We start from the raw sequence: 57,671 nt of genomic DNA on the forward strand, positions 1-57,671 counted from the left end.
ATCAATCCCCCGAACTCCCCCCTGCCCGTTCACGACAAAGGTCGGTCCGATATCCCGCATCCAGGCATCGTTATACGACAGCTCAACCACGCGCACAGACGCAGACATCCGTGAGCGGACATGCTCATACTGGCAGGAGATTACACCGATGGTAACCGGCTCAAATTCAGCAATCGCCACAGCCACTTCGGCAAAAGCATCCTGTGCCGGCTTCGCGCCCAGCCTCCAGGTATCTGTACGGGTGGGCCAGAGCATCCAGGTTCCCGCATGCGGTTCGAATTCGCCCGGCATACGGTAACCATCCTCTCTGGGAGTGCTTCTTATGGTGTTAGGCATCCGGTATCACCTCGGCTAATAGAATGTAGTCCATTCTATGCTAACAGTAGGACTGGTGTCACAGCGGAGGGCTATGACCCTTGAGGAGATTAACGCTCCAGTACAGCGGGCTCAGCTTGCACCACAGGCTCCTCCGGCTTCCGCCGCTTATCGCTTAAGAGAGCGAACAGTATCCCAGGGATCATAAGCAGACCGGCAAAAGCAAAGGTCCGGCTGAAGCCCTTCACCGCCGCCTGCTGCATTCCGCCTCCTGCCTGAGACAGGAGCAGCTTCACTTCACGGAATTGATTAGCGCTGTCCGCCGCAAAAGCCTTCTGTTCCGCAGGCGGCAGCTTGGCTGCTGCAAGCTCGACCGCATGAACTACAGCTGAAGCGGTATCTGCTTCCCCGCCACCGCTGTCCCTCGCTGCATTCCCTTGTTTGCCGATGGAAGCCACTGCTTCGGTTAGAACATTTTTGACAAAGGGCTGAAGCCCAGTATTCGACTGAATGACCTTAGTGGCGGAAATCCCCGCTTTGCCCAACTCGCTGTCCGTATTATGCTGCAGCACGGTCACGATAATAGCCACTCCGATGACGCTGCCCAGCGCTTTGGCCATATTGGTGACTCCTGAAGAAATGCCCACTTTGTCATCCGGCACATTGCGGACAGCGGAAGACATTACCGGCGCCATGGTAAGGCCCACACCGACACCCGCTACTAACAGGCGCACCACTACCTCTGAAAGAGCCGAGTCTGCGTGAAGTCCGCTCAAAGCATACATCGCTCCGCCAGTGACCATGATACCGGCTGCAGCGAACAGGTGACTTCCGTATTTTGCAGACAACGGACCCGAAATAGCCGAGCTTACAATCGAGCCTACAGCGATCATGGACAATACTAGACCTGCCTTTAGTTCGGTCATCCCCATCATCCGCGTCAGAAAGAAGGAAGTTAACAGGGAGAGATTCATTAGTGCTGCACCGACAATCAGCAAGGTCAGAGAAGCACCGTTGAATGTACGTATCCGCATAAGTGACAAGGGCAGCATAGGCTCCTTCCCTCTCCACTGCGTAAAGATGAACAGCAGCAGGAACATAAGGCCTGCCCCGAGCAGCCCAAGGATCACACCGGAACCCCAGCCATAATCCTGCACCTTGATCAGCGCGTACGTAATGAAGAACATCGCTCCGGTAATCCCCAGGGTTCCGCCGTAATCGATTGTCCGGCCTGCCGTATCATCCCGAGATTCCTCAATGAAGACAGCCGTCAGCACAATGCTCAGCACACCGAGCGGCACATTCACAAAAAAGATCCACTCCCAGCTCAGCTTCTGCGTAAGAATCCCGCCCAGCGCCGGGCCGCTTGCCGCCGCAATACCTGATACAGCTCCCCAGATGCCAATAATAAGGCCATGCATTTCTTTCGGAAAAGTAGTCGTAGTCAGGGGAATGGTGACCGGAACAATAATAGCCCCGGCTAGACCCTGAATCACTCGCAGCAGGATCAGAACCCCGAGAGAGGTCGCAAACCCTGCAAGCAGGGAGGTTAGCGTGAACAGGACCACCCCGAAAATGAACACCTTCTTCCGGCCAAATTGATCCGCCAGCCGCGAGGCGGTCAGAATGAATATGGCAAAAGCCAGGTTATACCCGTTCATCACCCATGAAATCCGTGATACACTCCCGCCGAAATGGCGCGTCATCTCCGGCAGGGCAATATTAATAATCGTCGTATCCAGCAGCGCCATGAAAAACCCCAGTACGATTGCCGTAAAAGATAAAGCTCTGCGCATTCTAATACTCATCTTCACCACTCCTCAAAAAAGCCTCTCGAAATGTGAACTGCAGTTCATGTTGTGATTATATGAACTGAAGTTCATGTTTGTCAACAAAAAATGAACTTTAGTTCAACTTTCATTGACAGCCCAAAACCCCTCCTCTACAATCAGTACTACAAGGGGGAGCTACCGGACATGAGTGATATGGAAGATAAGATCAGAACACCACGGCAGGAACGCAGTATCAAAACCAAAGAAGCAATTATCCAGGCGGCTATGAAGCTCTTCTCGGACAAGGGATTCTACCAGACCAATACCAAGCAAATCGCAGCGGCCGCCGGAGTATCGACAGGCAGCTTCTATTCCTATTTCGTTGATAAAAGAGCTGTTTTTATCGATGCTCTCAAAATATATGGCGACGAGCTTATGGTCCGGATCGACGCTTCGATGTCTGAGATCAACTTCAATACCATCGAACGGACCGAGCTGATTACCCATCTGGTCGACACCCTTCTCGTCTCCCATAAGGCCTTTATCGGGTACCATAAAGATCTGACGATCATGTATCATAGCGATGAGGAAATTAAGCAGCTGATGGATGCCCAGTATGAGGTGGGCCGGATCAGAACACTGAAGTATCTGCAGATGGGACAAGATGAGCTTAAGACGGAAGACGTGGAGGCTGCTTCTATCATCGTGTTCGAAACGGTCAGCGCCATCGTTGATGTCATCTCCTTCTCCCCGCAGCGTATCGCAACCGACCGGCTGAAGTCCGAGCTGGTTCAGATGGTTATCAGTTATCTGTATAAGTGAGGGTAGTCCAGACTCCGGGTCAGCACTACAAAGGGGTGCTATTGACACCCTCGGCGGCGGGGGAAGAGCGAACCGCTCACCCATCGACTGAAACAACGGCATTTCGCCCACTTGGGGCCGAAACAACTGCATTTCTGCCGTTGTTTATAGCGGTCCGGCCACCGAGGCCGAAACAACGGCAGTCCTGCCTTTGTTCATGGCGGTCCGGCCACCCGGGGCTGAGACAACGGCATTTCTGCCGTTGTTTATGGCGGTTCGCCCACTTGGGGCCGAAATAACGGCAGTCCTGCCGTTGTTCGTGGCGGTTCGCCCACTTGGGGCCGAAATAACGGCAGTCCTGCCGTTGTTACCCGCGGGTTATCCCATTCAATGACAAAAAAAGAACAGGCTGCGGGGTTGATTCACCCTCGCAGCCTGTTCTTTTTCATAATAACCAATGTTGTCCCTCCAAAGTTTCAACCCTAGAGATGCTTAGCGCTTGTCCCTCCAGAAGTTCAACGGCTCGACATCCTTCGTAATAATCTCGAACGTATAGCCTTCCTTCTTCAGCGACTCCAGCAGGCGCGGCAGTACTTTGAGTGTTGCTTTCTGGTCATGCATCAGGATCACCGGATTGGTTCTGGAGTGTTGCAGCTTATGCACCTGATTCATGACTGTTGTATAGATGGTGGCACTATCCTCTTTGTACTTCCAGTCGTCCGAATCCACATTCCAGTCCCACAGATGATAACCTTGACCCAGCACTTTGTCTCTAAAGGTCTTGGTGAAATAAGGCTTGCTGCCGTATGGCGGACGGATCAGTGTTGTTCCTTGGCCGGTGATCTTCCGCAGGATCGCGTTGTCCCCGTTCATTTCGGCCAGTGCAGCAGAGGCAGAGGCATAGAACTTCTCTTTGCGGTGCGTCATGCCATGTAAGCCCAGACCATTTCCCATCTCCACAATCCGCTTCACCTGGGAAGGATAACGGTTCATATTGGGGCCAATCATGAAGAACGTGGCTTTGACATCATACTTGTCCAGAATATCCAGCAGCTGTGACGTTGTTGCTGACGGTCCGTCATCAAAGGTCAGATACAGGGTAGTACCCGGCTTGGCTTCAGGAGTTTTTGCAGGTTCTTTGGCAGGTTCTTCGGGGGTTACTGGCGGCGTCAGCTCGCTCTTGTATTTGCTTAAGAACCCGGCGTCATCCAAGGTTGCTGAAGCATCATAGACGCGCAGTAAATATTTCTCCGGTTCAAAGGAAATGATATATCCGAGGTAGGCGCTTATCTTCAGCGGAACCATCAATGTCCCGTTCTGAAGAAACGTATCCGCCTTGACAACCGTTCCATCCTGGAGCCTAGCTCCCCCATTATCCCCCAGCAGCCTGAGCGTGCGTCCCCCGCCGTCGACCTGAATACCATCTGGAAGACCGGTGAGGGTCCACTTCAGTTCTGCCGCCAAAGCGCGGAGAGGAACATAATAGGTATCATTTTGGGATACGGCTGTGATACCGCTTAAGGTATCCCCTACCCCCAGCTTCAGAGATTTGTTCACTCCCGTTGCACTTGCTGTTGTTTGAATGATACCGAAGCACAGGAATAATGACATGAATAAGAGCATTACTTTTTTAATAGCCACCGACACAATCTCCAATCTATGTATATTTATCTATTACTTTAGCATACATAGATATAACGTAATTTGAGAGATTGTAACCGTGAGCATAAAAAGTTGTAACTGTTCTGCTGTGATAAATGACATAATGTCATTATTTTCAGAAAGAACTCAAACTTCGTCGCATGCTGTCAGAGTAAGCAAATCCCAATGAATCCGGGCCTTTTAAGGCTTAAATATTTGTGACGAAAATAGTAACATTTGTGAAATTATGAACAAAATTTGAACATTCTTAAAATAACCTTAAGGCGCACCGTTACTGTGATCTTTATCATACGTTAAGGATGTTGTAACAAATTGATCACAAATATTTAACTTAATGGACATTTTTAAGGACGATTATAGCTTTTATTACAAAATATGTATTTTGCATTATGGGTAAGTAGTTCTTACTATAGATACAGGTTAATGTTTGCCCGCTAACGATCGGTGCATGAAAAGAACTATTAAAGGAAGGAGTTCATATGAAAAAAAAGGGACCGTTATACGCTTTGTTTCTCAGCCTCATTCTCCTCCTGCCGGGATGCAGTTCTCTCGCTGTTCTGAACCCGAAGGGGCCGTCTGCACGAACTTTATCTGACACCATCATCCTTTCAATTCTCGTGATGCTCGGTGTTCTGGCTGTTGTCTACATCTTATATATCTTCGTGCTGGTGAAATACCGGGCCAAGAAAAGCAATGAAGGATACATTCCGGAGCACGAGGAGGGCAACAAGGTACTCGAAGCGATCTGGATTATTATCCCGATTATTATCGTAGCCTTCCTGTCCGTTGTGACAGTCAAAACGACTAGCGCTGTCGAGAAGCAGGCTGAAGACTACAAAGACCAGACTCCTCTCGTCATCTATGCTTCTTCTTCCAACTGGAAATGGCATTTCAGCTATCCGGAGGAAGGTATTGAAACCGTCAATTATGTCAATATGCCGGTGCACCGGGCAGTAGAGTTCAGAATGTACTCTTTCGGTACTATCACGAGCCTATGGATCCCACAGCTTGCCGGACAAAAGTATGCGATGAGCGACATGCTTACCACGCTTCATCTTTCCGCAGATACTGAAGGCTCATATATTGGCAAGAATGCCAACTTCAGCGGTAAAGGCTTCGCCCACATGGAATTCGAAGCGCTTGTCATGAGCAGCAAGGATTATGACAAGTGGGTGAAAGAGGTCAAAGAAACGGCTCCTAAGCTTACAGAGGAGGAATTCAAGGGCCTGCTCGCCACCGATTTCCTTGGACGTAAAACGTATTCTTCCACCCATCTGGAATTCAGCCCTCCTCCGGGAGACCACAGCGAGCATATGAGCGGTGAAGGCAAGGAGATGGATATGGATAACGGAAATATGGATCATCAGGACAATAAGGATATCCATCCTTCACCGGAGCCTTCGAGCCAGACCGAGTTCGACAGTAAACCGAATCCGGAAGTCGAACAGCCGCTGCCAAGCTCACCGGTAGATGAACAGACGCAAAACAGCAATTCTTAATGTACCGCTCGATGAAAGAACCTGAAAGGAGCCACCCTAATGGATTTAGACAAATTTAAGGTTCACGGCGAACCCTTGATATACGGAGCCATGATCAGTATCGCACTTGCTACTATCGGGATTCTCGTCGGGCTTACCTATTTCAAAAAATGGGGCTACCTCTGGCGCGAATGGCTGACCACGGTCGACCATAAGAAAATCGGCGTCATGTATATCCTGGCCGCGCTGCTCATGCTGTTCCGCGGAGGCGTGGACGCGATGATGATGCGTCTGCAAACCGCAGCGCCGGAAATGAAGTTCCTCGACGCACAGCACTATAATGAGGTCTTTACCACCCACGGTCTGATTATGATCCTCTTCATGGCCATGCCGTTCATTATCGGTCTGATGAATGTTATCGTACCGCTGCAAATCGGCGCACGCGACGTAGCTTTCCCGCGTCTGAACGCCGTCAGCTTCTGGCTTTTCTTTATGGGGGCCATGCTGCTTAACATTTCCTTCGTCATCGGCGGATCGCCGGATGCCGGATGGTCGGCCTACTTCCCGCTGGCAAGTCTGGAGTTTAGTCCGACGGTCGGCAACAACTACTACTCCCTGGCGCTGCAGATTTCCGGTATCGGGACTCTGATCACAGGCGTCAACTTTATCGTAACCATTCTTAAAATGCGCGCACCGGGCATGAAGCTGATGAAGATGCCGATGTTCACCTGGTCCGTATTGATCACCAACGTGATTATCGTCTTCGCCTTCCCGGTTCTGACCGTGGCTCTGGCGCTGATGATGTTCGACCGCCTGTTCGGCTCCCAATTCTTCACTATGGCCAACGGCGGGATGGATATGCTCTGGGCGAACCTGTTCTGGGTTTGGGGACATCCTGAGGTATATATCGTTATTCTGCCGGCCTTTGGTATTTATAGCGAAATTATCGCCACCTTCTCCAAAAAGAACCTGTACGGCTATACCTCCATGGTATTCAGTATGCTGATCATCTCCCTCTTGTCCTTCCTGGTATGGGCTCACCATTTCTATACCATGGGTCAAGGCGTTATGGTCAACAGCTTCTTCTCCATCACCACGATGGCAATAGCTGTACCTACCGGGGTTAAAATATTCAACTGGCTGTTTACACTGCGAAAAGGCCGTATTACCTTCACGACACCGATGCTGTACACGCTGGCCTTTATCCCGATCTTCACCATCGGCGGGGTAACGGGTGTCATGCTGGCAATGGCCAGTGCCGACTACCAGTATCACAACACCATGTTCCTGGTTGCGCATTTCCATTACGTGCTGATTCCGGGTGCTGTCTTCGCCGTTATTGCCGGGTTCCACTACTGGTTCCCGAAAGTATTCGGCTTCCGTCTGAACGAACGGCTGGGTAAGCATTCCTTCTGGTGGATTGTGATTTCCTTCAACGTTACTTTCTTCCCGCTGTTCTTCCTCGGTCTGATGGGGATGACCCGCCGGATGTACACCTATTCTAAGGAAACCGGCTTTGGCCCGCTCAATATGCTGTCCTTTGTGGGTGCGGTGGGATTGGCGATAGGCTTTGTACTGTTGGTCTACAACATCTACTGGAGCACACGCTACATGCCAAGAGATACAACAAGCGATCCTTGGGATGGACGCACACTGGAATGGGCTACGCATAGCCCAATGCCGGTCTACAACTTTGCGGTTGTGCCAAAAGTTCAGACACGTGATGCCTTTTGGTCCGCCAAGCATGACAATTTACCGCTGTTCGAAGACAAAATCACCAAGATCCATATGCCAAGCAATACCGGCAAGCCGTTTATCCTGGGTGTGATCTTCTTCTTCGCCGGCTTCTTCCTGGTCTTCAGCATGTGGATTCCTGCGATTGTTGCCGGAGTGGGTATTCTGATTATGCTGGCAGCTATGTCCTTCGACCGCGATCACGGCTATTACATCTCAGTGGATGAAGTTAACGCTACAGAAAAGAAATTGATGCGGGGTGAGACTGTATGAAAATAGATGCGTCCAAGCCGCTTGAATACTCAACAGAAGAAAACAGCAATAAAATTTTCGGGTTCTGGGTGTTTCTCGGAGCTGAAATTCCATTGTTCGCCACCTTGTTTACCGTATTCCTGGTCATGGTGGACCGCTTCGCCAGCGGCCCTAACGGAAAAGAGCTTTTTGAAATTGGCCCGGTGCTGATTGAAACCTTCCTGCTGCTGACCAGTTCCTTCACGATCGGTCTTGCGGTTCATGCCATGCGTCTAGGCTATAAAAAGGCAATGATGGTCTTCATGGCTCTCACGCTGCTGATGGGTCTGGGCTTTATCGGTATTGAAATCACTGAATTTGTGACCTACGTGCATGAAGGGGCTACGCTGCAAACGAGCGGTTTCCTCTCCAGTCTGTTCGTCCTGCTGGGAACGCACGGTGCCCACGTCAGCTTCGGCTTCCTGTGGGGAACGGCGATTATGATTCAGCTGTGGCGTCAGGGCATTAACCCGGCTACAGCCAACAAAGCATTTATCTTCTCACTGTTCTGGCATTTCCTGGACGTTGTCTGGATCTTTATCTTCAGCTTCGTCTACCTGAAAGGACTGATGTGACATGATGAAGCAACTGTTCCCAATTCGCCATGTGATGGGTTATCTGGCCTCTCTGGTCCTTTCTGCCGCAGCGCTCATTGTTATCTATGGTGATCTCTCACACGGCGCCAACATGGCCGTACTGCTGATCACAGCTCTGATTCAGGCTTCCCTGCAGCTGTTCGTGTTCATGCACATCGGGGAATCGGCAGATACCAAGAAAGAGCTGTACATTAATATCGGCTATGCACTCTTCGTAGGTCTGGTTACCATCTTCGGTACTTTGTTCATCTTCGTATGGGGATGGTACTCTTAAGACATGAACCCAATGGTTCCTTTGGATCTTACTAACAAGCGGTCTGTTCCGGTATTCTGCCGGACGGACCAACCAAACAAGCAGCCCCCTGAGAGCTTCTGGCTCCAGGGGGCTGCTTGTTTGGTTGTATTAAAGTTTAAAGTGCGCCAAATCCATCTTCAACTTCTCGGCCAATGTGGCCAGATACTGAGCCGACATCGACATTTCGCCCATCGCAGTCAATTGTTCTTCGCTGGCGGCGCTTGTATCCTGCACATCGCCCGCACCCTTGCGCGAAGCTTCGCTTACCTGCTCCATAGCCTGTGATACCGTTTGGGCTTCAAGAGACACATGTAGGGTGGCCTTACGAATCTCTTCGGTCTGGCGAACAGCACTTCTAATAGACTCCTGTATGGTATTGATTTCTGCCGAGAGTCTACCCAGATCACTGAACTTCTCCCGGCTGGAGGAAGCGCTGAGATCCGTCTGCTTCATCTGCCCAAGGATAACTTCCACTGCGTCAGCACCATGATCGATGGAAGCCGCGGCTGCAGCCATGAGCACAGACATTTCATTGCTTCCTCTCTCAACAGCAGCAATATCCTTCACCATCTTATGCACGGATTGCGAAGTGCGGCCAATCGTCTCTGCCTGCACATTGAACCCGGTGGCGATTTCACTAGAGTTCTCGGCGATTAACCGCGATGCACGGGCAGTCTGCTCTGCACTGTCACTCATTTGCTGTGAGGAGGCCGACAGCATTTCAGCACTCTCCGAAACCCCCTGCATCATGAGCCTTAGGCTACCCAGCATCGCATTGAATGAACCGTTGATCTGCCCAATATCGTCCCGAGAGTTATAGGTAGCTGCTGCGGTCAAATCTCCCGTTTCAACGCGCTTCATCAGCGTCTGCAATTCTCTCAGCGGCTTAGTCATCCCCCTTGAGATCATGAAGCAGACTCCTGCACACAGAAGTACGGCTGTAATGATCAGGAAAATGCTCATCGTCCTGGAGCTATTGGCATTCAGCAGAGTCGTCTGATTATGATCCCCGGCATCTTGAACCAGCAGCACGCCGGCATCTTCAAGGAGGCCTACCATAGTCTTCCGTGATTCCTTGAAGCTGGTGCCCGAAAATATCTGATAACCCTCGTTGACCAGGTTCTTGTTGGCGAGCTTGATGATATTATCACGCTGTGCCCGGTAATCCGGCAGCAGAGACAAATATTGATATATTTTATTCGAAATCTCTTTATTGCCGAATGAAATACCCTTCAGCTGGTTGATCAGATTATTGTTAGTATTGATGTTCTCTTTGATGGCTGCGTTGAACTCCTGTTTCTTGGCATCGTCCTTGTTGATCAGATTCTCCAACAGGAACGACTCAATCGCCCGGTTGTTTCCGCGTATTTCTGCAATCAGATAGAGTGGCTGCAGATTCTGATTGTAAGCTTCCCTGGATTTGTCAGCCATGTGATCGGTAGTAATCATGCCGATAGCTCCAATCCCGGAGAGCATGATCACAAAAATCATCACCAGCAATAATATTCTATGTCTAATCTTAAGATGTTTCATATTTCCGGTTCCCGCCTTCTCCGAATCTTGCTGTACATATTTTATCGGAGAAAAAGGTCGAAAGTATGATGATTCTACCGAGAAATTTGTCGAAATAGCGAATATTATAGTACATTTCATGACTTTAAGACTAGATAACCACTCATTCCTGAAGCAGCCCGTATTTTTTACGGAACCGTTTCAGCACTTTGGTCCACCCTCCGGCGAGAACGGCCAGGAAAAACACATTGGACAAGGCATGGGCCAGATCCAGATAAAAGCTTGATGCATAGGCGGTCGCCACCAGTCCCCAGCTGAACGCATCAGGAAGACTGATCAGATACCAGATATTCATAATCCAGCCGAACAAAAAACCCCATACGAAGCCAAAAACAAGCATTCCGCCCTTTTTCTTCATCCACCAGGTATTCCGCAGCCAGCCCGCCGTCAGACCAACCATCCCCCAGGCGAACATTTGCCAGGGCGTCCATGGACCCTGCCCGAAATAGATATTAGACACCAGTGCTGCCACTGCGCCGATGATGAAGCCCGCTTCTGCCCCGAAAACATAGGCCGACAAAATGACAATGGCAGATACCGGCTTTACACTCGGCAAGGCAGCAAAAGGAATGCGGCTGACCGCAGCGACAGCAGACAGCACTGCCAGCAGTACTAGCTCTCTGGACTCAAGCGGACGCCGTTCCAGCCGGAGGAACAGCGGCAGCAGGGTCACTGCCAGCAGCACTAAGCTGAGCAGCATATAATGGCGGTCCTTCAGCGCAGAGGTAAGCGCCAGGCCGGCTACAAATAACCCGAGTGCGATCAGGAGGGGGAAGCGAAAACGGACCACGTTTTCATCACATCCTCTATCGTCAATGCCTGCGGCAGCAGATCCCGCACCATGCGGTTGACCACAGTCGTATAGAAATAATTGCTGCTGAAAAACTCCGCCGGCGCCCCCTCTGACGTAATTGCGCCGTCGAACAGCATCGCGCAGCGCGAGGCATATCTCGCAGCAAATTCAACATCATGTGTTACCAGAACGATACTGACTCCCCGGCTGCGCAAGTCCCCAAGCAAAACAGCCAGCCGATCCTTGGCTCCGGGGTCCAGCCCCTTCGTCGGCTCATCCAGCAGCAGAATGTCTGGTGAGAGCAGCATAACCATGGCGAGCGCCAGCTTCTGCTGCTGGCCGCCGCTGATATCATGCGGATGGCTGAGCAGGAGGTTCTCCAGCTGAAAGGTTTTGAGGAGACGGGATATTTCCTGTTCCGCCCTTTCTCCGGACAGCCCGGCGTACTCTGCCATCTGCTTCAGCTCCTCCTGAACCGTGTCGTAGCTGAAGTATAGCAGCGGGTTCTGGGCCAGAAAACCGCTGGTAATTCCTTTGCCCAGCGTGATCTTGCCGCGCTGGGGCTTAAGTAGACCATTCATTACATGCAGCAGCGACGATTTCCCGGCCCCATTCCCGCCCATTATAGCCAGAAGCTCTCCCCGGTACAGCGATAACGAGAGCTTCTTAAGCACCTCTGCCCCGTCCTTGGTGTAGCGGAAGGTCACTTCCCGGCAACTGAGCAGCAGCTCGGTAGAGGGTGCTGGGACCGTACGTGAAGCGCCTGCGGATGAAACTGTGCTACCGGGATCTTCAGGGGCTCTGAAGGCCGCTGCGGTCCCAGTGAATGTCTGTGCGTTGTGTGCAGCAGAGCCAGCTCCTCCAGACGCATCGTAAGTATCCTTCCCTGCCTCTATTCCATCCAGGGAATGCAGCCAGCGCTTGCCTTCACGGACGGTCAGCGGGATAGACTCCGGCGGAGCAGAAGCTTCGTCCGGTGCAAGGGCAAGGAAAAGACGCGAGGCGGTCGGCAGATACGCCCTATGTGTTGAGTCCGCTTCCTTGCCAGCCTGGCGCACGAAATCACGGGGCGTACCCTGGAACCGCAGCTCCCCTTCTTCCAGCAGCAGCACCCGGTCAGCCAGCGGCAGCACTTCCTCCAGACGGTGCTCGCTGATTATTATCGTCACCGACAGTTCCTCATTCAACCGGTGCAGCGTCTGGATGAATTCCCGCGCTGCAACCGGATCGAGCTGTGAGGTCGGTTCGTCCAGCAGCAGCAGCTTCGGCTGCAGCAGCAGTACAGAGGCCAGATTGAGCAGCTGCTTTTGGCCTCCGGAGAGCTCATGTATGGGCCGGTACAGCAGCGGCTCCAGCCCGAACAGGCCGGCGATCTCTGCCAGCCTGCTGCGCATGACCGCAGGCGGATAGCCCATATTCTCCATTGAAAAAGCCAGCTCATGCCACACCGTGTCCATCACGATCTGAGCATCCGGGTTCTGGAACACCATCCCGATTTCTCCGGCAGCAAGCTCCGCCGGCAGATCAGACAAAGGACTCCCTTTGTAAGCGATCATCCCGCTAACCTTACCCACTGGAGCAAGCTCACGCTTCAAATGGCGCAGGAGCGTGGTTTTGCCTCCGCCGGACGGGCCGAGGAGCACCACAAATTCACCTTCCTCTACCTTAAATGAGAGCTCATGGAGCGAGTCCCTGTCTTCTTCAGGGTAGCTGAAGGATAACTGCTGTGCCGTGAGGATCTCCATAACCATTTCTCCTTTCCTTCCAGGGCCAGCGGCGTCAGCACGAACACGCAGAAGCTGGCATACATCGCAGCATCAGCCCAGCCGAGGTGCATCGGCTTCATCCGCGGATAAATGTCCAGCACCCCATACCCTTTCATCCAAAAAAACAGCGGAATCCATCCGCTTACCGTAAACAGCAGCAGCATGGCTTTATCCTGCAGGTCCAGCTTGTATATTCCGTATACGCTGCGTTTGCGGATACCATACCCGCGCGCTTTCATCGAGTCTGCCGTCTGCAGGGCCTCTTCCAGTGACCAGGTCAGCAGCACCTTGAGCAGCGTCATGCCGTCCCTCATTCTGGAGCGCAGACTGCCCTTGCCCGCATCCACTCCCCGAATCCGCTGGATCAGGGTGATCTGCCGCAGCCGCCGCTGGAACAAAGGGACGAACCGCATGGTCATGAGATTAAGCAGAGTGGTCCGGGGGGCAGCCGCAGCGAACAGATACATGAATTTATCAGTGGTCACCGTGTAATTGTAAGAGATGAACAGAATAAAGACAGCCAGCAGGACCAACATCATCATCAGCCCGTACAGCACGGCTTCCAGTGTAATCGGCTGATCCATAAAATAAAACAAGATATGCGCCCCCCTGTGTGAAAACAAGGGGTTCAGCACTGCCACGGAACCCGCCATCAGCAGATAAAAGGGCAGGCCGCGCAGCAGCCCGCGTCCTTGTCCCTGCAGCACCAGGAGCAAGATCAGTCCGGCAATCTCCGTTACCAGGAACAAAGGATGAAACAGCAAGGCGGCGAATAATAACAGCCCTGCATAATAGACCAGCGCCACCGAAGGATGCATCGAGCGGAAGCCGCTACTCATTGCACTTCGGCCCCCACATCCTTGCCGAGATCCAGCGTATACAGCCACTCCACGGTATCTCCAGGTTTCAGTGTGTAGCCGCCTGCCCCCTTGCCGGGGATTTCACCGTTGACTCTGTATATCCAGCCGCTCTCCGGCCCGTGGTCAAACTCATAGAGATTATCTATTCCTTCTACATAAGCGAAGCTTTTGGCACCCTGGTATTCCATTTGAATTTTATTCTTGCGGGTAATGCGCTTCAGCAGCTCCAGCGCACTCTCGCCGTCCTTGACTTCAACGGCGGCTGCCGCAAAAATCGTCCCGTGCTCCTTGTCTCCGGTAATGGAGAACGTGACGGTGTCTTCAGCCCCGGCAGGCTTCGCCGGGGCGGCTGATGCGGCAGCAGTCGGCTTCACAGCTGCCGGGGCTTGCGCTGTGGCGGGAGGCTTCGCCGTTGCCGCTGGCTTAGTGCCTGCCGAGGGCTTCGTGCCCGCAGCAGGCTTCGCAGGCCCGGCCGGGGCTTGCGCCGTGGCCGGAGCTGCGCTGGCGGCCGCCGGCGCGGATGCAACCGGCGCAGCAGCGCTGCCCGTAACGGGAGCTGGCTCCGTTACGGCAGCGTCAGACGGCGCGGCGTCAGCGGCCGCGCCGGAAGCGGCGGGCGGCGGCGCAGATGCAGCCGCCCCCGTGGACGTCCCGGCAGCGGATTCCGCGCTGGACGGCACGGGGCTTGCGGCATCCCCGGGGATAGGGGACGCCGGGTTCTGGGGCTGCGGGCTCTGCACCGCAGCCGTATTCGCGGCGGCGGGGCTTGGACCGCCGCCGGCTGTGTCTGCGCCGGCTGCGCAGCCGGCGAGCAGCAGCGCTGCGGCCAGAAGCAGCAGCGGGTAAGACAACCATTGCTGGATGGACCTCAACATGAACATGGACACCTCCGGGAAAAGGGAAAGGAACGGGGCTGCAGACTGCTCCCCCGTTCCGTTCTTTTACAATATGATTGCTGGTATAACAGGCACTGTCTCTACTTCATAACCGGACAGGCCTATAAGGACTGGAAATTACTGCAAAGTAACGCCTCCTGAGTCCGTTATTCGTGTAACATCAAGGCAATCTTACAGCCACAACAGCCGCCATTTCTCTGGTGACCGCTGCCGCCGGGTCAAAGGTTCCGCCAGATCCGGTCATATAGCCGAGCTGAGTGACGGAACGGACAGCAGATAGCGCGTAGCTGCTGATCCGGGCCTCGTCTGTAAATTTCACAGCCTGCGGGGCTGACGCAGAAGCTGTATTTTCCAGCTTGAGCGCTCTGGCGATCATGACAGCCATATCCTGGCGGGAGATGATGCCGTTCGGATTAAAGGTTGTAGCCGTGATCCCATCGACAATGCCGAGCTGTTTGGCTCTCAGCACTATTCCATAATACCATGCGCCAGTCTTGACGTCGCTGAATACCGGTGCACTGCTTGCCGGAGAAGGCTCATTGTGGGTCAGTCTGAGCAGCAGAGCCGCAAATTCCGCACGGGTAATCTTCTGCTTCGGCGCAAAGATCAGGCTGTTTCCGCTGACCCCTTCCATCAGCTTCCGGGTGTAAGCCTGATGCACGGAATCCAGCGCCCAAGCCGAAATCAGGTCCTCATCAGTGAATACCGCTCCCCCGGTCACACCGGAAGTAGAAATGCTGAAGAGCTTCGACTCACCGTTCAGATAACGGCTATACGCTGTCAGTGCCAGTAGTGCCTGCTCGGTGGCTACGCTGTTCGCGGGTTGTCCCAGTGTGTGCGCATAACCGCCGTCCGCTTGCCGGAAGGAAGCCAGATGGCTAAGCAATCCGCCTTTGGCTTTGACAAACCGGGAGTCATTCGGGCCGATGCCCGCAGCACTCAGGGCAATAATCACCTGCGCTGTACTCTCACTGTTCGCCTCACCAGCCTGTTTGTAGCCGCCGTCTTCCTGCTGCTGCTGTGACAGCCAGGCAATGGCCTTGTCTATTGCCGCCGCAACAGCAGCCTGGTCAGCATGAGCAGCAAGTGCGGTAACCGCCATTGCGGTAATATCCGGATCTGCTGTTCCGCCTGCAGTGAGCGGGAATCCGCCGTCTTTATCCTGAGCTTCGAGCAGGGCTTGAGTCAGGCGTTCTTTGGTCCACTTGGCACTCGAAGGCACCGTATAGGAGCCGCTATCCAGGGCAATCAGGGCAAAAATTAGACCGTTATTTCCCTGGCTGGTCAACTTGTCATTGTTGTAGATTTTCTCAATGAGGTTATAGCCGCCGAACGTCTGCGGATCTGCACCCGCAGCAGCCTCACCCAAGACTAGACGCTCATAGTCTGTAACCTTGCGGAGCTGCCCCTGACTGTCCGACAGCTGCTCCTTCACACCTGCCAGATAAGCAGCAGGCACCGCATGACCTGAACGGGCAAGCCCAACAGCCTGCCAGTCACTAAGCTCTTCCATTGCTGTTATGCCCTTCGCTGTAGCAGCAATGTCGCTTTTCAGCTGCTCTGGCTTTGGCTCCCACTTGCTGCGGTCAACCACTGCGTAGTCGGTGAAGTGGCTAACCTTTCCGGTGAGAACCCCCGTCTTGGCATCCAATACCGACGGAACCGGAATCCAGCGGCCTGTGGCAGGATCAAGCCAGGCCAAGGCCAGATTAGCTGGATTAAGGACGGTTACAGGCACCGTAATGGACAAGTCGACCGGCTTCACAAATTTGGTACCATCCGGGGAGAAGGTGTACAGCCCCGATACCAGCTCCTTGCGGGACGAGCTGTTCTCCCGCACGCTGATCTTCACGGTTCCGGTAACCGCACCGGCCGGAATCAGCAGTTGCACTTCACCGCCACTGTCCTTTAAGGCTGCACCTGCACCAGGGGTAACCTCCTGATCGAAGGCAGCAGAGTTTGCCGTGAATTTCCCGCTCAGTGCCGCCGCTTCTGACGCCGTCATTCTCGCGTTCAGGTTCGTAACGGCTGTTGTCTGCCCCACCTGATTCAGCGGAAGAGTGTTGTCAGTGGTGATGTCCACGGTTCCCGTACTTCCCGGGAGACCGCCTGCGCCTGGAGAAGTGGTTTCATAATCTGTCGTGTAGGACCAGACAAGCACATCTCCATTACTCAATTTATAATCAGCCGCACTAAATCCAGGGTCCTTACCATTTACGTAATAGAGCCATCCGCTTTTGGGTCCCCGGTCAAATTCTTTGAGACCGTCGATAGACACCACATACAGGCTTCCGCCGGAGGTCGTGGCCTCCACTTTGCCCCCCAATTGGCGTTTCAGCAGGCTGTATGCCGTTTCCCCCGAGTTCAAGACCACCTGCGTGCTGGGCAGAATCGTTCCTTTGGCACTGTCCCCGATAACCGAGATCGTTGCCGATGCCGGCTGAGGCACAACTGCCGGATCTGTAACGGTCAGCTTTTGCGTATAGCGGGCAATTTTCGGCGTGCTGTCGGCAACATAGCCGGTCACGGCCAGCGTGTACGCACCCGCAGGCAGACCTTTGTCAAAGACAGCGATACCTTGGTCATTAGTAGTTACTGCTATACCGCCAATGGTAACCTGTACACCCGCTGCCGGCGTTACCACCGGGTCAGAGGTGAAGGTGGTATTATTCCAGACCCACTGCTTCTGCGCTACTGTAACGGTGAACTTTTCACCCGGCTTCGGCTGCGCCGGAGCAACTGACAGTGAATTGACAACATGCGTGTTGTCACCGGTATAGTAGACCAGCACCCGGTCGGATTGCTGCAATACAAAATCATTCAGTCCTACCTCGGGGTAGATCCACTCCCCGCCGCGCGATACTGCAAACCCCCAATAATCATTCGGGCTGTAAGTGCCATTCTTGATGCCATCGATACCCCATACAAAGCTGCCAAAAGAGGATTCCGTAATATTCAGTGGAATATGGTCCGAAGCAGCCAGTTGGAGCAGCGCGTCAAACGCGTTGAACGCCTCCAGTGTGCCTTCGGCTACCGGCCCCTGCGGCCCTTCAATGGACAGATAAGATGTCACATTGCTCTGGGATATTTTCAGGGATTGTGCATGGCGGGCGATCTTTGGCGTGTTGTCGGCAACGTACCCGGTTACTGCTAGTGTGTATATTTTGCCGGGCAGACCGTCCTTAAAGCTGGCTGTGCCTTGACTGTCCGTAGTGACGGATTTGCCGCCAATGGTAACCTGTACACCCGTCGCCGGGGAGGTTACCGGATCATTGTTGAATGTGGCTGAATTCCACACCCATTTTTTTTGCGTCACGGTAACGGTAAAAGCCTCGCCCGGCTTAGGTTGCGCTGGACTGACCTGTACCTTATCCACCACCTGGGTATCCGCACCGGCATAATACACCAGCACCCGGTCGGATACCTCCAGTACGTAATCCCCCATCCCTACAGACGGGTAGATCCATTCGCCGCCCCGCTGCACCGCAAAGCTCCAATAGCCCTTATACGTGCCGCTCTCTATTCCATTAATCGCCGAGACATAGCTGCCAAAAGAGGATTCTGTAATCTTCAGCGGAATATTCCCAGACTCAGCGAGTTTCTTCAGCGCTTCCAGTGCATTATACGCCTCCAGCGTACCGTCGATGACTGGTCCCTGTGGACCTTCAACCGACAGATAAGCCGCTACATTCTTGGGAGCGATCTTCAAAGGCTGCGTATATTTCGCAACTGCAGGGGCCTTCCCCGGAGCGTAGCCGGTCACAGCAAGCGTATAATCACCTGCTGGAATTCCTCCGGTAAAAGCTGCAATGCCTTTTGCATCTGTTGTGACCGTATGATCCCCAATCGTCACCTGTACCCCGGCAGCGCTTGAGGTTACCGGACTGGAAGTGGCTGTGGTATTATTCCATACCCATGTTTTTTGGGTGACCGTGACGTTAAAAGCTTCACCCTCTCTAGGCTGCACCTTGGAAAGGGCTACTTGATCTACAAGCTGTGTATCGCTGCCGGCATAATAAACCAGCAGCTTGTCCGACTCCTTCAGCTTGAAGTCTTTCATGCCTACATCGACGCTTGCCCATTCACCGCCGCGCGAAACAGCATACATCCAGCCATCATACCCGCCGTAGATCCCGGCAGAGATGCTGCCGATACCCGTAACATAGTTACCGGAAGGGTTCGTAACCGGCAGGCCATTTGCCGCAGCTACTTTGTCCAGCGCCTCGAGTACATTCCCTGCATATGCGCTGCCCTGGCCCAGTGTCTTCTCAGGGCCTTCGATCGTGAGCGGCACATAGACTAACGGATTCTGCGGTGCCTGCTTGGAAAAGTCATACAGTTTGCCGTTCGTTCCACCGCTGAACAAGCTGTAAGCCACCAGCGCCTGGAGTCCCTGCTCCGTGGCCAGCACATTGGCACTGCCGCCTTGATTATGGGCAAAGGCACCACTCTCCAACCGGAAGCTCAGAAGTCTGCTGATCAGATCTGCTTCGTTCTTGGTGAACTCGTCACTGGTGGGGTCTACGCCATAAGAAGACAGGGCAATGATGGCCTGGGCCACACTTTCACTGCTGTCCCCATAACCGCCGCTGGCATCCTGTTTGGCAGCCAGCCAGGCTACGGCTTTTTGTCCGGCTGTCGCAACAGCCGGGTCATTCTTATGAGCAGAGAGTGCGGTCAGGACGATGGCCGTCATATCCGGATCGCTCGCTCCCGGGAACAGAGCGAAGCCGCCGTCACTGTTTTGCTTAGATAGAATTTCGCTTAATAATGATGTCTGATTCCATTTGGCATCCCCTGGAAGTGTATAGCTTCCGGAATCCAGTGCCAGCAATGCATATACCGGAGCATTCAGCGACTGGCCGCTAATTTTGTCACTGTTGTAGATGCGCTCCAGCAGATTGTACCCTGCCCCCGAACCGCTTCCGGCAAAGTTCGCCGGATCCCCGCCGGTCGCCCGCACAGCAAGTACAATCCGCGCATAATCCGTAACATTCGGGAAGGTGCCTCCCGCAGCCTGCACCTTCTGTGCAAGCGACTGGGCATAGCTCTCCGGCACCCGGTAGCCCGCCTGGGCCAGGCCGATTGCCTGCCACTCCGAAGTCACACCGCCGCTAATAACATATTCAGCAGCTGTATACGTTGCCTGCGAGACCGTCACCTGTCCCCCGGAATCCGCTGAAGTTAGTGCCGCTACTGCTTCTCCGTCCGCAGCATGGTCAGCCGCATACACAGCGTCTGCAACACTATTCGTTACCTTGTTAACGGAGGCTCCTGCCGCAGCAAAAGCCTGTCCCGCCGGAACCACAGCGGTACCTGTAATCGAAATAACCAGTAATAAGACCAGACCAAGTACAAAGGACTTGGCAGAATACAATGTCTTCATCGTCAACCTCTTTCCTTTTTAATGAAATGTGGATTGTAGTGCACTGCAGGGGTAACCTTAACAACATAAAGACCACCCTTGTTCAGGGCGGCCCGGAAGAATACAAAGTGAAGGCTACGGCGCTCCTAAGCTCCGGACTCCATCCATCTGCATATGTTCCGCATTCTTACCCCACGAAGAATAGAAACGTTCACGAAAAAGGCAGGTCTCCTGGCTTATGCCTCATTGCTGCTCTTGGCCTTCCCATCCTTCTACCGGACAGTGGCCGCTCTAAGAGCCGCTCCGCATTTACAGTGGCGGGACCGCGCCGGATTTGCACCGTGCTTCCCTTTTAAGCCGATTCTGATTCTGTGAAGCAGAACCGGCACCTTCTCCATAACCTATTAAATTTTAATATCCATAATCATATCCAGTATTCCCTTGTATGTCTATAGACAAGCTGTTTCATAGTGGCTTGGGAGGTTCGCAAACTTGCAACAATCCTTCTGCCGGGTGTCAGAGCCAGTCTCCCCTGCCCACAGTAACAATGAAAAAACACAGCACATCGCCAAAGTCCCCCGCTTGTAAAAAGCTAAGTGGGCAGCTTATCGGCAGCAGGTAAGCGGCAGGTAAGCGGCTTGCAGGATCGTTGCCCTCCATGAATAACTAGAGGGGGCAATGCCTGCCTGTTCAGCAACAAGCCAAATCAACGGCACTTTCAAATAAAACGGTCAATGCAACTGTAACAGCGGCATTTCTGCCGTTATTTCCGAGCATATTTATACTTCAGGACGAATATACTCAGGCTTCCCCGAAGAAAGCTACTCTCCTTAGTTTGTGGGAAAAAGTATCACTAATAGAGCTCACTTGGTTCATGAAGTAACCTATGTGGGAAAAAGTATCATTAATCCGGCTGAAATCGGCGTTATAGGGTGAATGAGTCTGAATCAGGTGTACAAACTCCAACTAAAGTCATTTGCAGAGAGAATTCCAGCTAATTAGTTTACCTTTTTCCACTTCACCAAGTTCACTATGCGCTTCTTATGCCGCTCAAGAATTGAACTTCCCCGGTTCAACTCATATACACCATAAATCAGCAAAAATCCCGAACTGCACGCGCCCCATATTCTCGGCAAATCGTGCTGTTCAGGATAATGTGTTGAAAACATATTCTACTGCCACGCATCATTCGCTGTCCGTATCACCAGTTGCCTTAGGCGAAGGTTCAGCGCTTGAAGAAGTGTCCACCCCGGCGCTCGGGGTGCTGTCTGCTGCCTTGCCCGAAGCCGGCTGCAGGATCAGCTTGTACTCCCCGGCGATAATCATGTCGCCTGCGGCCAGCTTCGCACCGGCCTCCAGCTGCACCGTCACCTCGAACGCGGATGCCTCCGGCACCGCTCCCGAGGCTCCGGGAGCTCCCGGCGCGGTGCCTCCCGCCGCCGGAGAAGGCGTGGCCGCGCCGGCGTTCCCGCCCGCGGCCCCCTTCACACCAGCGCTCACAGTCGCGCCGGTCTTCTGTCCGGCACCCGTGTCGGTGCCGTCAGTCGCTGCAGGCGCGCTTGCCTCCGCGCTGCCTTCTGCTCCAGCGGCTGCATCTGCGCCGCTGTCAGACCCGGCCGGCGCACTCGCATCGGCGCCCGGCTTCGGCGACACGACCAGGCAGCTGCCTGTCGTCGCCGTGATCTTGTAGTCCTCCGTCACATCGCCGGAGGACACCACGCTGATCTCCGCCGGTTTGAAGGCGGAGCAGTCGGCGGCAGCAGCAAAGGTGAACACCAGGCTGCCGCCTGTTGTTCCGCCGCCCAGCCGGACGGTGGCGGGAACTGGAGCAGCAGCCCCGCCTGTGGCGCTGGGCTGCGCACTGCCCTCCGGCAGGGCCGTGTCCGCAGGGTCCGGCCGGAGCACGCTGAACGCGATCATTACGGCGATCAGCACAATACCCAGCACGCTGCCGGAGATCAGGAGTCGAAATCGGCTGCGGCTGACCCACCGCGCCAGCGGCGAAGCCAGCTGGGAGCGCGCTTCGTTGTATACATTTTGCAGCGCCGGGCCCGCAGCGGCGGCATAGCTTTTGCGGAAATCGCGGCTCTTGAACGCCTCGCGGTCGCTGCTCAGGAAATACTTCAGAATAGCCCGGCGGTAACCGGGCCACAGCTTTTTATTTGAAATAGAAAATAGCGGATTGCCCTGCGACCAGGCCAGGAAACGGTAGACCCTCTCTTTGTCGTCGCCCGCCTTACGCTTTATTAGTTCCATCAGCGTCTCATAATCCAGCGGTCCATCCTGTCGCTCGCTGCTGTGATAGAAGGCCAGCGGTACACGTTCGAACGGTTCAATATGGTGCGATTCCTTCAGCCAGCGCCGTCCGAGCAGTTGTACATCATCCAGCTCTCTCGGCGATAGTCCGGCAAAAATCTCTTCTGTCGGCTTCTCCTCCCCGAACCAGCGGTACGCAGCCCGGAGGGCGTTCGCCTTTTGCCGGGTAATTGCGTCCAGCGGCGGCTGCCAGTCGGTAACCTCGCGGTAGCGCAGAAAAGAAATCTCCAGCAGCTGCTCCTGAGTCAGCTCGTCCAGCGAGACCCGGTTCAGCAGGAAGCGGTCCGCAGCCGTCATCAGTTCCTCCAGCAGCGACAGGGCTTCGGGATAGAGCCCGCTTCCTCTGCGGCGCTCCTTTTCCGCTTTGTCTACGGAATCATGGATCGCCGCTACCGCCGCTACCGGATCAGCCTCCCGCTGCAGCTTCTCCAGCAGGTACTCCTTGACGGTATCGCGGACAAACGACTGCTGCAGCGCTTCCGGCAGGAACCTGCCAAAGTGTACTACAAAGCGCAAAATGTCAGCAGACCTTGCCGCCGCAGACAGCCGGGACTCCATATAAGGCTCCAGCAGCGCCCGGCGGAAGATGGGCTGGGCCAGCACTCTTTTGAAGAAAGACGCACTTAGCTCATCATTGCTCTCAATCATACCGTAAGCTGCTGCCAGTGCGTCTTCACGGCCGGCAGACTGGGCATTCAGCATGCCGTTGATGAAATAATCGACAATTTTGACCCGGTAATTATGGTCCTTCAGCGTGAAGTACTCCACAAACTGCTCCATAATCTCAGGAACAAGGATGCCTTTCTGCCGGATCAGGTCATATTCGCGGTCAAACCGTTCCAGGAACATATCGTTCAGCCTCACCCGGGAAATGAGCGCACCCTCCGGCTTCAGGTAGGACAGCAATCCGCCCAGCACCGCCTGCTTGTTCTCTGTATATAGATCTTCATTGCCCTGCTCGATCTCATAAAATACCGCCAGCTCGTTGTACAGCGCGAGTGACAGCTTGCGCTCCACGCTCTCCCCGGGCAGCAGCGAATCGGCAAAATGTGCGAAATCTTCCAGTCCGCGCTCCGGCTGTTTCAGTGTTTTCCAGGCCAGCTCGGCATAGGGCTGACGTGAATCACCGAAGTCCGCATTCATGATCCGGCCCGAAGCGAGATCGAACACAAAATCCTTCTCGATGCTGCGGTCGCCAGGGCGGAGCGAGCCTTTTTCCACGAAGGTCAAATGGATATATTTACGGCTTTTCGGCTCGCTCGCATAGGTGATCACACCCAGTCTGCGGCGGAAATCATAAGGCAAAGATGCAAAAAGCACCTCCGTCAGCTCCACCGCGCGCCGGGATAGCTCTACAATCGGGACATCCAAAGCAATATATATTTTTTTCTTCCCGGCCACAGAGACCATCACTGCCTGGAGCAGCGACTTGAACAGCTCCTCTGTAATGCCGAGCGCACTCAGGATCATCAGCGGATTCGTATTCCGCTCCTGCTGCAGGACAGGAACAGCCGGAAGCTCCGGCAGTGTCCCGCCCAGCTCACCTGCATAACGGCCGGCAAAATCCGCATGGAGGAAGTCCCGGTAACCCTCCAGAATCTCCTCTGAGCGGATGGGCGGCACCACGAAATTATGGGCAAAAAAAGCGCTCCGCTGCCCTGTGAAATCCGCCGCCAGATACCGGCTCTGCCCAATGACCGTATCATTCGTCTCCGTATGGAACAAATGCAGCGCGGCCGGATACAGCTCCTCATTCTTCTCACCGCGCGCCGTCAGCTCTGCCGGAGCATCGTAGAGGCAGAAGGGGTGCAGAATTTTTTTGACAAAATTATTGTCCAGGCTCTCCGACTTCGCTACTGTATCGAATCCTTCTGTCGCCCGGTACACCCCGCGCCGCTCCCGGGTATACATCTGCTGGGTGATCATGGACCCTGAAAATCTGTTCACGGCCCGTCGCTCCCCTCAATATAGCTCAGCTTGTGCAGCAGCCAGATGAAAGGCTCGTCCACACGGATCGGGCTGACCACACCTTCAATCTTCTGATTCACGGGATTGCTGCCCAGTGCCGACACGGCAAAATACCCTGTATTCGCAAAATACACATCCATCGTATCCTTGAACGGCCGGTCCACCTTCTCTATAAAGCGGCGGATTTCACCGTCAATGTTGTGGAACTCATCCAGATTCAGCGTTTTGCGGTGTACATAGTTATTGAACACATTACTGTTGGACTTAATATAGTCGCCGTCCTCATCCTTCAGTGAATGGAGCATGTCGCTCTTGGCGAGCACAACTGCGGTCGGGATATCGGTTTTGCTCTTCTCCTGATAGGCGATGAAATCACCGAACATGGTCAGTACCACATCGCGCGGTTCGTCATATTGCGAGACCCATTCGCCCGGACGGTCCCCGAAGTTGATGCGGATCTTCTCGCGGATCGAGCGGATCTGCAGCGGATCGACCATGAACAGGATACCGGCGGAATTCTTGATATGCTGTCCGTGCAGCCCGAGATAATCCTGATCGACCATACCTTCACCTGCGACATCGAAGAATACCAGCGTCAGCGGCGGCTTGGACTCATCCTTGAATACAAATTGGAAAATAAACGGCTCCTGCATTTTCTCTTTCTGGGTCGAAGCCAGCAGATCCCCCCGCTCGAACAACGGTTCTTCATACAGTGTGCGGAACTTGCGGCTGATCTCGGCATTCAGCGGCATGCAGGCTGCGTCAAAATGCCCCGCCGTCGTATGCTGTAGCGTATGGATCAGCGAGGTCATGTACACCGACTTCCCGACCTGGGAAGCGCCGATGATCGAAATAATATTACTTGGCACCTTGCCTGCGGTCACGGGCAGCTCATTATGGCAGGACGGGCACAGCCGTCTGCGTGTAAGCACACCATAGCGGTCGGTGATGCCGGTCAGCACATGGTCCGTATAGTGGTGATACTCCTCCGGAATATCCGCCGGATTCAGAATGGCTTCCATATCGTCAACCGTATCGAGGCCGAAGCGCTCGCGGTATTTGTTCAGCGCATCGTCTTCGCCCAGCGCATAATTCTCGTCATCCTCACGGCTATGCATAGCCCGAAAGACCACATCCTCCGGCTGGAACCGGGTGAAGCAATACGGACAGACAATATCATAAAAAAGCGGCCGCTGCTGCGGCTGATTCTTTTTCTTAAACCGGTTGAAAAAAGACATCTCTTGTCCTCCTAAAAGTTTTGCAGAATACCCGCTTCTTCGAGAATGCTTTGCAGCAAAACTCGCTTCGAAAGCATACACTTAAGTTTTGTGAGCTTCTGCTCCCTTGAGTCGCTTCGAACAAAGCTCGCTTCGGAAGCATTTGCTTAAGTTTTGCAGAATACCCGCTTCTTCGAGAATGCTTTGCAGCAAAACTCGCTTCGAAAGCATGCGCTTAAGTTTTGTGAGCCTCTACTCCCTTAACTTGTGTGTGCTGAACGCGCGGCGGGCCTGATGCCTTAGTTCCTGCGCCCAGTGATCCCCGTCAGCAGGCATTCCCTCCACTTATTCAGGTATCAGTTCGTAATACAAACCATATTTGCGGCCATCCGTAAAAAAGATACGGACAGCGTCCTCTTTGCCGATTTCGATCGGCGGCAGCACGTTGCGGCCGGCGGCAAAATCCTGGACGAACGGAAAGAGTACGCCGTCCTCTTTGGACGCCGGAAAACCGCCCCGTTTTTTCACATAGCACAGTACCTCTTTGGATACGGGCACTTCGGCCGTGAGCGTCATATGTACTGTTTTTTGCTTGCCGAACAAGCTTTTTTTCTGCTGGATGGAATAGTAGATCCGCGCTTTGCCGGCACTGACCAGCGTACAGTTGGCACCATCCCGCTGGCGTACCAGCAGGATGTCTCCGCCATCGGCAAGCCGGACATAAACGGTATAGACAACCAGGCCGATGTCATCCAGCCGGTCACGGTATCCGTTGTTCGCCTTGTACTCCTCACGGGTATACAGCTTCATGCCGGGAGGAGGAAGCTCCAGGCTGTCCGGCGCCTCCGCAGGCGCCTTATGAATGTAGACTGCCTGCACGCCGTCCGGCCAGTGCCACCGCAGTGTACAGAACCTGTCCTCCACCCGGGAGGACACCTCCGTAATAGCCGGTGTGGAGGAATCAACCTCGGCGTACCTCATGAATGTAAGCTCCTTTCAGTATCTCCTTCGGTATCTTTCAATGTCTCTTTCACGCTCAGAACCCTTTGCTTCCCCGATTTCTGCGTGAGGACGGGAAGCCGTCCGACGCTGGCGAAGGAACTTCTGCGCCTCTTCCTCTTTTACGGGAAAGACGCCCCTCTCCGACTGGTATCACAAAGGTGAACAACGCAATGACGGCTGTTAGAACAAGCAGAGCCAGCAGACGGGTCATGGCATCCCCAAAGGAATGGCCGTCCAGGCCAAATTCCAGAATCAGGCCGGCGAACAGGCCGGATACTGCACCGCCTATGCCAAAGCTCCGTGCCAGATGCCGATTGTCAAACACAATGCCAAGCCCGATACCGAGAGCCGTACCTACCAGCAGCAGCGCCAGAATCCGCACCCCGGCATAATACGGGCTGTCAGCCGTTGAATCACTGCGTACCGTCATCAGTGTCCGGTCACCCAGCCGGTCATAGATTTGTTGAAACACACCGCCGAGGAGTTCTGCATTCATTACATCATAATACTGCCCGCCGGTTGTGGTGGCGATATCTCGTAGCAACGCTGGTCCCGAAGGATCATCCAGTGCCAGGCCAATGGTATTGACTGCAATCCCGCGGTCCACATACTCTGCAAGTTCTTTCGAGGTATCAAATTGGCTGAATCCATCGGACAGCATGATTACCATAGCTCCACGCCCGGATGTATTGTCACTGTTTATGACACTCATGGCTTCCGTAAGCGCGGCGCTGAAGTTCGTACCGCCTTCTGTAGTCTGCAAACTGCGAATAACCGAAGTGACCTTCTCACGGTTCGCAGTGCTGGACAGCGGAACCAGCGGCTGAACCACTGCGGCCTCCTGGCTGAACGTCACCACGGCTACCTGGTTATCTTCATCCATGCGTTGTACCAGCGCTTCTGCAGCCGTATAACGGCTGTTGCCCGGATCGCTCTGCTTCATGCTGCCGGAGTCATCAATGACCATGACCACATCTTTTACCGGTCTCACGCCGCCGAAGTTCAGCTCATACACAAATTCCGTTACGGTGCCAACCGCGAACAGCATCACCAGCGTTACGGGCAGCAGCTTCCACGATAAGCCCAGATACCGCTGCTTCCACGACAAGCCGTTCAATCTGGGCGAAATGATCTCCGCGAGCAAGCTGCCCAGCCCGACCCCAAGTGCTACAATGGCAAAATAGATGCCGATCAGTACGATCGACGGAAGATCATAAGGCCTGCTGTCCAGCAGCAGCTCGCCTAACACAAAGGCAACTCCACCGCCAAGCAGACTGAAGAGGAGCAAGAGCAGATTGATTTTTCGCTGCATCGATATCCATCCTTTCCAGAAAAACCTAAATTGAGCTTATATTCATTCCTGTGGCCATGACTATCTGCTTCCACTCACCTACCTGAGCTCCGGCAGCTCTTCTTCGCCTATACCATGCAGCTTGTAGCCGCTAGTGGCGTAGGTCTCATAATAGACTTTGCCGTTGCGGTAGTAGAGCAGATCCTCCAGATGGAAGCCGCCCATCAGATTCAGCTTCTCGACACCGCTTCTGCGCTGCTCATGCACAAATCCAAGCCGGTAAATGCGCGTCGTCTCATCGGCGCCGAAGGCATAACGCAGGAATTCAGAGCTGCTGTCGCCGAAGAAATATTTCTCCTCATGGCGGTGCTCCTGCGTATATTCGAACAGGCGGACATTGATGCTTGCTTCTTCCTCCAGACTGCGGTAGAGCCGTTTGAACAGTTCCTCTCTGGAGACTATTTCACGGTTCTCGTAAGCCGCCGCGACATTGGCGCGACGCAGCAGTTCTTCCTCGAACGGCAGTGCGAACGGATCCGCCGTCAGCAGCTCAAGGCGGCACAGCTGGGTAAGCCGCTCTGCGACAGCGGCGCCTCCTTGCCGGAGAAGGCCCGAGATGCTTCCCAGGAACCGCTCGCTGAAGAAAATACCGGGACCGCGCCGTGCTTCCATATCCCGCATGACTTCTTCCGTGACGGTCCGGTAATACTCCATAATGTTCTGGTCCACCGTCTCGCCCGTGCGGCCGATGCTGTCAAGCGCCAGACCGCGCAGATCCTCCTCCAGCGCTTCCATGGTTTGCACCTTGGCTTTGCTGTCCGCGTGCAGCTGCTCCAGCGCCGCATCGTAACGCAGACACAGTGCAAGCTCACTTTCCATGCGCAGCAGCTCATATTTCCGGCCGTACACACTTGCGAATAAATAATGAATGAAATTGCGTACCGTCCGTTTGTCCAGCAGCGGCACACGCTGGAACGGCTGGCGCTCCACGCTCTCCGCGTAGAGCAGATCCAGCTCCTCCTGCGCGGAGAGAATCGCTGAGCGCAGTCCGGCCATATGCTGGCGCAGCGCATGCAGCACACTGCCGCTGCCCTGCTCGGCGGTCCATTCCGCCAGCTGGTAGAAGGTCAGCGGCGGAACCGCCTTCTCTTGCTCTGCCAGTAAAGTGGCCCACTCGCGGGCAGGATCGAGAGCCGCCGCCCGCCGCGACGCCACATCCGCAAAGTTGCTGCGGAAATAGGCCTGCCCGCCGTCTCCGAACAGCAGCGCCTCGGCCTCGCGCAGCGACAGCGGCTTCAGCTCGTTATAGGAAGGCCGGCCGTGGCTCATCAGCCCGGTCATCTCATCAATCCCCGATTCATCCGGAAGCAGCGAAGCTGCCCGCTCACGCAAGGAATCGGCGTTCAGGCCGAGCAGAGCTTGACGCTCGCGCAGACTGACTGTTCCGCCTTCCTGCAGCTTTGCGGCCAGATAATGAAAAGCATGAGCCAGCACCGCGAGAGCGATTTGCCGGTTCGGTCTGCGCACTGCCGAGAACCCGGCGGATGCGTAGCCCTGTCTTCCAGAGCTGCCCCGGATGCCGCTTTTGAAGGTCATATTGTTGTAGCCGCCGTGTCCCGTAGCCGTATCTGTAGCCGGGCGTACACGGTTCTTGAGCAGGCTGATATGGGCGATAATTTCGTAGTTGTCGTCCATGCCGTGAGCGGACATCATACCCCGCTCGTTTTTGTCCGAGAGCAGGTATACAAGATCGAACAGCGGAGAAGGACCATGAGCTACAGGTATGGACAGCCCATCCTCCGTGACCAGCAGCGGAGCGCTGAAGGCATAATCCGACTGCTGCACCCCATCCAGCTCACGCAGAAAAGCCAGCCCTACCGAGCTGGAATAACCGAAGTTGTCCCCCTGCTCCCGCTCATTAATCAGCGCATACAGGTCGGTCTGCACCGACTTAAAGGACTGGCTGAGCACCGCGCGGGCCAGCAGGGCAATCTGCGGCAGCAGCACGTTAAGCGGGTCATCAACCCGCGTAACAATAGAGAGATGGATGACGTCAAAAGAGGAATACAGCCGTCCATAATCGGCTATGCTGTTGCTTAAACGCCGCAGGCTCCGGTTCAATCCGGCCAGAAACCGGCTGTCTTCATGAAACTCCCGATAAATATCCTGACGGACGGTGCGGGGATCACGGCCCGCCGTTTGGGGCAGGGCCATGGCCAGGACCCGTTCTCTTCTGCCACTGCCGCCTTCAGGCTGCACCTGATTCCCATCATGGGCATTTCCAGCCTGAGCCTGAGCCTGAGTACCACCGCCAGACTGGCCTGTGCTTCCAGCGGATGCGGCATGCAGCGCCATAATACCGCCCGCATTGTCCCATTTCCGCTCACAGCTGTCCAGCACCGGGCCGATGGCCGGGGATACCTTGTCACCCAGGAACAGGAACAAGGCAGGATAATGAATACTGCTGCGCCCGTCCCCTTTGCTGCGCTGCGCCTCTTCCTGGGCCGCATATTGCTGCGCATAGGTTAATGCCTGTGTTTTGATCATAGGGTTACTTCAGCTTTCTGCGGATGCTGCCAAGCTTGCCGGTCAGGCTCTTGTAGAAGCTGTACATTTCATCACCGTCTGCATGCTCGACCCGCTCATATTCCAGACTATCGCGTGCTTCCAGGAAGGACACATACAGTCCTTCCAGCTTATACAGCAGCGGAGTCACATCCTCGGCAGCAGTTAATTCGCCGGCACGGCGCGCTGCTTTACGCAGCAGCAGGCTGCGGCTTTTCTCGTCCAGACCGCGGAAATGACGGTAGACGGCATACTCCACATAGCTGCGTTCCTTCATCAAGTTGGCGAACGGCTCCCAGGCGTCTTCGTCTTCATCACGGTCATAGACGTAGAGCGCACCCTTTTTGGTGATCGTGTCCGTGTACAGGGCTTCAATAAACTGGTCGATCCACTTGTCTTCGTCGAGATATTGATGGAGCAGTCCATCCAGCTCGCCCGCCTTCGCTGCCAGTGCCTCATATTTGGCCAATTCCTCGCGGACACGCGTAATCAGCTGCGGCGAGCGTATGAGATTTTCCTGAGCCAGATCCTTGTTGATGCTGCCAAAAATATCCTTAACCCCTTCGCGTTCCAGGCCGCTTGCGCGCAGCGATTTCAGCTCGTCGGCCGCCTTTTTCACTTCGCCCAAATTTGGACGAGCCATGCCAAGCTGCAGATCATAGCCGCTAAGCATTTTATCCACATCAAACGGCTTTGTGAAGACGACCGAGAAACGGCTGCTTGTATTTTCGTCGAGGCCTTTTTCAATAATAACCCCGATTTCAAGCGCTCTGGCGAAATCCGCCCGGACTCTGGCATTGTAATCCCGGACACGGGTGTTAATGTAAGTATCCCCCCATGATTTTTCCGGAATCGGTGAAGGCAGATAGGTCCAGTTGTTCTTGTCGGTCATCACCAGATGGCGGCCAATGCCTTCCTTATCCAGAATCGTCCGTTCATAATTCTCCTCGAATACCCGCAGCGGTGTATATACGAACAGTGGCACCCCGTTGCGCGTATTGAGCCAGAAAATCCGGTTCTTCACCTGACTTTCCTTAATCGTAAACTGTGATTTGCCCAGCGCGTTGTTCTGATAATTGCGGATTCCCTTCAGAATGCCCGGCGCCTTGACCGGAACAGAGACAAACCCCCACGAAGGGAAATGCAAACTGCCGGAGCTGTTGCTCAAATGGAAAATCGGCACCGCATCTTCATCCAGACGTCCGGCGATAATCCGTTCCACGAACTTGTCCAGCGGCTCCTCACGGCCGTATTTCATCACCAGGAATTCTTCCATGGAGCGGGTAATCAGATCACCGAACTTATCGCTGAGGAACTCGGAAATAGAGCGCACAATATCAATCTCCTGCTCCTTAACCCAGCGCCCGGAATGCTTCAGCATCTCCCGTGTGAAGTCGCGGATCAGATCGTCGCCGTCCTTCTGGTCCATCACCTTAGAGATGGTTGAGGCAATATCCGGCACGTTAACGATATTCCAATAGTAGGTTTTGTTCCCTTTTTGGTCGGCCTGTTCTTCACCATTGATCAGAATGTCGCCATTCTTCTCGAAGATCGTGCTCAGCGCACTGAGAATCTCTGTGAACACACCATAAATCCGGTTGTTCTCTTCATTGAGAAGCTCAAACAGGTCTTCATAGAACTCAATCATCTGTTCGGTGCGCTCTACGTCGGCATGCAGCCAGTATTCATTGATCTTGGCTTCAATGTAGGCATTTTTCTTCTTCTCCTTGGAGACAAAAGCGCTCCGCGCATCGCCCAGCTTCTCCTGCGCACTGTCCTGTGCCGTCTCAATATCGCGCGGCAGACGCAGCAGGCTCTCACGCAGCGCTTCAATATAAGACTGGATCAGCTTCAGAATACAGAAGCCCTTCTCGGTATAGAGCAGCCGTGACACATAGAACGGACCCTGCTCAGGATGCAGGAAGATTCGCTCCAGCTCTTCGCCGAAGCGTCCGGTAATCTCTCCGGGAAGCTGCTTCTTGGACTTGATATATTCCTCACGGGCACGGGCCAGAAAATTCTGCTCCAGCTCCGTATCCATGTCCACCACCTGGTGCTTGATAACATTGCTGTGATTCAGGCGCTCGCTGTTCTCATAGCCGGGCAGCGGCTCTGGCACACGGGATTCGAAGGTCTTGATCATGCTGTCGAGATCAATGCCGAGCTTGCGCGCAAGCTTCTCCACGTCCTCCTGCCCTGGAGCCTGCTGGAACATTTTGTCCATCTTGTCGAACAGGCGGAATGCCAGATAGGTCGTCATTTCCTCAATCGGCAGCACCGCAGACGAAGCGCCGATGATGTTGTATTCATAATTGGCAGGATAGGTCTTGTTCATCTGCGCAATATTCGTTCTGATGTTGCTGATATAGTCGTGGATGGCGAATTCCTCGCCCGACTGTTTTTCCTCGCTGGCCATGAAGTTCGTAATATTCTCCGCTGTCACATTCATGCAGTAGTCATAGGCGTTCTCCAGCAGCTTGCCTTCGGTATTGGTCGCGGAGATCAGATGGCACAGGTTGAACGGGGGCAGCGGCGAGTTCACAGTCAAAATATTGCCGTACTGCTGGCGGAATCTCTCTCCTCGGCTGTCCACGTTCATCCAGTAGTCCAGCTCTTTGAGCGCCGCATAGCCATTCTTGCGGATATATTCACGGGTGTGCTCGCTGAGGCTTTTGTTCGCCAGATTCACATCCGGCGTGAACAGGTAGCCCAGTGTATTTACACGGTCGATACCGGCTGAGCCGTAATCCCGTTCAATAATCCCGCGTACGATATAGGCGATATCCAGAAAAGCCCCGCTGCCTGTTCCGCCGGACAAGCCGGTGAGCAGGAAAACCATCAGCTTCTTGCTGGTACCGACGGATAGCGTCTTAATCTTCTTGTCGATGGCCGCTACCACCTGGTTGATCTTCGTGAACAGCAGCAGGCGTCCGGCCTGACGCACCCCGGCGGCTCCGTTCATGCCATCGGTAATACTCAGCTCCGGCGACAGCCAATCCGTAATATAAGGCTCCAAAATGCTGCGGTTCTGCAGCAGTCCGCCGATTTCCGCATTGGCCAGCAGCACAAATTCATTCTGCGGATCGAGGCCGATGCCCTTGTACCTTTTCCCGCGATCCTGCTCATTCGTCTCGAACGCCAGGAACTCCACGTTATCCGGTTTATCCCTTTTCTTCTTGGACAGCGGATCTTCCGGCAGCTTGAAACGGCGGTTAATCTGATATTTCAGCCGCAGCAGGGCGTCAATCCCCGTGCCGCCAAGGCCAATGATGAGGATTGGGTTGTCGATGGTGTCCACTCGGATTTTGTCGCTGACGATTCCTCCGCCCAGCGATACGTCGAGCTGCTGAATATGTTCTCTTACTACCGGTTTCATATGTGCTCCCCCTTATATCAAATACTCCAGTAAAATCGTCTTATCCACCGTAGCCAGGGCTACGGTAATGCGGTCGCCGCTTTTCAGTTCCAGGCCGCGCGTCACATCAGCGGCGCGTCCTGATTTTTCGACAGAAATTCCTTCGCTGCCGCGCAGCATGAGGCGGTCATTTTTGCCCGGAGTGAATACAAGCTTCTCACTCTCCTTCAGCTCAGGCGCCAGCTGCAGAAGCTGATGCAGGGTGAACTTGCCTCGGAAAGCTGAGAGTTTCTTGTACTGCGGATAGGTTTTCTCCCCGGTATTGCCGTCCAGAACTTCTACTACCATCTGCCCTACGAAGCCGCGGTTTGATTGCTTACGCAGCATCCACAGCCCCACAGCCGCCGCCAGTACCAGCACGATCCCGCCGATAATATAATAGAGAGTTTTGGAAGAAGACTTATCCTGTGCAGGCTCACTCACACCCGTTCCTGCTGCCGGACTCGTCGCCACAGCTCCTGTCTTGGCATTAATCTTAAGAACATCACTCTCGCGGTAGAAGCTGCTCTCCTCCGCCCGCACATTCAGCTCATAATTATGGCTCTCCGTAATCTTGAAGGAGCCTTTGAACACCGCCCCGGTGTTATCCATCGGAAGCTCCTGCACCTTCCCCGTATCGGTATCCGTAGCAAGCAATACCGCCTTCATATCTTGATACAAATTGCTGAGTGTTACCTGAGTTCCATTGCTGAACAGGTGTGAAGAGATTTCTATGGTATCGCCTTTCTGGTAGGTCTTGGATGACAGTGCATCCAGCTTCAGCTCCAGATCATAGTTAAAGACGAGATTGATATCGATCTTGTCCTTCGGCACGCCCTTCACCTGAAGCTTCCAGTCCCCCTGCTCCGGGGACAGCAGCTTGATCAGGCTGTACGAGCTGGACTTGGAGAGCAGCACATCTTTAGACGGAATAGTTACTTCCTTGCCGGAGGGATCACTAAGCTTAGCTGTAACCGGCTGTGCAGACATAATGGAGATATTCGCCTCCAGCACGCTTCCATTGGGAACATTTACTGTAACCTCCTGGTAGCTGCCGTTGGCTGTGATGGATTGTACCGGAACCACCTTCAATTTCAAATGGTCAGCAAAAATTTCGCTGAGAATCTGCGGCAGGTCATCCGCCGAATCGGTGGTGAACGCCTTGCCGCCTGTTTGATTGGACAGTCCGGCCAGAATCTCCTTATTCAGCTTTCCATCAGCATTCAGACCTATAGTATAGACCGGGTAGCCTTTCTGCTTGGCAGTGGCCACCGCACCGTCCAGTTCCTGATCCGATTGGCTCTGCGTGCGGCCGGTTGCTTCATTAAGGTCATTGTTGCCGTCTGCCAGCATGACGATCATCGGCTCATGTGCCGGATCGCTGCCGTTCTCCAGCACCTTTACGGCCTCTTCCATTCCGACGGCAATATCGGTATAGGCTCCGCGGTCCAGACCGTCAATGAAATCCTTCAAATCCTGTTTGTCTCCGGCAGAGCCGATTTGCAGCAGTGCCTTCTCCCGCTGCACCTTGTCGGTATAGGCCACAATCCCGACCTTATCGCCTTGGGCAGACAGCATATCTATGAACATTTTCATCGCTTCATTTGCGATCTTGTTTTTGTCGCTCTTATTCATGGAATTGCTGACATCAATCAGCAGTACGGCGTCAATATGGGATGGCGCGGGCGATGCCGCGCTGGCTCTACCGGCTCCAAACGGCGCTGCTGAGATGCACAGCACCAGCAGCAGCGGGACAATATGCCGCAGTATGTTCTTGGCTGTCTTTGAAATATTAATCGGTGTACGAAGCATAAATAGGGCTCCTCTTGTGTTAAATTAGGCAACTACGGCAGGGTTGCCGGTATAGCTAAATTCTGTCAATAGCATGCCATTATGATATAATTAAACCTTGTAAACTTCAACTTTAGGGCTGTCAGCTTCCAACAAGAAAGGACGAGTTCCATGATTTCATACGCTATTCTCGGCATTACGTTTCTTTATGTAGTCATTCAGATCATTATTTATGCCTTACGGCAGCGCAAGCCGCTGACCCGTGATGACATTGATGAGCGTCTGCTGGCTGCGCTGAACGGAGGCGACCATGCCGGTAAATAAGAAGAAACCCGTGACGTTCCGCCCCTTTAAGACTCCGCGGTATGCCTTTGACAAGCTGCGTATCTGCCGCCGGTGCAGCCGATATACTGCGCTCGGTGAAGAACGGTGCAGCAAATGCGGCCATGCTGCGCTGACGCCAGTAGAGAAGCATGCCGTTTCCCTTACCGGACGCAAAATGCATACCCGGCTTCTGCTCATCCTGCTGCTTACTCTCGGTTCGGTCTATTTCGGCCAAAGCCTGCAGCAGATGGCGCTGTGCGGTGCCGGCGGTATTGTGCTGGCCGTACTATTCTTGCTTATGCAGCGGAAAGTGCGGCAGAACGAAAATCTGTATGCACTGAATGAGCTGCTGGGCCGCAGTATAGACAGCATCGGGGAAGGCCTGGAGATCAACCGTCAGGAGGCCGTGTCCGTTCTGCGCGAGAATGATGTGCTGGCCTATGAGAAGCTGCGCGAAATCTCAATCCTGCTGCGCGGCGACCGGGTCGCCCGCCAGCGTGTCGCTCTGCTGCACGGCTTTCAGCTGCGCAAGGATATGAACCTGGAGCTGGAGCAGCTGCTGCTCAAGGATTTCGAACCGCTGCTCGCCGAATATATCGGTGAGATTGCCAAAGTGCGGCCCGAGCTGATCAAGGACCGCACGCTGCGCTATGTCAAAACCTATGAGGTGCAGATTCTGGAAATGGACCGTGGCGCTGCCATTCTGACGGCTGTGGCCGGAGCGGCAGTGCGGTTAAAACGTTACGCGCTGCTCTACTCGGGCATGATCGGACGATACATACAGGAGCTTCCCAAAGACCGTTTTATACGTCTGAGCCGGATGATATCCGCCAGTCCCTATGAGGCCTGGAACGGCCTGGACCTCAAAGTGGCGGAGGTCCGCGAAGCCAAATACCGCTGGGACCCCGATTTTTGAATAGAGCACTGTCAGCCGGAAAAGGGGCTACTATAATATGACGATCAAACAGGTCTTAACCCTGCGGAACTTTATGATCATTCTGTGTATATTCATGCTGGCCCTGCTGGGGCAGAAGGCTCTCAGGCTTCACAGCAAGATCGAGACGGTGCGGGAAGCCGAGCGGCTCTATGCCTCCGGAGACCTGATTGCCGCCGAGAAGCATTACCGCCTGGCAGCCGCTAATGCTTCCATTCTTTACAAGGAAGAACAGATTGCCGCGAGACTTAAAGAGCTGGCTCCGATTACGGCGATCCGCAGTAGTCTTAGCACACTTACACTGAAGATTGAAGACCAGCTGACGACCAAGGATTTTGGCGGTTTTATGGAGAGCTATGCCTCTCTGCTGAGTCTGAAGAGCCAATATATGAAACCAAGCGGACCCTATGAAACCTATTATCGCCAGCTGTCAGGAGATTCAGGCATTTCGGATCGGCTGGGGACAGGTTTTCAGCAGTTCAAGGCGCAGTTTCTTGCCGAACTGGCGGCAAGCCAGCGCGGCAGCAGCACCGATAATGATGGAGACAGCTTCAAATGGAATCTGCTGAGAATTCCCGATGTGTATCTAGGCGGAGCTGATGCCAAAAAAGATCTGCTGGCCACAAAGTTTAAAGCGCATGACACCGCCCAGCTCAAGGCGCTTGCTGCAGCAGGCAGCTTTTCCCCCATGCTGGATTACGCTATATCCCTTAACGATGCCTATAGCAGCCACAGCTATACGGCTCCCTGGGTAGCCAGCCAGATTGAAACGAGCGCCAAGCTCATTCTGAATAAGGATGTGGACGGCGATCAGATTGCCGCCTTCTCTACGCATGCTGCAGCGTACCGCAAATATGCCGCCTCGGCTGGCCTTGCTGACTCAAAGGTGCTGACTCTAATCGACAGTACCACCTCCAAGCTGCTCCGGAGCGCCGCGAGGCTGGTAAGCAGCGGCAGGTATGCGGAGGCCATTCAGCGCTACAGCGACCTGACCCAGCTTCAGGACACGGGTGCTGAAATCTCCGCAGCACAGCTTGCGTGGAACATTGCCGAACCCGTCCGCATGTTGCCCGGCGGAGAGGAGCCAGGTAAATATACACATGTTGTATCCGTCAGCGGGCGTTACGGGGCAAAGCTTGCCGTAGCCGGAACAGACAGCAGCGGACGCCTCTACTATGCGGATTTGAGTAATGACGGCACCGTAACTACACGGACCGGAGATCCGATACCCGGCTTTGAAAGTCTCACCAGCCTTGCTTTTGATGACCCATTATCCGTCTACTCCGAAGTGCCGGTGGTAGTGGCTGCAGGCAGCCGCGAAGACGGGCGGACTTCATACACGGCCTATACCATTAGGCCGGAGGGCATCTCCCTGCTCTTCTCGTTTGCCGGCAACAGCTACGTACTTCAGCCTGACGATGCCTCCATCCGTGTCACCAATGCAGATATGGGAGACGGTTCGGAGGGCCAGACTGCTATATTCCGGCAGACGAATGGAGTCTACCAGTTTTCTGAAATCTACCAGGAGTATCCGCTTGTGGATGCTTCTGAGCTGGAGCTTCACCCCCTGGAGACCGTTGTCTTGAAAGTTGATATTTATATCGATTCCAACGGCAGACCTGTAGCAAGCGCGAACGGGCGCTTCCTGGCCCTGCAAGGAAATGTGGGTACGGTTACGGGTCCCGCCTTGGCAACCGGCCAATTCCAATATGGATTCGATTATGTAGGAACCGATACAGGGGAGCAGTACGTGCCTGTATTTGCAGTCGAGTCATTGGGGAGTATGAATCCAATCCCCTAAGTATTCTAATACTATTGTTGGAGCAGCGTGGTCATGCACGCTGCTCCTTTTGATGTCTGCAATGATTTCATTATTTTTTCATTATTTCGGGATATAATGAGCCTTATAAAGAGCGGCTGAGGAGGCAACCATGCGTATTCTATTAGTAGAAGACGATACCAAACTCGGGTATATGATCCAATATAAACTGCAGCTTGCAGGCCATCTGGCAGAATGGGCCCGCAACTCGGATGAAGCGGAACTGTTCTTTTCCTCTGCAGAATTTGATCTCTACATTCTGGACTGGATGCTTCCCGGTAAAACTGGCCTTGAGCTATGCAGGCAGCAGCGCCGCCTGAATGACAACACGGCCATTCTGATGCTGACGGCACGCGGCGAGATTGAGGACCGCGTCAGCGGACTGCTTACCGGAGCGGATGACTATATGATCAAGCCTTTCGCCTTTGAAGAACTTTTAGCCCGTATTACGTCCCTGGACCGCAGAAAACAAACCCAGGGTTATGTGAACCAGTATACGGTCAGCGGCCTGCGGCTGAACCCGGCCACACAGGAAGCAGAACGTGCCGGGGTCACCTTCACCCTGACTAACCGCGAGTTTCAGCTTTTGGAGTTTTTCGCCCGTCACCCCAATGAGGTACTGTCCAGAGAGCGGATTCTTAATTATGTATGGGGTAACAATGCCGATGTTACTCTGAATGCGGTGGATGCGGTGATCAAGCTGCTGCGCAAAAAAGTCGATGATCCCTTCCCTGTGAAATTGATCAGGAGTGTGCACGGAAGAGGCTACCGCCTGGTAGATACCGGAGCTGTCCATGATGATACCTAACACCCGCAGGCAATTAACCATCTTTTACAGCACCATGATTGGATTGATTCTGCTCATCATGGCGGCTTCCTTCTATTGGGTACTGACCGATGTGATGCACAGGGATGAGAGGCATAATCTGGAGTCCGCCGGGCAAAAGGCCGTAAACGAATGGCGTAATCATTCACCGGGTCCGCAGGATAAGGAGGAAATCCGGGAGCAGCGCCAGACGGACAGCCACCGGATGGAATGGGAATATCTGCAAAGTGACCAATTTGCAGTCATTACAGATCCTTCATGGACGATCTTCGTTCATTCGCCAGAGGGGAATAACCTGCTGCTCAAGCCTTCCTTCCAGAAGCTGCTGGATGCCCAAGGGAGTAAAAGCTACATTCATCTGAGCATCTCTTCGGGTAACAACAGGACGAATTATGCGGTACTGCGTGTGATGACAGGTGATGAAGAACATCCGTTTCTCTTGCTCGGGGAAGAGGTGAGCAAACAGGAGCATTTATTGAAGGAGATGAGGCTGCTCCTCATCGGGATCACGCTTCTCCTCCTGGCGGTGGCCACGATCATAGGATATATACTGGCCGGCCGGGCTATGCTTCCCCTCAACCATGCGTTTATCCGGCAGCAAAAGTTCACCGCTTACGCATCCCATGAGCTAAGGACACCCCTAAGTGTACTTCAGCTGTCGGTGGACATTCTGGAAGAGGAACAGCACAAGCTCTCACCGGTCCATCAGACGGTGCTTCAGGATATGAAGGAAGAAATACAGCGCATGACACGTTTAACCGGACAACTGCTCACGCTGGCCAGAAACGATTCCCCTGTGCAGCAGATGAGAAGAGAGGTATTCGACCTGAAGCATAGCCTTTCTTTTGCAGCCGCAAGAATGCAGCTGAAGGCTCACGAGAAAACTGTGCAGCTCCAGCTCCATATCGGCAACACGGAAGATACCTTTACCTGTTTAGGCGACAGTGAACAGATTGATCAGCTGCTTTATATTCTTTTGGATAATGCAATCAAATACTCTGCGGAGGGAGGCACAGTCACGCTGGGGATTTCCCGGAATGACAACGGCACTGCGAATGTAATCATTCAGGACACGGGCTGCGGGATTCCTGAGGAGGATCTTCCCCACTTGTTCGAACGGTTCTACCGGGTAGATCAAGCCCGCACAAGAGAGCATGGCGGCACCGGGCTGGGACTCGCCATTGCGCACGAGATCGTCAGCCGGCACGGCGGCAGAATCGTCGTAACCAGCACCCTTCAGCAGGGGAGCACATTTACGGTCATCCTTCCTGAAACCCAGCGAATCCTTAGGCAATCACTCAAGTAGAAAATGGAGGTATTACTATGTTTACTGAAGTCTTTAACCACATCCATCCCATTGTCGTACATTTCCCTATCGCTCTGATCCTCATCGGATTCGGGTATGATCTGGTGACGGCCCTGAAAAAACGCACTTTGAATCCTGCCGGAGGATTATGGATGTGGCTTCTTGCTGCAGTGGGAGCCTGGATCGCGATAGCGACCGGACCGGAAGATGACGCCCGCGGCGTGACTTCATTCTTTGAGCCCCACGAGACGCTCGCTACGCTGACCGCTTGGGCAGTTTCACTGATCGTTGTCTGGAGATTGCTGATGTTCTGGAAAGGCAAGCGGGCTTTTGTGAAGGTTCCGCTGGTGCTGTACTTAGTCGTCTCCCTTGTCGCTTGCGGGCTTGTGCTGGGAACCGGATATTACGGCGGGAAAATGGTATACACTGATGGCGTAGGCGTCTCGGCCAACGGTGCTGCAGTCAATCCACCTGTGCAAGGTAATCATAAGTAAAATAGAAAAAAGCCGGTGCCCCCTATAAAGGTGAGCACCGGCTTCTTTGTGATGGACGTCCTGTTTGGCATGCTGCCGGCTGGCATCCGCTATTCTTTTACAGCACCGACAACAATCCCGGTTACAAAGTACCGCTGTAAAAAAGGATAAACCATCAAAATCGGCAAGGCGCTTATAAAAATCTGTGACGCCCGGATGGTCCGCTGCGACAGATTGGCAACGGCGGTCGGATCGAGCTTGGACATGTCGGCCTGCACGATAATCGTCTGCATAAAGGTCGCCAGCGGGAGCTTAGAGGCATCCTTGATATAGATAATCCCGTCAAAATATGAATTCCAATGTCCGACCATAATGAACAAGGATACCGTTGCAAGAACCGGCAGGGACACTGGCAAATATACGCTATAAAAGGTGCGGAACTGCCCTGCCCCGTCAATAAAGGAGGCTTCTTCGAGATCTTTGGGCACCGTACGGAAGAAATTCAGCAGCAGAATAATATTGAACACAGCCACCAATCCCGGTAGGATCAGTGCCATCAGGGAATTCATCAGCCCAAGCTTCAGAATCAGAATGTAGCCGGGAATCAGACCGCCGCTGAACAGCATGGTCACGACAAAATACCATAGATAAATATTGCGGGCCCGGAATACACGGGTTTCCTTGGAGAGCGCGTACGCAGCAATGGTATTCACAACCAGGGCAAGCGCTGTTCCCAGCACGGTCCGTTCTACAGACACCCAGAGGGCGGAGAGAAAGTTGCTGTTGTTAAATGTTTTTGCATAGGCTTCAAGGGTGAATCCGATCGGCCAAAAGGTCACCAGCCCGGCATTGGCCGGAGCCGTCGAACTGACTGATACCATCAGCAAGTGATATAACGGAAGCAGGCACAGCACGGAAATAACCGTCAGGAAGACATTATTGAATACGCTGAATATGCGGTAAGACACCGTTTTGTGATACATAGGATGTCATCCTTTCTAAAAGATTCTGTAGCCGGCAAACCGGTATGCCAGACGATAGGAGATCACGATTAGGATTAGGCTTATCCCCGACTTGAACAGATTTACCGCAGTGGCAAAGCTGAACTGTCCGCTGAGCAGGCCCTCTCTGTAGACAAAGGTGTCAATAATATCCCCTTGCTGATAGATCAAAGGACTATAGAGGTTAAACACCTGGTCGAAGTTCGCATTCAGCACGTTGCCCAGTGCCAGGGTTGCCACCACGATGGCAATCGGAATCAACGCCGGAATGGTAATATAAATCGTCTGCTTCCAGCGCCCTGCCCCATCCACTTCCGCCGCTTCATACAGGGAGGGATTAATGCCGGACAGCGCCGCCAGGAAGATAATCATGTTGAACCCGAATTCCTTCCAGACATCACTGAAAATGATCGTGAACCGGAACCAGTTACCGTCACCCAGGAAGAAAATCGGTTTCACGCCGAACAGACTGGAGATGAACTGGTTGATCAGGCCCGTCTGGGCAAGCATATCAATCAGAATCCCCGACAGGGTAACCCAGGATAAAAAGTGCGGCAGATAAACCAGCGTCTGAATGGTCCGTTTGAGTGCCATCTTTCTGACCTCATTGAGCAGTAAAGCGAAGAAGAACGGGATAATCAGGTTCATCACCATTTTGGAGCAGGCGAAGAACAGGGTGTTCCATGTAATCTGCAGGAAGTAATCATTCTGCCACATGTATTCGAAATGTTTGAGTCCCACCCAAGGAGAATCAGCGAATCCGAGCGCCGGCTTATAATCCTGAAAGGCCATTAGAATTCCGCCCATGGGAACATAAGAAAAAATAAACACCATAACGGCCGCCGGCAGCACCATAAAGTGAAGCATCCACGGCTGCTTATACCCCTTTTTCTTCGATAGGCGCGGCGTTTTTCCAGGATTCACCTGCTGTATAGTGTTAGCTTCCATCGCTCTCTCCCGCTTTCAAAAAATTATTTTGTGTGTTGTATGAATCTCTGATATAAATAGTAGCAAGCATTTCTTAGGTTTGACTATATTACTTTGTTAGGCTCGCATAGGGATTTATTAGGGCATCGTCTGGGGGGACAAAGATGGGTCTAAGTAAAGCTATTAACTTCGCTAAGGAAAAGTCGTGGAGCAGATTTAGTTTGTTTGCCAAAATGAACAGTCTGATCATTGTGCTGTTTGTGCCGATCATCATCGTGTATACGTATTCCAATAACGTCACTTACGATGTAGTCAGTAAAGAGCTCCAGGAATCCAATACCAAACAGCTCACTTTTTTATCCAGTCAAATCGATTCGCGGATCAACCAGATGATGGATTTCAGCCTGGTATTCTCGAAAGATCCGAATGTCAGGAAATTCAATGGCCTGAATATGTGGGAAGACCGTTACGACCATATGCAGACCCGATATGTCATTCAGGAGAAGATGATGCTCCAGTCCGGGTTAACGGATGTCTGGCCTTCCAGATACGCTGTATATTCCCAGCAGAACAAGGATGTCATTTCCAATTACGACAAACCTACAGGTTATGATGAACACTATTTGAAGCAAAATATGAGCGGTAAATGGACATATAGTGACGGCCAATCCGGCTATCCGGGGAAAACCAAGGCTTTTTACTGGTTCTATAGCGATTCTATTGCTCCGCAGGGAACGTTTACGGGAAGTGATCTGGTGGTTGAAGCCAGCTTCAGCTATGAGAATATCCAGAACATGCTGGATACGTATAAGGCAGGGGGGCAAGGTGACCCGTTCTTCTATCACAAAGGCGATAAGCCGATCCTGAACCGCAGTGCGGACCAGCGCCTAACCGGTGATTTGATCACTTATCTGAATGAGCAGCATTCACCCGACAACAGCACGCAACATGTAGTGAAACTGGAGAATAAAAATTATCTGGTCAGCTCGGTGAAGTCTGCTAATCTGGATTGGTATCTGGTTGACGTTGTACCGCTTGACCGTATTCTCGGGCCCATATCCGGCAGCCGTAATTTGTTCTATGTATCCATGCTTCTGCTCTTTGTTGTTGGAATCTCGGCTTCCATTCTGCTGTACCGGAACGTTCAACAGCCTATCAAGAAGCTCATCAAAGGGCTTAGACGGGTGCAGCGGGGCGACTACACTGTACGTCTCCACTCCGAGGATCAAAACGAATTTTCGTTTCTCTTCCACCGGTTCAATGATATGTCTCATCAGATTCAGGACCTGATTGAAAATGTCTTCAACGAAAAAATCCGGGCTCGTGAGGCTACCCTGAAGCAGCTTCAAGCCCAGATTAATCCGCATTTCCTCTACAATTGCCTGGGATATATTATCAATATGGCCCAAATGAAGGATGAAGAAGCCGTTGTATCAATGGCTTATAACTTAAGCGCTTACTATCGTTATACTACCCGGATGGAGCGGGATACAGCCACCTTGGACGACGAAGTCAAACTGCTGATCAACTATTTGGATATTCAAAAGCTGCGCAATGGCCGAATCGATTATCATATCGATATCCCCAAAGAGATGCTGAAACAGTCTATTCCGCGTCTCCTGCTGCAGCCCATTGTGGAGAACTCCGTTATCCACGGGGTTGGAAAGTCATACAGCTCCGGTGAAATCAGAATCACCGGCGAAACTACCGAGGGCTTCTGCCGGGTGTATATTGACGACGATGGACCGGGCCTGAGCGAGGACCAGCAGGAAGCACTCAACCGGAAGATGCGGGAGCCGCTGCGCGAGGAAATGGGCTGCGGCCTTTGGAATACGAATCAGCGGCTTATTCACCAGTTCGGTAATCAATCCTTTCTGCATTTCAGGGAATCACCGCTAGGCGGTTTCCGGACAGAGATTATCTGGGAAATTCCAGCCCAGGAAGAGTATCACCTGTACACTAACCAACAAGGAGACACACAGCATGCAAATGATCATCGTTGACGACGAAGCCCATTGGGTAGATAACCTGTCCATGACCAAACCCTGGCACACACTGGGAATCGAACAAGTACACAAGGCATATTCCGCTACCGAGGCGCTTCAGATCATTGAAACGAACCCTATAGATATTGTGATCTCCGATATTCAGATGCCTGAAATGACGGGGCTTGAACTGATAGAACGGATCCGGAGACGGGACAAGAAAATCAAGTGCATCATCTTAACCGGACATTCGGACTTCGAATTCGCCAAAACTGCCATTCAGCACAGTGCAGTGGATTATCTGCTTAAACCTCCGACAGACCCTGAATTACTGGGTGCCGTCCAAACAGCGATTGATCAATTGAATGCAGAGTGGGAGCTGGTCAGCTCCCTGGAGCGGACCCAATATACGCTGAGAGAGAACCTGCCGCTGCTGCGCGGCCAGTTGCTTCTGAGTGCTCTGCAGGGGCAGCGGCTGCCAGCCGACGAATGGGAACGCAAGCTGAAGAGCTATGGTCTCCCCTTCAGCCAAGGGGACTGCGCCTTGATGCTTGTCAGGCTGGAGGAAGAATTCGGACAGTATAAAAATAACGGACAGCCGCTCATTGAATATGCAGTCATTAATATGGCGGAAGAGATTATTGGCGAATTCATGGAGGTCTGGGGCGTCAAGGAAGAGCATGGCTATCTGGTCTTTCTGTTGCAGCTGAAGAAACGGGCAGCAGATCTGGGGACAGAAGGCCTTCTGGAGCAGCTGTCTGTGCAGCTCCAGTACAAGGTAAAACAATTCCTGAAAGGGTCGCTTTCTATAGTGATCACAGAATGGTTCAAGTTCCCTGAACAGTTGTATGACCGGTTCCGCCAAGCCTCGGCCTACTTCCGTCAGATTGTCGGGGATGAGCGGGAATTCGTTATGCGGGTCAGTGAACCCGGCGAACAAGCAGAGCAAGGACCGCTGGATGCCCTCTACACGCCTCCTTCCCTGATTCATCTGCTGGAATCCGGACATTGGGAAGCCGCCGAGGCCAAGCTGATGGATGTATGTGCAGAACTGGATGAGAAATGGCCTGAATCCTGGGAGCACTGCATGGAGGCCGGGTTCTTAATCTCGGCGGCCTTCTCCAACCTGGCACACCGGAATGGACATACGCTCGGGAAGCTGCTGGGGACAGATATTGAAGAGCTTCAGAGCGGGGAAGCCTTCTCTTCCATCAACAAGCTCAGAGTATGGTCCGTGAGCGTGCTTAGTAAGCTGAAAGAGGGAACCTCAAGCGAAATCAAAGACATCCGTTCCCTCTACGTGAAGAAAATCCAGGAGTTTACGGATAAGAATCTGCACTTAGATGTTTCGCTTCGGGTCCTGGCAGACCATGTCAATCTGCACCCCACCCACTTATCCAAAATTTACAAGATCGAAACAGGTGAAGGCATCAGCGAATATATCTCACGCCTGCGTATGGACCGGGCCTGTCATATGCTGAAGACTACCGGTAAAAAGGTGTATGAAATCAGCACGGATATTGGTTATATGGACCCCGCCTACTTCATCAAAGTATTCAAACGCCAGTTTGGAGTGACACCGCAGGAATACAGGGACGGGAAAAAATAGCATGATAGAGTCCTATCAAAACTAAGAAACTCATATAGATGCCCTCCCCTTAAAGTTGGTACAGTACACATGTAAGCATCATACACAGTAGGGGGACATGATGAATGAATACATTCCAAAAATTTGGCTCGTTGCTCGCTGTCACAGCTCTCGTCACACTCACAGCCTGTAACGGAACATCCAATGAGAAGGCACCCAAAGACAATGCCGCTTCCAATAGTGCAACTACCTCTGAAGCCGACGCTGCCTTCGCCAAAGGTAAATACGATCCGCCGATTGAGATCAGTTCCGTACTTATGCCGAAGAAGTACGCCCATGGCGACACGAAGGAAAATAATGTACATGACCGTTGGATGCTGGAGACTCTGGGAATCAAGCATAAAGATACCTGGTATCCCGCGAATGACGACCAATACCGGCAAAAGCTTCAGCTAGCGATCTCCTCGGGCGAGAAGCTTCCGGATTTCGTATCGGTACCTACCAATCCGGTACTGACTAATCAATTGATTGATTCCGGCCAGTTCATTGCGATTGATGATCTGTTTGACAAATACGCCAATAAGACACTGAAAGACCATGCAGCTGCACACCCTGAGCTCTGGTATCCTTTCATGAGAGACGGCAAGAAATACAATATGCCGATCATGGAATATACCGACAATGACGATACCCTGCTCTGGCTCCGTGAGGACTGGATGGAGAAACTGAATCTTAAAGCACCCAAGACTATTGCCGACTTAGACAATATTATGGACAAATTCAAGAACCAGAACCCTGACGGTCTGGCTCCCGATAAAGTGTATCCACTGGCCATTTCGCTGAAAAATAACACAAACACCTGGATGGGCTCGCTGGATTGGCTATTCGGAGCCTATGGAACCATCGAGGAGCAATGGAACATGGATGCGAATGGAAATCTGGAATATGGTTCTGTGAACCCGGGTGCCAAGCAAGCCCTTGCAAAGCTGAAGGAATGGATGGATAAAGGCTATATCCATGCCGACTCCGCGCTGTGGGATGAAGCGAAATCCGCTGAGAGCTGGACCAAAGGCACGGCAGGCATTCTGCCGGGAGCCCAATGGGTCCCAGACTGGCCCGCTCCCGATCTGCTCAAGAATGTACCGGGATCTAAGTACAAAGCCTACCCCATTCCTGCCGGACCTGATGGCAAGATCGGCACCAAATGGCAGAATTCCGGTGTAAATGCCAGTATCATGATCAATAAAGATGCCAAGCATCCGGAAGCTATCTTCCTGTACTATAACTATTTGCTCGATAACGTGGCGAATCCGGCCGCAGGCAGCCCATATGAATACGGCTTTGCCAAGGGCTACGATTGGGATATCATTGATGGCCAGCCTACCAGCGATAAAGACAAGATTAAGGACTTCAACAATGAGTTCCCGTTCCTGACCGGTCCGGCCCGTATTCCTGATCTGTACATGAAAACACTCGTTAAGCTGGCAGACGGCGAAAAACCGGTAACCCCTTATGAGAAACAAATGGCTGAGTTCCGCAAGCCGGAAAACTGGGCAGCCGCCAAGATCGTAATGTCACAGAAAGATATCCGTAAGCAGAACTATTTCACAGGTGCAGCTACACCGACCATGGTCTCCAAGTGGAATCTGCTACGCCAGTCCGAGATGGAAACCTTCAACAAAATCATCTACGGCAAATTGCCGGTTGATGCATTTGACGAATTCGTCACCAACTGGAAAGCTAACGGCGGCGACCAAATCACGAAGGAAGTTAATGATTGGTACAAATCAGTATCTGCTAAATAATTAGAAGTCTGGAATAATTTCAGTAGAGCAGTATCTAATCAAAACGGGCAGGACCCGGCAGCCATGAATGCTGCCGGGTCCTGCCTTTGCTTTGGGCCTCAAAGCCTACAATTGACGCATCTCCTCCAGCACTTCCATAACCTCTGCTTCCTCAACCGGAACCGAATACGAGCCGTCTGCAAAACATTTCATCGCCCCGATACCGTCCTGGAACACAAACCGGATGCGGCCGCTGCGCACTTTTTTATCCGTATACATCTTGTCCATCAGTTGTCTGTTCGGGATCTCATCCGGAATGTCCGTCGGTAATCCGGCCTTCTTCAGCAGTGCAATCACGCGCTCTGCCTGTTCTTCGGTCATATACCCGCGCTTCACTCCCAGCTTCGCCTGGATCACCAGCCCCACCGCAACGGCCTCTCCATGCAGCAGCGTATACCCGCTTACCGCTTCGAGTGCCCGGCCGGCCGTATGGCCCAGATTCAGAATCTGCCGCAGATTGCTCTCATGCTCGTCCTGCTCCACTACTTCGTATTTGATCCGGCAGTTAGCCAGCGCGATCCGCTCACAAACTCCGGCATCAAGCACCAGCTGCCCGCGATCCGAAATGACCTTGCCCAGATTCTCCTCCAGATCGCTGAAAAAACCGGCATCCCCCAGGCAGGCATGCTTGATGGTTTCGGCCAAGCCGCTTCTGAACTCACGGGCCGGAAGGGTGCGCCAAGCGGCTAAATCTATGTATACCTTGCGCGGCTGGTGAAACACACCGATCAGATTCGTGGCCACCGGCGTATTTACACCCGTTTTGCCGCCGACCGACGCATCCGCAGCAGCCAGCAGGGTAGTTGCATAATTCAGGCTCGGTACACCCCGCCCAAAGGTTCCGGCCAGAAATCCGGCCAGATCAGTCACGGCTCCGCCGCCCACGGCGATGATGCAGGAGTCCCGCCCGTAAGCGCGTTGCAGCAGCTGATCCTCCAGCAGGGCCTTGGTTTCCCGGGTTTTCGAGGTCTCCCCCGCCGGAAAAGAAAACAAGTCTGCCTCCAAACCATTTTGACGCAGCCGTTCAAGCAAAGGCCGCCCATAGAGCGGTTCCACCGTGGAATCTGTAATAATCGCGTATTTGCTTACATTCGGCACTAGCCCCTGCTGTAAATCCTCAATCAGCGAATCAAACAGCCGCTCACCAATCTCAATCGCATAGGAATGATCGACTACCTTTTTTAGTACAACCTGAAAGCTTCGGGACATGGCACAACCTCTTTTCCCCAGACTTGGACATGATGTAGAGTAAATTCTCCCGAAGTGGAAAATTCTCCTGCTTCTCCCTGCATGCTTTACTTTTCGAGCAGCAACAGTATCGTGTGAACAGCCTGATCCACAAAATTCCGGTCGGGGCGGCATTTCATCATCACCGTAAGCCCTATTAATGAAATGACCAGCGACTGGGCAAGCGCTTTGGCATCCATACCGGCATCAAGCTCCCCTGACCGCATTCCCCGCTCAAGAGTTTCTTGAAAAATCACGGAAAGATACATCTGATGTTCTCTGGTCAATATCTCAAACTTCGCGTCATGCGGTGACAGCTCCACCATCGTATTGATGCAGAAACAGCCTTTATTTGAGCTTTTTTCTCTATATTCTTCCTCCACTAAGTTTTCAAAAAAAGTGCGGAAAGCTTCCTTCACAAAAGCCTTCTTTTGGAGACTGGCGCGTACACTGGCCGCATGAGATTTGGTGTACATCCGCAATGCAGCTTCAAATAAACCCTTCTTGTCTCCGAACGCTGAATATATGCTGGGCCGCTGAATACCCATTTTTTCGGTCAAATCGCTTAACGAGGTCGCTTCATAGCCTTTTTCCCAAAATATCTGCATCGCTGCATGCAATGCCTTCTCTTCATCGAACTCGCGTGGCCGCACCATAACTGCCCCTCCTTTTCATATCGAATGGTACGTTATCATTTTAATTTTTCGGATATAAACTGTCAATCATCATATTCAAATCCAATTTTGATGTTGACATAGTTTAATTTCAATGATTATATTTATCAAGAATTATAACATACCAAACAGTATGTTATAAATTTAGAATATACTTAAGGAGTTTGATCTTCGCCATGGAGAAATCCAAAGATAAACCCGCCCCACAATCACCTTCTTTAATGTCGCGAAAGGCAGCCCTCTTGTTTGCAGTGGCCAGTGGACTTTCCGTCGCTAATATCTATTTCGCCCAGCCTTTACTGGATGCCATCGCCACAGCATTCGATATTCGGCATTCCGCAGTCGGTGTTATCATTACACTTACTCAAGTCTGCTACGCAGCAGGACTACTGCTGCTAGTTCCCCTTGGAGATTTGCTGAATCGGCGCAACTTGATCATTGGTCAGATGCTTTTATCCGTATTGGCTCTTGTTCTGGTCGGGACGGCCGCGAGCGGAACGATGCTCTTCATTGGTATAGCTGTGGTAGGATTACTTGCTGTCGTCACACAGACACTCGTAGCGTTCGCTGCGGGCCTGGCCTCCCCCACCGAACGCGGGCAAATTGTTGGTCTTGTTACCAGTGGCATCGTGATAGGGATTCTGCTTGCGCGGACTTTTGCGGGTCTGTTGACGGATGTGGCGGGTTGGCGTTCGGTTTATCTGGTATCTGCCGGATTGACGCTGGGTATGGCTGGGGCATTGTACAAGGTGCTTCCTCCTGCTCAGACCACCAAGAAAACGTTGTCCTATTTGAATCTGATTCAATCCGTGTTCCTGTTGTTCGTACAAGAACGAATACTACGTGTGCGCGCCGTTCTCGCTTTCTTGATCTTTACTGCGTTCAGCATATTATGGACTTCCCTGGTGCTGCCCCTCAGTGCACCGCCATTGTCACTTTCGCATACCGCCATCGGAGCCTTTGGTCTGGCCGGGGCAGCCGGAGCCTTAGCTGCAGCCAAGGCTGGCCGGCTTGCAGATCGGGGCTTCGGGCAGCAAACTACTGTCGCAGCACTAATTCTCCTGCTGCTATCCTGGCTGCCGATCAGCCTAATAGAGCATTCGCTTTTTGCTTTAGTCGTAGGCATTATGATCCTGGATCTCGCGGTACAGGCCGTACATGTCACCAACCAGAGCCTGATCTTCAAGGTGCGGCCCGAAGCCCGAAGCAGACTTACTGCAGGCTATATGATGTTCTATTCTCTGGGCAGCGCCACCGGTTCTATCGCTTCTACCCTGATCTATGATTACGCAGGGTGGAATGGCGTATGCTTGCTGGGTTCGCTCGTCAGTGTTCTGGCGCTTGTATTTGCCCTCTTCTTCTCCAGAATCCGAAACGACTCCAGGCAGCATTCGTAAACTCCAAGACAAAAGGGTGCCCCGTCACATCCGGAACACCCTTCTTCTTGGATACTGCTAATATTAGCATCAATTACACTTGCTCATAACACTCTCCAGAACGATGGGACCCAGTGTATTCGTTGTAGAGTTGGATAAACGGACCTGTACGGAAGCACGCTCCAGCGGACCTGTGATATCATCAATCCGGCCAGCCCAGGTTGGATTCTCCGTTCCTGCAGGAGCCGGATGCAAAGGGAATCGCCAGCTGATCTCACCCGCCACTTGAGCAAATCCCTCATACCTGTCGTAATTTCCTAGGGAGGCTGGCTCCGGTAAGTATTGGGCGTGAATGCTCAAGCTTGTCCGCTCACCTCCGACATCCCTAAGTACACGATAAACCAGAGCTACACCTTTGGCGTTGACCGGTATATTTTCTTTGGCACTCAGTATGAGACTGCAAGGATACTTACTCTCTGGGGGTGCGGCTTGTACGGCCACTGGGAATATAGCTGCCAGCAGCAGGACACAAATCCATAACAGTGGTTTTTTGATGGTACTCCCTCCTTTTTCGAAAGGATATTCTTCCCCACGCCATCCACGAATATGCCGCGTATGCCATACATTAAGGCCTTCTAGCATAAGATCTCCTTACCTCTAACAGCCTTTGTTGCTTAGAACAACAGACGTTTCAATCTGACGCTCCGGAATATTCCAGTATTGGTTCAGCAGATTTCTTTTCTCGTCTGGCTGCACAAGATTGAAACCATTCTTAGTATAAAAGGAAATCGCCCAATCTGCCGCTTCCCACGTACCGATCAGGATGGGCTTATCTGTACGTTCTATGATATGCGTTAGCAGTCTTGTCCCTATGCCGCCTTGGCGCTGGGCTGTTCGAACATAGGCATGTCTGATCAAGGCTACCTCGCCTTTGTCCTGAATTCCCATCACACCGCACAGTTCTCCCTTATCTTCAAATCCCCAAAAAACGACTCCATCCTTCATTTCGTGATCGAGTTCAGCTCTGCTCATATACGGTTCATGATACCGGTCCTCCGGAATAACCCCCTGGTATGCCTTAGCGGCATCGTTGATAATCCGGTACATGCTCTCCTCGTCTTTCTTCTCACACAATCGAATCATCTGGCATCTCTCCTTCCTCATTTAGCAATCTGGACGGGGATAGGTGTGCTCAGCAAAATAGCAGCATTCCACGAAATGATTTCTTTCATAGAACCGTTTAGCCCCCTGGTTGCTTGCTGCCACCCGCAAATAGATCGGTCCCCCGGGCAGCAAACTGTTCATACGGTTAACACAGCTCCGCAGGAGGATTCGCCCAAATCCCCGGTTCTGAAATTCAGGAGCAACAACGACATCACGGATATATTGACCATCCGAAATATACGCCCCCACCAATTGACTCTGCAGCCAAAAGGATCGGACCCCCTCAGCCGACTCATACCGGGTAAGTGCTCTCAGAAAGTGCTCAGGGTCCTTTCGGTACTGGTCTGTCTCCCATCCATTGTCTTGAAGTAATTGATGATAGGCCCCGTCAAATAAAACAATAAACGGCTCCAGCATATTCGGTGTGAACCCCTGCTCCCACAATACAGAAGTTTCATCCAATGAGCTTGGAGAGGATAAGTCATACTTAAGCTGATACCCCTCCATATCCGAGATAAAGCCAAGCGATCTTATACATTCAATAATTTCTTTATTTCTACCGTACACATTACAGCACAATTCTCTGCGCTCTTCCGCTATGTAGGGCTTAATACTGTCTTCTATCAATTTCAACAATGAGCCAATCCCGTCCGTTCGAATAAAAGCAGCATAAGCAATGACGCAATCATCAGCCTCTGCCAAACAGAACACACCCTGATTATCCCCGGACTCTTCATGGTACACAACCGTTACCTTCTGTTTGGCAAAAGCATCTCTTACAAAATCCTCTGCTCCCGTTGAAATTAGCGAAACGAGCTGCAATATTGGTCTGCTGTTCTCTTGCTCCAACTCTACTTCTCCTTCATTTCCGGATCATCGTCCGGTATACAAACTTCGGCAGCGCAGATTGTCTGTGCCAACGCGATTTTTGCCCTTTGGCAACGGGAGAAAAGAGCAAGCGGTGCGCCCACTCCAGGTTGAGCTTTTTCCAAACGGGCGGTGTGGGCTTCACTTTTCCCGAAATCACATCCAGACTACCCCCTACGCCAAAAACCACCTTCACTCCGACAAGCTCCGATTTATGTTTATGAAGCCATTTGTCCGAGTACGGAGCACCCATCGCAAGAACGAGAATGTCCGGCTTGGCCTGCTGAATGTCGGCAATAATCCCAGGCTCTGCAGTTCCGTCAAAAAATCCATGATGCCTGCCGGCAATCCTGACTCCAGGGTAGCTGTGCGTGATCTTTTCCACCGCTTGCCTGCTTATTTCTTCATCCGTACCCAAAAAATAAAAACTCCAGCTCCGCTCATCCCCCTGTTCCAAGAGTTTCAGCAGGAGGTCATATCCCGTCACCCTCTCGGGGATGGGTTCCCCTTTTCTTTTCGCAGCCAGTACAATGCCGATTCCATCCGGTACAATCATATCCGCCGACTGGATAATGTGCTTCAGCAACTCGTCCGTCTGGCTCGCCAGCGTGATTTCCGGGTTGGCGGTAATAAGATGAAATAGCCTGCCGTTCCGGCTCCCGATTTGTTCAGTTAGATGAAGGATCGTCTCATTAAGCGTCAGCTTGGAGAATGGCACACCCAAAATACTCACCGTTCCGTTCATAGACTCCCCCTGCTTTCCCAATCTTCCAGCACCGCCCAGCTCATTGCAGCTTGTCCCTGTACGCCGTGCATAGTGCCGATATAAGTTTTATGATTATGTATTCCTGTCTCAAGGTAGTGCCCCATGACCTCTTTGGTAGAGGCTGTAACCTGCTGGTTCATTACGTTGCCGCAATCCACCCACATCAGCCGGCCCTCCTCACTCTCCATCAGTCTGCTGCCAGCCTGTACCTCTCCTATAAAAATGTACTGTATGCGGATTTCGCTCTCATCCTTGATTCTATGCACGATGTACCGGAGTTCCAGACCGGCAAGCGCGTGTTCCGCCAGACCTGTCTCTTCCTGAATCTCTCTCCGGCAGGCCCGCTCCGGTTCGCTGATCTCGTCCTTCTCCATATGTCCCCCGATGGGAACGAGCTGTCCGGGAAGAAACGCGCTGTCAGATTTCTTTTGCAGAAATAACACTTCCCTGTGCTCATTCAATAAGAAGGCTACGGCCATTTGTCTAAGCTGCATCCAAGTTCACCTCTATAGTAAGGATATACCATAAGGGAAATTATACCATGCGCGTTGGGAATAGATAAGTGTAGGACTTCCATTTGCAGGAAATAACCCTCCCATTCCAGAATAAGAATTAGAGAGCTTACTATTATTAGGGGGTAATGATTTTGCATATTAACGTACTGGACAAGGGCTATGTCCGATTGGTTAACCATATGGGCAGCGATCTGACCGTTGTGAATGCGGCGCGCGTATCCTATGCCAAACAATCTGAAGCACTGACGGAAAAAGATATCCGGCTGATTCAGTTTCTCGCACGGGAAGGCCACACTTCGCCTTTCAGACATGCCGTAATCCAGTTGGAAATATATGCTCCGCTCATGGTCGCCAGGCAGTGGTGGAAATACGTTGTAGGTTCAGCCCATTATGAGGGCACCGGAGATAGCCTGGAGGCGTGGAATGAATCGAGCCGCAGATATATCACAGAAGAACCCGCTTTTTATATTCCATCTGCCGGACAGTGGAGAAGCGCACCGGAGAACTCCAAACAAGGCAGCGGTGACCTGATAGCCTGGGAGCTAGGTGAGAAATATACACAAGAGCTTATGGAATACGTCCAGCTGGGCATACAGAAATACGAAGCCGCTCTAGCCGATGGTATATGCGCCGAGCAGGCCAGACTGTTCCTTGCGGCTTACGGCCTGTACGTGCGTTGGTATTGGACGGCTTCCCTGCAGTCCGTTGCCCATTTTTTGAACCAGCGGCTGGAGCATGATGCCCAAAAGGAAATCCAGGACTACGCGAAGGCTATCCTGGATATCGTAAAATCATTGTTCCCCGTAGCGGTGGAAGAGCTGCTGTCCAAATAACAGGCTTATAGCTTATTACTCCTTATCCGCCGGATGGAAGGATTTCAGATAATCGTGAACCTCTTCATTTGGCGTCTGAAGCAGTCCGGCAAGCAACTTCTGAATGGAACGCATCGCTGCAATCCGTTCGTCGATTTCCATGATTTTGCCCCGGACCCGCTCTCTAAGGGCCTCAGCATCCATGTCCTGACCGAGCATATGCAGCACTTCCTGAATTTCTTTAAGCGAATATCCCAGGGACTTGGCGTCCCGAATGAACTTAATCTTTACCAGATAATCCTCGGAGTAGATCCGGTAGCCATTTGCTAACCTCCCGGGGACGGGCAGAATGCCACTGTCCTCATAGTAGAGGATTGTTGCCATGCTTAGGCCGGTCCGCTTAGCCAATTCACCTCGTGTCATTCCTTCCATGCCTGTTCCCCCTCCGTTTTAGATACGTTATTCTACTTGCATACCTGAACTAGTGAGTGGCTTAGGCGGTCCACCCTCCGTACAAACAAGTTCTATAATGGAAAAAGTAGAGTTAATTCAAGCAATCTTCCCCTAGATCGATCATTAGTGGGAAAAAGTAGGGTTAATCCGTCCATATTGCCCAATATGCGGTAAAAAGGCTAGAAATAAGTATACTAATTCCCACTAACCTTCTTTAAGGAGCGGATGTTAGCGATTAGGTTTCCTTTTTCCACCTACTTACGCTGCACTTTAAAAATTGGATAATGCGCCCCCATAAATTCCCTGTTGTTCAGAGAATCATCGATTCACGGGGATAGATTCTTAAGTTATCTTACTCCAAGGTCAAGCTGCTATTGGCTCTCCTTAATAAACAATTAATGTGTAACTGATACTATGGAAACAGAATGAAATCAGAGGTGATTCCGATGAAAATATTAATTGTTGAAGACGAACTTCCATTGCTGGATGCGATCATTGAAATCTATGAAAATGAATCCTTCGAAGCAACAGGGGCTTCGAACGGAGATGAAGGCTGCTACTTAGCGGAGAACGGGAGCTACGATCTTATTGTACTTGATATCATGCTGCCGGGAATGAACGGTCTTCAAATCGTCAAACGGCTGCGGGAGAAGCAAGTGGCGACACCGATCATTATGCTCACGGCAAAGGACAGTGTCGAGGACTCTGTGAAGGGACTGGATGCCGGTGCGGATGATTATGTGACTAAGCCCTTTGCCGCGGCCCTGCTGCTCGCCAGAACAAGGGCCGTGTTGCGACGCCGGGGAACCGTTAATCTGGAGGGCAATATGACATGCGGAGAGATTCAATTGGTCTCCTCTTTGAGAGACGCCTTTGCCCGCGAGGAAGCCTTGAAGCTTACACCTAAAGAGTATGAGCTGTTGGAATTTTTGCTGTGCAATAAGGATCAAATTTTATCTCGAGAGCAAATCTTCGAACGGATATGGGGTTTCGATTCAGAATCGGCCTCCTCTGCCGTGGATGTCTATGTCCATCATTTGCGCAAGAAGC

At 52.7% G+C, this 57,671-nt stretch carries 43 protein-coding genes and 1 riboswitch (1 of these 44 running past the window's edge); of the genes, 17 read left to right on the forward strand and 26 right to left on the reverse strand.

Going from position 1 to position 57,671, the window contains the following annotated elements; translation table 11 throughout:
• A partial coding sequence (locus A3849_RS07835) for an agmatine deiminase family protein (protein WP_178382636.1) occupies positions 1-336 on the reverse strand: 336 nt, incomplete at its 3' end.
• Positions 337-425: 89 nt separating this feature from the next.
• On the reverse strand, positions 426-2,123 hold the full coding sequence (locus A3849_RS07840; protein WP_074110915.1) for an MFS transporter: 1,698 nt from the start codon (positions 2,121-2,123) through the stop codon (positions 426-428).
• Positions 2,124-2,291: 168 nt separating this feature from the next.
• Here A3849_RS07840 and A3849_RS07845 point away from each other — a divergent pair, with 168 nt between their 5' ends.
• Complete coding sequence (locus A3849_RS07845) at positions 2,292-2,909, forward strand: TetR/AcrR family transcriptional regulator (protein WP_074110916.1); 618 nt, start codon at positions 2,292-2,294, stop codon at positions 2,907-2,909.
• Between the two features lie 471 nt (positions 2,910-3,380).
• Here the strand turns inward: A3849_RS07845 and A3849_RS07850 are convergent, their stop codons facing one another.
• Positions 3,381-4,529: a polysaccharide deacetylase family protein gene (locus A3849_RS07850; protein WP_256700693.1), complete on the reverse strand. Its 1,149-nt coding sequence runs from the start codon at positions 4,527-4,529 to the stop codon at positions 3,381-3,383.
• Positions 4,530-5,029: 500 nt separating this feature from the next.
• Here A3849_RS07850 and qoxA point away from each other — a divergent pair, with 500 nt between their 5' ends.
• Genes qoxA through qoxD form a run of 4 tightly spaced genes read left to right on the forward strand, consistent with a single transcriptional unit; the run spans position 5,030 to position 8,923 of the window.
• Positions 5,030-6,049, forward strand: coding sequence for a cytochrome aa3 quinol oxidase subunit II (gene qoxA / locus A3849_RS07855; RefSeq protein WP_074110918.1), 1,020 nt, complete (start codon positions 5,030-5,032; stop codon positions 6,047-6,049).
• A 39-nt stretch (positions 6,050-6,088) separates the two neighbouring features.
• Positions 6,089-8,035, forward strand: coding sequence for a cytochrome aa3 quinol oxidase subunit I (qoxB, locus tag A3849_RS07860; protein WP_074110919.1), 1,947 nt, complete (start codon positions 6,089-6,091; stop codon positions 8,033-8,035).
• Positions 8,032-8,628: a cytochrome (ubi)quinol oxidase subunit III gene (locus A3849_RS07865; protein WP_074082968.1), complete on the forward strand. Its 597-nt coding sequence runs from the start codon at positions 8,032-8,034 to the stop codon at positions 8,626-8,628. The genes qoxB and A3849_RS07865 overlap by 4 nt, the downstream gene beginning before the upstream one ends.
• Position 8,629: 1 nt before the next feature.
• Positions 8,630-8,923 carry a cytochrome aa3 quinol oxidase subunit IV gene (qoxD, locus tag A3849_RS07870; RefSeq protein ID WP_178381867.1) on the forward strand — a complete coding sequence of 98 codons (294 nt, stop codon included), beginning with the start codon at positions 8,630-8,632 and terminating at the stop codon, positions 8,921-8,923.
• Positions 8,924-9,052: 129 nt separating this feature from the next.
• Here qoxD and A3849_RS07875 read toward each other — a convergent pair whose 3' ends face one another.
• From A3849_RS07875 to A3849_RS07935, 13 genes are all read right to left on the reverse strand, one after another.
• On the reverse strand, positions 9,053-10,477 hold the full coding sequence (locus A3849_RS07875) for a methyl-accepting chemotaxis protein (protein WP_074110920.1): 1,425 nt from the start codon (positions 10,475-10,477) through the stop codon (positions 9,053-9,055).
• Positions 10,478-10,619: 142 nt separating this feature from the next.
• On the reverse strand, positions 10,620-11,306 hold the full coding sequence (locus A3849_RS07880; protein ID WP_074110921.1) for an ECF transporter S component: 687 nt from the start codon (positions 11,304-11,306) through the stop codon (positions 10,620-10,622).
• On the reverse strand, positions 11,279-13,054 hold the full coding sequence (locus A3849_RS07885; protein ID WP_074110922.1) for an ABC transporter ATP-binding protein: 1,776 nt from the start codon (positions 13,052-13,054) through the stop codon (positions 11,279-11,281). Before A3849_RS07885 ends, A3849_RS07880 begins: the two co-directional genes overlap by 28 nt.
• Entirely contained in the window at positions 12,970-13,914 is a 945-nt protein-coding gene (locus tag A3849_RS07890; RefSeq protein ID WP_074110923.1) for an energy-coupling factor transporter transmembrane component T, read from the reverse strand. The genes A3849_RS07885 and A3849_RS07890 overlap by 85 nt, the downstream gene beginning before the upstream one ends.
• Positions 13,911-14,810: a DUF4430 domain-containing protein gene (locus A3849_RS07895; protein WP_074111003.1), complete on the reverse strand. Its 900-nt coding sequence runs from the start codon at positions 14,808-14,810 to the stop codon at positions 13,911-13,913. Before A3849_RS07895 ends, A3849_RS07890 begins: the two co-directional genes overlap by 4 nt.
• Positions 14,811-14,991: 181 nt before the next feature.
• Positions 14,992-20,217, reverse strand: coding sequence for an S-layer homology domain-containing protein (locus A3849_RS07900; protein WP_074110924.1), 5,226 nt, complete (start codon positions 20,215-20,217; stop codon positions 14,992-14,994).
• A gap of 183 nt (positions 20,218-20,400) precedes the next feature.
• Positions 20,401-20,604: riboswitch (cobalamin riboswitch) on the reverse strand.
• Positions 20,605-21,381: 777 nt separating this feature from the next.
• Positions 21,382-24,459: a GAP1-N2 domain-containing protein gene (locus A3849_RS07905; RefSeq protein ID WP_074110925.1), complete on the reverse strand. Its 3,078-nt coding sequence runs from the start codon at positions 24,457-24,459 to the stop codon at positions 21,382-21,384.
• On the reverse strand, positions 24,456-25,718 hold the full coding sequence (locus A3849_RS07910) for a hypothetical protein (protein WP_074110926.1): 1,263 nt from the start codon (positions 25,716-25,718) through the stop codon (positions 24,456-24,458). The genes A3849_RS07905 and A3849_RS07910 overlap by 4 nt, the downstream gene beginning before the upstream one ends.
• 324 nt (positions 25,719-26,042) lie before the next feature.
• Positions 26,043-26,678 (reverse strand): beta-mannanase, encoded by a 636-nt coding sequence (locus A3849_RS07915; protein ID WP_074110927.1) that lies wholly within the window; start codon positions 26,676-26,678, stop codon positions 26,043-26,045.
• 55 nt (positions 26,679-26,733) lie between these two features.
• On the reverse strand, positions 26,734-28,011 hold the full coding sequence (locus A3849_RS07920) for a vWA domain-containing protein (RefSeq protein WP_074110928.1): 1,278 nt from the start codon (positions 28,009-28,011) through the stop codon (positions 26,734-26,736).
• Between the two features lie 78 nt (positions 28,012-28,089).
• Complete coding sequence (locus tag A3849_RS07925; RefSeq protein ID WP_083613401.1) at positions 28,090-30,537, reverse strand: transcription initiation factor TFIID; 2,448 nt, start codon at positions 30,535-30,537, stop codon at positions 28,090-28,092.
• Between the two features lie 4 nt (positions 30,538-30,541).
• Positions 30,542-33,931, reverse strand: a complete 3,390-nt coding sequence (locus tag A3849_RS07930) for a tubulin-like doman-containing protein (RefSeq protein WP_074110929.1) — start codon at positions 33,929-33,931, stop codon at positions 30,542-30,544.
• 12 nt (positions 33,932-33,943) lie between these two features.
• Positions 33,944-35,761 (reverse strand): vWA domain-containing protein, encoded by a 1,818-nt coding sequence (locus tag A3849_RS07935; protein ID WP_074110930.1) that lies wholly within the window; start codon positions 35,759-35,761, stop codon positions 33,944-33,946.
• Between the two features lie 150 nt (positions 35,762-35,911).
• Between A3849_RS07935 and A3849_RS32805 the strand changes: the two genes are divergently transcribed.
• From A3849_RS32805 to A3849_RS07960, 6 genes are all read left to right on the forward strand, one after another.
• Complete coding sequence (locus A3849_RS32805) at positions 35,912-36,064, forward strand: hypothetical protein (protein WP_167374697.1); 153 nt, start codon at positions 35,912-35,914, stop codon at positions 36,062-36,064.
• The gene (locus A3849_RS07940) at positions 36,051-36,980 is read left to right on the forward strand and encodes a hypothetical protein (RefSeq protein ID WP_074110931.1); all 930 of its coding nucleotides are present in this window, start codon (positions 36,051-36,053) and stop codon (positions 36,978-36,980) included. Before A3849_RS32805 ends, A3849_RS07940 begins: the two co-directional genes overlap by 14 nt.
• Positions 36,981-37,017: 37 nt before the next feature.
• Positions 37,018-38,799 (forward strand): hypothetical protein, encoded by a 1,782-nt coding sequence (locus A3849_RS07945; protein ID WP_074110932.1) that lies wholly within the window; start codon positions 37,018-37,020, stop codon positions 38,797-38,799.
• Between the two features lie 130 nt (positions 38,800-38,929).
• A complete protein-coding gene (locus A3849_RS07950; protein WP_074108101.1) occupies positions 38,930-39,625 on the forward strand; it encodes a response regulator transcription factor in 696 nt (231 codons plus the stop codon).
• On the forward strand, positions 39,612-40,949 hold the full coding sequence (locus tag A3849_RS07955) for a sensor histidine kinase (RefSeq protein WP_083613402.1): 1,338 nt from the start codon (positions 39,612-39,614) through the stop codon (positions 40,947-40,949). The genes A3849_RS07950 and A3849_RS07955 overlap by 14 nt, the downstream gene beginning before the upstream one ends.
• A gap of 17 nt (positions 40,950-40,966) precedes the next feature.
• Entirely contained in the window at positions 40,967-41,443 is a 477-nt protein-coding gene (locus tag A3849_RS07960; protein WP_074110934.1) for a DUF2231 domain-containing protein, read from the forward strand.
• A gap of 89 nt (positions 41,444-41,532) precedes the next feature.
• Here the strand turns inward: A3849_RS07960 and A3849_RS07965 are convergent, their stop codons facing one another.
• Together A3849_RS07965 and A3849_RS07970 are read right to left on the reverse strand one after the other, a co-directional pair.
• A complete protein-coding gene (locus A3849_RS07965) occupies positions 41,533-42,405 on the reverse strand; it encodes a carbohydrate ABC transporter permease (protein ID WP_074082924.1) in 873 nt (290 codons plus the stop codon).
• Positions 42,406-42,420: 15 nt separating this feature from the next.
• Positions 42,421-43,371, reverse strand: a complete 951-nt coding sequence (locus A3849_RS07970; RefSeq protein ID WP_074110935.1) for an ABC transporter permease — start codon at positions 43,369-43,371, stop codon at positions 42,421-42,423.
• Between the two features lie 143 nt (positions 43,372-43,514).
• Here A3849_RS07970 and A3849_RS07975 point away from each other — a divergent pair, with 143 nt between their 5' ends.
• From A3849_RS07975 to A3849_RS07985, 3 genes are all read left to right on the forward strand, one after another.
• Positions 43,515-45,353 (forward strand): sensor histidine kinase, encoded by a 1,839-nt coding sequence (locus tag A3849_RS07975; RefSeq protein WP_074110936.1) that lies wholly within the window; start codon positions 43,515-43,517, stop codon positions 45,351-45,353.
• On the forward strand, positions 45,334-46,944 hold the full coding sequence (locus A3849_RS07980) for a response regulator (protein ID WP_074110937.1): 1,611 nt from the start codon (positions 45,334-45,336) through the stop codon (positions 46,942-46,944). The genes A3849_RS07975 and A3849_RS07980 overlap by 20 nt, the downstream gene beginning before the upstream one ends.
• Positions 46,945-47,048: 104 nt before the next feature.
• The gene (locus A3849_RS07985) at positions 47,049-48,728 is read left to right on the forward strand and encodes a type 2 periplasmic-binding domain-containing protein (RefSeq protein ID WP_074110938.1); all 1,680 of its coding nucleotides are present in this window, start codon (positions 47,049-47,051) and stop codon (positions 48,726-48,728) included.
• 105 nt (positions 48,729-48,833) lie between these two features.
• On the opposite strand, the gene aroB is transcribed toward A3849_RS07985, so the two are convergent.
• Complete coding sequence (gene aroB / locus A3849_RS07990) at positions 48,834-49,976, reverse strand: 3-dehydroquinate synthase (RefSeq protein ID WP_074110939.1); 1,143 nt, start codon at positions 49,974-49,976, stop codon at positions 48,834-48,836.
• An 86-nt stretch (positions 49,977-50,062) separates the two neighbouring features.
• Positions 50,063-50,650 carry a TetR/AcrR family transcriptional regulator gene (locus A3849_RS07995; protein ID WP_074110940.1) on the reverse strand — a complete coding sequence of 196 codons (588 nt, stop codon included), beginning with the start codon at positions 50,648-50,650 and terminating at the stop codon, positions 50,063-50,065.
• Positions 50,651-50,844: 194 nt separating this feature from the next.
• Between A3849_RS07995 and A3849_RS08000 the strand changes: the two genes are divergently transcribed.
• On the forward strand, positions 50,845-52,065 hold the full coding sequence (locus tag A3849_RS08000; RefSeq protein ID WP_074110941.1) for an MFS transporter: 1,221 nt from the start codon (positions 50,845-50,847) through the stop codon (positions 52,063-52,065).
• Between the two features lie 69 nt (positions 52,066-52,134).
• Here A3849_RS08000 and A3849_RS08005 read toward each other — a convergent pair whose 3' ends face one another.
• Genes A3849_RS08005 through A3849_RS08025 form a run of 5 tightly spaced genes read right to left on the reverse strand, consistent with a single transcriptional unit; the run spans position 52,135 to position 55,335 of the window.
• On the reverse strand, positions 52,135-52,686 hold the full coding sequence (locus A3849_RS08005; protein WP_256700695.1) for a YoqH family protein: 552 nt from the start codon (positions 52,684-52,686) through the stop codon (positions 52,135-52,137).
• A 15-nt stretch (positions 52,687-52,701) separates the two neighbouring features.
• Positions 52,702-53,187 carry a GNAT family N-acetyltransferase gene (locus tag A3849_RS08010; RefSeq protein WP_074100221.1) on the reverse strand — a complete coding sequence of 162 codons (486 nt, stop codon included), beginning with the start codon at positions 53,185-53,187 and terminating at the stop codon, positions 52,702-52,704.
• Between the two features lie 21 nt (positions 53,188-53,208).
• Positions 53,209-54,057 (reverse strand): GNAT family N-acetyltransferase, encoded by an 849-nt coding sequence (locus tag A3849_RS08015; protein ID WP_074110942.1) that lies wholly within the window; start codon positions 54,055-54,057, stop codon positions 53,209-53,211.
• A 13-nt stretch (positions 54,058-54,070) separates the two neighbouring features.
• Entirely contained in the window at positions 54,071-54,820 is a 750-nt protein-coding gene (locus tag A3849_RS08020; RefSeq protein ID WP_074110943.1) for a WecB/TagA/CpsF family glycosyltransferase, read from the reverse strand.
• Positions 54,817-55,335, reverse strand: coding sequence for an NUDIX domain-containing protein (locus A3849_RS08025; protein WP_074110944.1), 519 nt, complete (start codon positions 55,333-55,335; stop codon positions 54,817-54,819). The genes A3849_RS08020 and A3849_RS08025 overlap by 4 nt, the downstream gene beginning before the upstream one ends.
• 146 nt (positions 55,336-55,481) lie before the next feature.
• On the opposite strand from A3849_RS08025, the gene thyX reads away from it, so the two are divergent.
• On the forward strand, positions 55,482-56,189 hold the full coding sequence (thyX, locus tag A3849_RS08030; protein WP_074108110.1) for an FAD-dependent thymidylate synthase: 708 nt from the start codon (positions 55,482-55,484) through the stop codon (positions 56,187-56,189).
• A 15-nt stretch (positions 56,190-56,204) separates the two neighbouring features.
• Here the strand turns inward: thyX and A3849_RS08035 are convergent, their stop codons facing one another.
• Positions 56,205-56,600 (reverse strand): MerR family transcriptional regulator, encoded by a 396-nt coding sequence (locus tag A3849_RS08035; protein WP_074110945.1) that lies wholly within the window; start codon positions 56,598-56,600, stop codon positions 56,205-56,207.
• Between the two features lie 467 nt (positions 56,601-57,067).
• On the opposite strand from A3849_RS08035, the gene A3849_RS08040 reads away from it, so the two are divergent.
• Positions 57,068-57,671, forward strand: partial view of a response regulator transcription factor gene (locus A3849_RS08040; protein WP_074110946.1) — the 5' portion only. The gene runs 83 nt beyond the window's last position; 604 of the gene's 687 nt are visible here — the first part of the coding sequence; its start codon is at positions 57,068-57,070; the stop codon falls past the right edge of the window.

This window comes from Paenibacillus sp. P46E (assembly GCF_001909095.1).
Classification (GTDB): Bacteria; Bacillota; Bacilli; order Paenibacillales; family Paenibacillaceae; genus Paenibacillus_AQ; species Paenibacillus_AQ helianthi.

Coding starts and splice junctions, on each gene's coding strand:
- A3849_RS07885 (WP_074110922.1), bottom strand. CDS start 13,054: ATGGAGATCCTCACGGCACAGCAGTTATCCTTCAGCTACCCTGAAGAA.
- A3849_RS08010 (WP_074100221.1), bottom strand. CDS start 53,187: ATGATTCGATTGTGTGAGAAGAAAGACGAGGAGAGCATGTACCGGATT.
- A3849_RS08035 (WP_074110945.1), bottom strand. CDS start 56,600: ATGGAAGGAATGACACGAGGTGAATTGGCTAAGCGGACCGGCCTAAGC.
- A3849_RS07925 (WP_083613401.1), bottom strand. CDS start 30,537: ATGATCAAAACACAGGCATTAACCTATGCGCAGCAATATGCGGCCCAG.
- A3849_RS07940 (WP_074110931.1), top strand. CDS start 36,051: ATGCCGGTAAATAAGAAGAAACCCGTGACGTTCCGCCCCTTTAAGACT.
- A3849_RS08025 (WP_074110944.1), bottom strand. CDS start 55,335: ATGCAGCTTAGACAAATGGCCGTAGCCTTCTTATTGAATGAGCACAGG.
- qoxB (WP_074110919.1), top strand. CDS start 6,089: ATGGATTTAGACAAATTTAAGGTTCACGGCGAACCCTTGATATACGGA.
- A3849_RS07975 (WP_074110936.1), top strand. CDS start 43,515: ATGGGTCTAAGTAAAGCTATTAACTTCGCTAAGGAAAAGTCGTGGAGC.
- A3849_RS07875 (WP_074110920.1), bottom strand. CDS start 10,477: ATGAAACATCTTAAGATTAGACATAGAATATTATTGCTGGTGATGATT.
- qoxD (WP_178381867.1), top strand. CDS start 8,630: ATGATGAAGCAACTGTTCCCAATTCGCCATGTGATGGGTTATCTGGCC.
- aroB (WP_074110939.1), bottom strand. CDS start 49,976: ATGTCCCGAAGCTTTCAGGTTGTACTAAAAAAGGTAGTCGATCATTCC.
- A3849_RS07960 (WP_074110934.1), top strand. CDS start 40,967: ATGTTTACTGAAGTCTTTAACCACATCCATCCCATTGTCGTACATTTC.
- A3849_RS32805 (WP_167374697.1), top strand. CDS start 35,912: ATGATTTCATACGCTATTCTCGGCATTACGTTTCTTTATGTAGTCATT.
- A3849_RS07980 (WP_074110937.1), top strand. CDS start 45,334: ATGCAAATGATCATCGTTGACGACGAAGCCCATTGGGTAGATAACCTG.
- A3849_RS07900 (WP_074110924.1), bottom strand. CDS start 20,217: ATGAAGACATTGTATTCTGCCAAGTCCTTTGTACTTGGTCTGGTCTTA.
- A3849_RS07955 (WP_083613402.1), top strand. CDS start 39,612: ATGATGATACCTAACACCCGCAGGCAATTAACCATCTTTTACAGCACC.
- A3849_RS07890 (WP_074110923.1), bottom strand. CDS start 13,914: ATGAGTAGCGGCTTCCGCTCGATGCATCCTTCGGTGGCGCTGGTCTAT.
- A3849_RS08000 (WP_074110941.1), top strand. CDS start 50,845: ATGGAGAAATCCAAAGATAAACCCGCCCCACAATCACCTTCTTTAATG.
- A3849_RS08005 (WP_256700695.1), bottom strand. CDS start 52,686: ATGCTAGAAGGCCTTAATGTATGGCATACGCGGCATATTCGTGGATGG.
- A3849_RS07845 (WP_074110916.1), top strand. CDS start 2,292: ATGAGTGATATGGAAGATAAGATCAGAACACCACGGCAGGAACGCAGT.
- A3849_RS07945 (WP_074110932.1), top strand. CDS start 37,018: ATGACGATCAAACAGGTCTTAACCCTGCGGAACTTTATGATCATTCTG.
- A3849_RS07865 (WP_074082968.1), top strand. CDS start 8,032: ATGAAAATAGATGCGTCCAAGCCGCTTGAATACTCAACAGAAGAAAAC.
- A3849_RS07910 (WP_074110926.1), bottom strand. CDS start 25,718: ATGTCTTTTTTCAACCGGTTTAAGAAAAAGAATCAGCCGCAGCAGCGG.
- qoxA (WP_074110918.1), top strand. CDS start 5,030: ATGAAAAAAAAGGGACCGTTATACGCTTTGTTTCTCAGCCTCATTCTC.
- A3849_RS08020 (WP_074110943.1), bottom strand. CDS start 54,820: ATGAACGGAACGGTGAGTATTTTGGGTGTGCCATTCTCCAAGCTGACG.
- A3849_RS07840 (WP_074110915.1), bottom strand. CDS start 2,123: ATGAGTATTAGAATGCGCAGAGCTTTATCTTTTACGGCAATCGTACTG.
- A3849_RS07930 (WP_074110929.1), bottom strand. CDS start 33,931: ATGAAACCGGTAGTAAGAGAACATATTCAGCAGCTCGACGTATCGCTG.
- A3849_RS07970 (WP_074110935.1), bottom strand. CDS start 43,371: ATGGAAGCTAACACTATACAGCAGGTGAATCCTGGAAAAACGCCGCGC.
- A3849_RS07915 (WP_074110927.1), bottom strand. CDS start 26,678: ATGAGGTACGCCGAGGTTGATTCCTCCACACCGGCTATTACGGAGGTG.
- A3849_RS07965 (WP_074082924.1), bottom strand. CDS start 42,405: ATGTATCACAAAACGGTGTCTTACCGCATATTCAGCGTATTCAATAAT.
- A3849_RS07950 (WP_074108101.1), top strand. CDS start 38,930: ATGCGTATTCTATTAGTAGAAGACGATACCAAACTCGGGTATATGATC.
- thyX (WP_074108110.1), top strand. CDS start 55,482: ATGATTTTGCATATTAACGTACTGGACAAGGGCTATGTCCGATTGGTT.
- A3849_RS07895 (WP_074111003.1), bottom strand. CDS start 14,810: ATGTTGAGGTCCATCCAGCAATGGTTGTCTTACCCGCTGCTGCTTCTG.
- A3849_RS07985 (WP_074110938.1), top strand. CDS start 47,049: ATGAATACATTCCAAAAATTTGGCTCGTTGCTCGCTGTCACAGCTCTC.
- A3849_RS07920 (WP_074110928.1), bottom strand. CDS start 28,011: ATGCAGCGAAAAATCAATCTGCTCTTGCTCCTCTTCAGTCTGCTTGGC.
- A3849_RS07935 (WP_074110930.1), bottom strand. CDS start 35,761: ATGCTTCGTACACCGATTAATATTTCAAAGACAGCCAAGAACATACTG.
- A3849_RS07995 (WP_074110940.1), bottom strand. CDS start 50,650: ATGGTGCGGCCACGCGAGTTCGATGAAGAGAAGGCATTGCATGCAGCG.